Below are 57,033 nucleotides of genomic sequence, written 5' to 3' on the forward strand. Positions count from 1 at the left end.
GAACAACCATCGCTGATCCATAGGTTTGACCTCATTCCAGGGCATGGGCACCTCCAGGCTCTCATGCCCAAAGTGTTACCCATGTTCCCGGGCTAATGTGTTACCTATGTACCCGGGCTGTACCCCCCTCTCCCCTTCCCCCGGACCCCCATCCCCTCTTCCTTCCTAAACTTTTTGGGTCGCTTCGCGAGTGGGGTGCGCGGGGAGTTTGATTGTTCCAACACGCCGTCTTCTCGGGTTGTTTTGGACCTCGTCCTCCCTGGCGGCGTGGGTGCCGTCCCGAAGTGTTCGCGCTCGCCCAAACTTTGCGCACAGCTGCCCCTGCCATCCGGGCCCATCCGCGCCGCAGGCGCAAAAGAGGGATGCAAGGGTGCGAACCCTTGCCCGCCGGAGGCGAAATCACCCGACCAATCCGCCGAAGGCGGTATCCTTACTTCTTTTCCCCGAACAACCGTCCCAACGACCACGGCCTGAAACAAGCTGTGCGGCGTTGGAGGTAGAGCAGCGCGCAGCCCGCGAGCATGACGGCGTCGCGGATAAAGGCGGCCAGGGGGCCGGTGGGGGCGTTGTCGGTGTTCTTGGGGGTGCCGAAGCAGCCGCAGTCGGCGTCCAGGCCGAGGTACAGGGCGTAGAGCAGGACAACCATGAACCCCAACAACTGTGCGACAATGATCAGCAACGCGCCGCGCACGTCCAGGGCGAGGCAGAGCCCGGACAGGATTTCCACGCAGGGGATGGCGTAGGACAAAAAGCCCGCCATCTTCCAGGAGACCAGGCCGTAGATGTTGATGGTCACGGCGAACCCCTCGGGGTGCATGAGCTTGAGCGTTCCGGCGTAGACGAAGAGCAGGCCGAGGACCACCCGGACGGCGGTGTAGAGGGTCTTGGAGGCGAGCGGCGATTTCATGGTGGTGTCCTTTGGGGCTCGTTGCAGAGACCCGGCGACCATAAGGCGTTCCGCGCCCGAGTGCAAACCCGCGCCGGGGGGTCGTGTTGTCTACGAAAAGTCTAGAAAAAATCAAGAATTTCAACCGCAACGGCTTGCGGTTTGTTGTTGTTTAGAAAAACTATGTGAAATGAGTATGATGGAGTCTGTTTTTTCTTGTTTAAAAGCGGTATTTCCGGTACTCCAATGAAAAACAACAAGGACCGCAAGCAAGCCAAGGGAGTGTGACATGAGCGGCAAGAAAGTCCTTTCCGTGGCCGAGATCGCCCGCGAGCTCGACCTGCCGGAATCCACGGTGCATTACTGGAAGAACCGGTTCGCCCAGCATCTGCCGAGCGTGGGGCGCGGCCGCCAGAAGCGATTCAAGCCCGAGGCGGTGGAGATCTTTTCGACCATTTCCCGGCTGCTCAAGGAGGGCCATACGGCCCGCGACGTCATGGACCGGCTCTCCCAGGACTATCCGCTCCAGGCCGACGCCGTGCCCGCGACATCGGGAGGCGGGCAGCCGAATCTTCAGGCCGCCGGGTCCATGGACCAGGTCATGACCATGGCCGCGGCCATCGGCATGGAGATCGCCAAGTCCGTGGGCGAGGGCATCCGCTCGGTGCTGGCCGCCGAGAGCGGGGGCATGCCCGACGTGGCCGACATCCGCGAGGGGCTGGAGGAGACCGCCCTGCGCATCTCCGCAGCCATGCAGGAGACCGCGGCGCTCAAGGCCGAGAACCGGGAGCTCCGGGAAAAGCTCGCGATCATGGAGTCGGAGATGGTCCGGTTGCGCAAGGATCGGCGCGAAATGGAAAAATACCTGCTTGACAAGATAAAATCCGTATCTACTTAGTTCCTGTTCCCGGGACGCCATTCCCGAACATACTCTCTCTATGAAAAAGTCCCGCCGGGTGCGCGATAGCCGCGCATCCGGCGGGCGCGCATCTCATCCCGTACGGAGGTATCTTTTCATGGGCAAGAAAACCACCCACAAATTCAAGGCTGAGGTCAGCCAACTCCTCGATATCCTTGTGCACTCGCTGTACACCAACAAGGACATCTTTCTTCGCGAGCTGATTTCCAACGCGTCCGACGCCCTGGAGAAGGCCCGCTTCAAGACCCAGGCCGGGGGCGAGACCGACGAACTGGCCCCGGAAATCCGCATCACCGTTGATGCCGACGCCAAGACCCTGACCATCACCGACACCGGCGTAGGCATGACCCGCGACGAGTTGATGCGCAACATCGGCACCATCGCCCACTCGGGCACGGCCGAGCTGGCCAAGCTGGCCGAAGAGGGCAAGGAGTCGCTGGATTCGCTCATCGGCCGGTTCGGCGTGGGCTTCTATTCCGTGTACATGGTCGCCGACGAGGTCACCGTGACCACCAAATCCATGGACGCCGACGCCAAGCCCATCGCCTGGACCTCGGACGGCCGCACCGACTACAAGCTCCAGGACCTGGACGAGGACCGTCCCCACGGCACCGAGATCACGGTCAGCCTGAAGGAGGACCTGGCCTCGCAGTTCACCAACGAGGCGCACCTCAAGCATGTGGTCAAGACCCACTCCAACTTCATCAATTTCCCCATCTACGTGGGCGGCGAGCGGGTCAACACCATCCAGGCCCTGTGGCGCGAGCCCAAGTTCCAGATCAAGCCGGAGCAGTACGCCGAGTTCTACAAGTTCCTGACCTTCGACCCGGACGATCCCTTCGACACCCTGCACACCTCGGTGGACGCGCCCGTGCAGTTCAACGCGCTCATGTTCATCCCCAGGCACGGCGACGACCCGTTCGGCCTGGGCCGCGACAACCGCGGACTGGACCTGTACGTCCGCCGCGTGCTCATCGAGAAGCAGAACAAGGACCTGCTTCCCGAGTACCTGGGCTTCATCAAGGGCGTCGTGGATACCGAGGACCTGCCCCTGAACATCTCGCGCGAGACCCTGCAGGACAACCTGCTCATGCGCAAGATCAGCTCCACCCTGGTCAAGCAGGTGCTCGACCATCTGGGCAAGATGGCCAAGGACGACGCGGACCGCTACAACGAGTTCTGGCGCGCCCACGGCGAGCTGCTCAAGGCGGGCTACATGGACTTCCTGAACAAGGACAAGTTCGCCGGGCTGGTCCGCTTCAATTCCTCGGCGCTCGACGACGACAAGGGGCTGACCTCCTTCGCCGACTATATCGCCCGCGCCAAGGAGGACCAGAAGGAGATCTATTATGCCTACGGCCCGAGCCGCGAGGCGCTCTCTCTGTCCCCGCACCTGGAGGTCTTCCGGCGCAAGCACGTCGAGGTCCTGTACCTGTATGAGCCCATCGACGAGTTCGTCATGGACGCCCTGCGCGAGCATGACGGCTTCACCCTGGTCTCGGCCGAGCACGCGGACATGGCCAAGCTCGACAAGTTCGAGTCCATGGAGAAGGAGGACAAGCCCGAACCGCTGAACGAGACGCAGAAGGGCGAGCTGGACAAGCTGCTCAAGCGCATGAAGGACGCGCTCGGCGACGCCGTGACCGAGGTCAAGGCCTCCACCCGGCTGTCCGAGTCCCCGGTCTGCCTGGCCAACCCGGACGGCAACGTGACCTCGTCCATGGACAAGATCATGCGCGTCATGAGCAAGGACACCTCCATCCCCAAGAAGATCCTGGAGATCAACCCGGACCATACCCTCATCCGCAACATGCTGGCCATCCTGGAGAAGGACGAGAACGACCCGTTCATCGACCAGGCCGCCAACCAGCTCTACGAGTCCGCCCTGCTGCTCGAAGGCTACCTGACCGACCCCCACGCCCTGGTGGGCCGGGTCCAGGACCTGCTGACCAAGTCGAGCGGCTGGTACGTGGCTTCCGAAAAGTAGCTCCGGCGCAACATATCGAAAAAAAACGGATTCGGGATTTCCCGAATCCGTTTTTTTATGCCGTCGCGCCCGGAGCAACCGCCTGGCCGCAGATTATAACGGCAGAAAAAACGCTGGCGTGCTATGGAGTGGACAAGTGCGAATGTCCCGTCCATGTCGGGCCGAGGGAAGGGGTGGGCATTGCACCTCCTCACGCGAAGCGGCCGGTTCCGGAATCGTTCCGGGCCGGCCGTTTCCTCGTCCGGCGCTCAGTATCCCAGTCCCAGGAACTTACGGCACAGGTCCGTGGCGTAGTGGTCGGTCATGCCGGAGATGTAGTCCACGATGGCCATGACCAGCCGGTAGTCGTGGAGCTCATCCTCCGGGATGTCCTCGAAGAGCTCCGCGCCGAGCAGGGCCCTGACCTTGGGGTTGACGGACACCCGGGGCGGCCGCTTCGATTCGTCAACGTCGACCATGGTCCGGTCCAGGAGCAGGTCGAGGGCGTTCTGAGCGCCCAGCTCCAGGACGGCCTTGCGGCGGGAGAGGAACAGCCGGTCCTCGATCCCCTTGTACGCGTCGTGGATGGTCCGGCAGATGCCGTCCGACATGTCCATCAGGCTGGCCGAGTGGTCCAGGGAGCCGTCCATGACCGCGTCGTAGTGGGCCTTGAAGATGCCGACCGCGTCCTCGGTGGCGAGGCCGATGAGGGTTGCCCGGATGATGCTGTTGCGCTGCCGGAAGTGACGTTTCCGGTATCGCTCCGTCCGCTCGGGCGTGGCGTCCAGGCCGAGCGGGCGGGCAAACTGTTCGTACATGAATTCCCCGGACAGGATGCCGAGTTCGGTGGCGTCCTCCATGTCGATGATCCGGTAGCAGATGTCGTCCGCCGCCTCCATGAGGAAGGCCAGCGGGTGGCGGGCGTAACGGCCGCCCTTGTCGATCAGGCCCAGGGCACTGGCCACGCTCCGGACGGCGTCCGCCTCGGTCCGGAAGATGCTGAACTTGTCCTTGCCCGCGTCGAAGGTGGACGGCCAGGGGTACTTGAGCAGGGCGCCGACCACGGCGTAGGTGGGGTTCATGCCCTCCTTGTAGAACCCGGTGCTGAGCATGGTCCGCACCGCCATGGCGTTGCCGTCGAACTTGGTGAAGTCGGTCAGCAGTTCCGGGCTGAGGAACGCGGCGAGATTGGAGCGGGATTTGAACCATTCCTTGATGGCCGCCTCGCCGCTGTGGCCGAAGGGCGGGTTGCCGATGTCGTGGGCCAGGCAGGCGGCCTGGACGATCTCGCCGATGTGGACCGGGGTGATGCCCTCGGGCAGCTCGCCGTTCTCCTGCAGGAAGCCGCCGACCAACTCGCCGAGGCTCTTGCCCACGGTGGCCACTTCCAGGCTGTGCGTCAGCCGGGAGTGGATGTGGTCGTTCTCGTTCAGGGGGTGGACCTGGGTCTTGCGCGACAGGCGGCGAAAGGCGTCGCTGAAGATGATGCGGTCCACGTCCCGCTGGAAGGGGCTGCGCAAGTCCTTTTGCCTGCTGTTCCAGTCCGTGCGCGTGGCGTCGAGCAGCTTGTTCCAATCCATACGGGGTGCGGAGCCCATGGGCGTTCCTCCGGGGCGTTGTGCGGTTCTTGGTGAGCCTGGACAACTCATCAGATTATCCCGGACCGGTCAACTCTCCGGAGTCTCGGCAAAAAATGAAAGGCGTTTCGGGGGGCAAAGGGGAGGGTGCCCCTTGAAAAAACGGCGGGGCCGGGGCGGGACAAATCCCGCCCCGGCCCCGCGTGCCGATGCGTTTTCGCCTACAGCGTCGGGTCCATGGCCGAGGTCAGCAGCCTGGCGATGTCCATGACGTCGGGCTCGTAGCGGCCGGAGTTCACCGCGGCCTTAAGCCTGGCGATCTTGACCGCACGCTCCTCGGCGGTGTCCCGGTGGCGGCCGGTGTCCACTTCGTCGAAGGCGTCGAGCACGCGCTCGGTCTCCATATGGGCCGCGGACGGTCCGCGGCGGTCGTCGTAACCCTTCATTAACCCCTCCCTGGGTTATTGAAGTCTGCGGGAAGGGCGTCAGGCGCCCTTCCCCAAGGTCTCCCCTCATCCGCTGCGACAGCCCCGACCGCATCCTTGCGACCGCGTCCTCCCGCAACCAGGCGGATGCGTTTCCCGCCTCCCGGACAGGGCCGGGAGGGCTTGGTTGCTTCTCTTATCGGACGCGGGGCGTGAATTCTTAGGGTAATAGAGCACATTTTACGTATTAATGTTATCTATTGATTCCAGGCGGATAAACGCGACGGATTTCACCTTGCCGAAGTGGGGCACAGCCCATTCCCCAAGGGTTTCAGGCGGTTTTCGGTACACGCCCACCCGGGAGCCGAGGGCCGCGACGCAGGCCGTCCGTCCGCCTCGGATCGTCACCGGTTCGCCATGACGGAACCCCGCCTTGTCGGGCATCTTGCGTCTAGACTTTCTCGTGAAAACTGGTCATGGTTTGTATAACGGTTGAACCTAAGCGGAGGCTTGCAATGAAATTGATTCGCTGATTCCCGGCACGGGTGCCTGGTCGTGAAAAACCCTGGAATCAACATCAACCTCGGACGGGGGATTATGGCCCAGAAGCATTTTGTCCTCGACACCAACGTCCTTATTGAAAACCCCAAATGCATCATCGCCCTACGCAACGGGGTGGAAAACCAGATCTACATTCCCTACACCGTCCTGGGCGAACTGGACGGACTGAAGAAAGACCCGCGCATCGGCCACATCGTCTCCCAGGCGGTGCGGGCCATCCTCGAAGACGAAGCCGTCAACATCTTCCCCCCGGACTTTGCAGAGACCCTCACGGACCCCGTGATGGACGACCGCATCCTCAAGGAGATCCTCCACGTGGGGCCGGAAGAGGCGACGCTGATCACCAACGACCGCATCCTCCAGATCAAGGCCAAGTGCTACGGCATCCCGAGCGAGGAATACCGCGACTCCGACCCGTTCCGGTCCGAGTCCCAGCGCTACACCGGGTTCGTGGAGGAGGGCGAGGAACCCGTGCGCAACTGTTTCCGCTGGGAGAACGGCACCCCGATCTTCTACGGCCCCGAAGGGCCCAAGGAGGTCAGCTACACCCACGAGATATGGGGGGTGAAGCCGCGCAGCGTGTACCAGAACCTGGCGCTCGAGCTGATGCTGTGCGACGGCATCGACCTGGTCTCCATCCAGTCCGAGGCGGGCTACGGCAAGACCTTCCTGTCGCTCGCCGCCGCCCTGTATCTGATGCTGGAACGCAAGGACAACCCCTACCGCAAGATATATCTGGTCAAGCCGGTGGTCGAGATCGGGGCCAAGATGGGCTACCTGCCCGGCGACATCGAGGAGAAGATGCTGCCGTACATCAAGTACGTCCAGGACCTGCTCATCAAGCTCCACGACATCCGGCCCGCCAACCGCATATTCATGGACCCGACGGGCGACTCGTTCAAGTTCAACCCCAAGAAGTTCGAGGTTCAGCCCGTGGCCTTCCTGCGCGGCATGAACATCGAGAACGCGGTGGTCATCGTGGACGAGATGCAGAACCTGTCGCGCGGCGAGACCCGCGCCCTGCTGACCCGCATGGGCGAGGGCGTCAAGTGCATCTGCCTGGGCGACACCCGGCAGGTGGACAACCCGTACCTCAACGAGTCCAACAACGGACTGAACTGGACAGTCCGCAAGCTCAAGGGGTACAAGAACTATGCGCACATGGTCCTCAAGGGCGACCGTTCGCGCGGCCCCATCACGGATATCGTGCTGAAATCGAAACTGTAATCGGCCTCGGGCAGGGGGCTTCCCCTGCCCGGCCCCGACGGGAGCATACATGCCCAGGCGGCACCCCGCTCTCCCGCTTGCGGCGGGACTGATCCTCTTCTGCTTCGCGCTGCTCGCGACCCTGTCCCCCCCGGCCCGGGCCGGGGACCTCGAGATGCTCGCGCCCATGCGGGCAGCCGCCTTCCCGTCGCTCGAATCCGCCATCCGCATCAAGGGGCCGCTCTATTTCTGCGGCGAGTTCGTGCCCCTGCACCTGCCCGAGGTGCGCGAGCGGCTGGAAAAGGAACTCCTGCTCATGCTCTGGGACCGCGCCCAGGTCATCCTCTGGCTCAAGCGCACGGGCCGTTACTTCCCGCACATCCAGACCGTGCTGCGCGGACGCGGCATGCCCGACGATCTCAAGTACATCGCGGTCATCGAGTCCGCGCTCAAGCCCAGGGCCGGGTCCAGCCAGGGGGCGTGGGGGATCTGGCAGTTCATCGCCTCCACGGCCTGCAACTACGACCTGACCGTGGACCGCTTCGTGGACGAGCGGCGCAATTTCTATTTCGCCACGGGCGCGGCCGCGTCCTATTTGAATGACCTGCACGAGCGGTTCGGCGCCTGGACCCTGGCCTGCGCGGCCTACAACATGGGCGAGCAGGGGCTGGAGAGGCAGATCGACATGCAGGAGGTCAAGGACTACTACCACCTGCACCTGCCCGAGGAGACCCAGCGCTACGTGCTCCGGGCCATCGCGGCCAAGCTCATCCTGACCGACCCTGCGCGCTATGGCTTCGATCTGCACCCCGAGGACTATTACAAGCCGCGCAAGTTCGACCGGGTCAAGCTGCGGGCCAAGTATCCCACGCCACTGACCCTGGTGGCCAAGGCGGCAGGCACCTACTACAAGGACATCCGCGACCTCAACCCGCAGCTGCTGGGCGAGATCATCCCGCCCGGCCAGCACGTCCTGTTCCTGCCCGAGGGCGCGGCCGAGGACTTCGCCGAGCGCTACCACCCGCTCATGGCCAAGTACCGCGAGACCCTCAGGCCCGAGACCTATGTGGTCAAGCGCGGGGATTCCCTGACCGAGATCGCCCGGGAGCACGACATGAGCCTGTTCCAGCTGTGCAAGCTGAACAATCTCGGCAGGCGGGCCACGATCCACCCCGGCCAGAAGCTGCTGGTCCAGTAGTTTCGGTTCTGCGAGAACAGGGCGGGGCGTTCCGTACGCCGCTTTAGCCGGACGCGATCGGCCGTGCCGTTGCGTTCCCGGTCTCTCCCGTGCCCGCCGCGCCGCCGGGCGTCAGTGCGACGCGGACGTCCGCAGGCGGGCGGCCTTGAGCGCCATGATCAGGGCGAGGGTGGCGGTCACGGCGGCGAGCAGGGCGAGGGAGAAGGCGGCGAATACCCCCAGCCGGACCATGAAGTTGCCGACCACCACGTAGAACAGGATGATCCCGAGGGCGCTGATGGCGTTGCCGCGCACGGCCGCGACCATTTCCGTCCTGCCGTTCAGTTTGTGCAGGAAAACGGTCAACGGCCAGGCGACCACGGGGATGGGGGAGAGCAGGCCGCTCCAGTGCGGGCCGATCAGATGCGCCAGGGCGGTGACCATGAGCAGCAATGCGGTGGACGCGACCATTCGAAGGGGAATGCTCCACGAAGGGGTCTTGGGGGACGGGGCCGGTTTGTCGCCGGTGGCTCCTGTGCTGCGGATGATCGCCCCGATCAACAGCAGGTCCGCCGGGATGGCCCAGTTTGCAAAGGGGGCCTGGAACGTCAGCAGGGAGCAAACGGCGAAAAAGGCCAGCGAGGCCAGGCAGCTCATGAGCACGGAGACGGTTCTGGTGACGTGGAGGTAGAAGCAGTAGGTCAGCAATACGGCCGTCAGCCCGGAAAGCGCGGACGAGGCGGCCCGCTCGGCAAAGGGAGCCCCCTGCTCGATGGCCAGGAAAAACATGATCGGGGCCGAAGTCAGGGGGAGGCCGGAGATGATCCCTCCGACAAACCCGCCCCATTTCCTGGCCGCCAACGATACGGCGAGCATCATCACCGGGGTTACGGTGAGCTTGATCAGCAGGAGCTCAAAGGGGGACATGGTGCCACGTGGTAATAAAAGTATCGATGTTGGATGACCGGCGTGAAAGCCGTCCGTATTCCTACCCGCCGGGCGGTCCGAATGCAAGCGCGGCCGTCTCGACCGCCGCGCAGGGCATGGCTCCGCTTCCCCGCCCGCGCCGAGTCTGTTAGAAGGAAGCCATGACCGGCCGCGACATCCGCACCGACAACGCCAAGGGGCTGCTCGTCATCCTGGTGGTCCTGGGGCATCTGGTCTGGCCCGTGCCGAGCGGCGATCGGGGGACGGACGCCTTTTATATCTATGTCTATTTCTTTCACATGCCTATGTTCGCCCTGATCTCTGGCTGGCTGTCGCGGGTGGAGCCGGGGCGGGTGGCGCTGGTCCGCAACGCGCGGCTGCTCCTGGCCCCGTACGTGGTCTTCTTCGCCCTGCATACGCTCATCCTGCGGCTCTTGGGCGAGCCGCCGTACCCCTTTCTCCAGGGACTCTACGGGCTGTGGTACCTGCTCAGCCTGTTCGCCTGGCGGGCCATCCTGCCGTACGTGCGGCGCATCCCCTTCGCCCTGCCCGCGAGCATCGTCCTGGCCCTGGCCGTCGGCTTCGTACCGTTCATCGGCCTGGACCTGAGTCTGTCGCGGACCGTGGTGCTCCTGCCGTTCTTCCTGGCCGGGCACCGCCTCAGGGAGCGGGGCATCGCGCCCACGGCCGTGTTCGGCCGCCGGGCCGGATGGGCGCTGGTGGCGGCCGGACTGCTGCTGGCCGTCTGGCTTTCCGGGTACAATTTCCAGCCCATGCTCTACGGCAACGGGCCGTACGCGGCCCTCGGGCCCGGTCTGGTCGTGGGGCTGGTCGCCCGCGCGATCCAGCTGGCCGTGGCCTTCGGCCTGGGCTTGGGCGAGCTTGCGCTCATGCCGGAGGAAGAGAGCTGGCTGACCCGCATCGGCCGCCACTCCCTGCACGTCTACCTGCTGCACACCCTGGTGCTCGTGGCCTACCGCCTGTGGCCCGCCGCATACGGCGTGCTCGGCTCCAGGGTCTGGCTCCAGGCCTTCGTGGCCGTGGGCCTGGCCTGGTTCCTGGCCAGCCCCTTTGTGGTCGGAATCACGCGGCGGCTGGTCGCGCCCCTGGGCTGATGCGCGGCTCTGGGCTGATGCGCGGCCCCGGAAAATGAAAAAGACCCCGGTCCTGCGACCGGGGTCTTTTTGTATGCATTATGCCGTCGGGGCTACATCTGGGCGAGCGCCTCATCCGGGGTGATGGATTCGATGTCCAGGGCGGCGCCCACGGCCGGACAGGTCAGCTTGCCGTCCCAGGTGTTCAGGCCCAGGGCCAGTCCGGCGTCGTCCTTGAGGGCGTCGAGGCCCTTGGCGGCCAGGCGCAGGGCGTACGGAGCGGTCTGGTTGACCAGGGCGAAGGTGGAGGTGCGGGGCACCGCGCCGGGCATGTTGGCCACGCCGTAGTGGACCACGCCGTCGATGACGTAGGTCGGGTTGTCGTGGGTGGTGGCCTTGGTGGTCTCGATACAACCGCCCTGGTCCACGGCCACGTCGACGATGACCGAGCCTTCCTTCATCAGGGGCAGCATGTCGCGGGTGATCAGGTTCGGGGTCTTGGCGCCGGGCAGCAGGACCGCGCCGATGACCAGGTCGGCGCGCTGGACCATCTGGCGGATGTTGGGCTCGGTGGACATCATGGTGGTGATGCGGCCCTGGAAGACTTCGTCCAGGTACTGCAGGCGCTGGTGGGAAAGGTCGAGGATGGTCACGCGCGCGCCCATGCCCATGGCGATGCGGGCCGCGTTGGTGCCGACCACGCCGCCGCCCAGCACGAGCACTTCGGCGGGGTACACGCCGGGCACGCCGCCCAGCAGGATGCCGCGGCCGCCCTGGGTCTTCTCCAGGTAGTGTGCGCCCACCTGGGTGGCCATGCGGCCGGCGACCTCGGACATGGGGGTCAGCAGGGGCAGGGTGCCGTCGGCGGACTTGACGGTCTCGTAGGCCACGCCGGTGGTGCCGGAGTCGAGCAGGGCCTTGGTCAGCTCGGGAGCGGCGGCCAGGTGCAGGTAGGTGAACAGGAGCAGTCCCTTGCGCAGGTACTTGAACTCGCTGGACAGCGGCTCCTTGACCTTGATGACCATCTCCGCGCCCCAGGCTTGTGCCGCGGAAACCATCTTGGCGCCGGCGGCCACGTATTCTTCGTCGGTCAGACCGCTGCCCAGTCCCGCGCCGGCCTCGACCAGCACTTCGTTGCCCTGACGGACCAGGGATTCCACCGCGCCGGGGGTCATGGCGACACGGTTTTCCAACGTTTTGATTTCCTTCGGGATACCGATAATCATCTGATGCTCCTTTGCAAAGCTCTCCGCCCTCTCCGGCGGCTGAACGTTATTTGGTGAAGGTTTCAATCACGGCGTCGGGCAACAGCAGCCACTTGCGCCGGGATTTCATGACAACGAACGATTCGGAGGCGTTGATGCCGCCCACCTGGGAAAGATCCTGGTCCAGGAACTGGTAGAGGTCGTCCATGCCTTCCTGGCAGACGATCTCCACGATGATGTCGTAGCGCCCGGTGACCACGGCCGCCCAGTTGACCCGGGGCAGGGCCCCGATCTGGTCCAGTTTTTCGCCGAGCTGCTCGTGGCTCATCAGGCTGATGCCCACCAGGGCCACGGTCAGTCCCTTGACGCGCGTGGGGTTGACCAGCCCGGCCACCTTGAGCGCGCCCGCCTGCATCAGGTTCTTGAGCCGCGAGCGGACCGTGGGTGCGGTCACGCCCGTGGCCCCGCCGATCTTGCCGGGGGAGAGCTGGCCGTCACGGGTCAGCTCGGCCACCAGCCGCTTGTCTTGGGAATCCAATGCATTTTTCATTTTTGTCAGTCCGTATTTTCTTTTTGGAAAGCGTTGTGGGGTTCTTTTTACCTAAAAGTAAAAAATATTGTCAATTGTTTTTTGTGAGCAGGAAGTACGGCCCAAGGCGGCCGTTGCCGGGCGCGGGCCGGTGGTCGGGGGGACCTCGGGAGGGTCGGAATCAGGCGGTCAGGGAGCCGATGAACAGGGCGGCGCCGAACAGGCCGATGGCGGCCGCGCCGCAGATGGACAGCCCGGCGTGGATGTAGCCGAACAGGCGGCGGTTGCGGCCGGACAGCGTCAGGGCGGTCTTGCGGGCGCAGACCGCGAACCAGGCGAACAGGGTGGTGGTCAGGCCCATGCCCAGGGCCATGACCAGCAGGGCCGCCACCCCGGTCCAGAAGATGTTCAGGCCGATGGCGAAGGCCAGGATGACCGCCGCGCCCGGGCAGGGGATGAGCCCGGTGACGAAGGACACGGCCAGGATGGAGCGGACGTCGCCGCCCCCGGGCTCGGCGTGGGCGCAGGCGTGGTCAGTGAGCAGGCCGCCCCGGCGCAGATCGAGCAGGCTCTTGCCCAGCAGGAACAGCCCCATCAGGGCGAGCAGCCCGTATCCGGCGGGCTGGATGGCCCGGCTGGCGGCCGCGAACCCGCCCATGCCCGAGGAGAAGAGCAGGTAGGCCGCGCCCACGGCCAGGGCGGCGGAGCCCATGTGCACGAAGGTGATGGCGTTGCCCATGAGCGCGCCGCGCAAAAGCGACCCGGGGCGGCTCAGGAACCAGGAGCAGACCACGGCCTTGCCGTGCCCCGGCCCCACGGCGTGGACCACGCCGTAGACAAAGGACAGGGCCAGGAACATCCACAGGGGAGCGCCCCACGGGTCGTCCTTCAGCCGCGTGCCGAACCCGTTGAGCCGTTTGGTCAGCTCCTTCTGGGTGGACCGCACCAGACTCATGAGCCGGGCGAGCGGTCCGGGGCCGTCGGCGGTGCCCGCAAGGTCGGCCGCCACGGACGGGGCCGCGCCGGGCGCGGCAGTGACGGCCAGGTGCACGGCGTCGGGCACGATGTACTGCCAGTAGGTCTGGTCCTTGGCAGGCCGCACGGCGTGGCTGACCGAGATCCCGCCCTTGACGTCGAAGCGGATGCCGTTCTCGGCGTAGATCATGTCCGTGTAGTATTCCCTGTCGAACACGGCCATGCGGAAGTCGCCCAGCCGGTCCACGGGCAGGGCGAGGGGCACGTCGAAGTCGTAGACGAAGCGGTTCCCGTCCAGGCTTGCACGGAAGTGCTCGACCTTGACCGGCAGCCGCTTGCCGCCGGTCTGGATCAGGGTGAAGTAGTGGTAGTTGGACAGGTACGAAAACGCCCCGTCGCGGATGGTCGCCTGGCCCTCGGGCGTAGCCAGGGCGGCCGCGTCCAGCCCCAGGTCGCCCAGGATCGCCCGGGTGAATATCTCGTCGAAGAGCCACCTCTGGTGCACGCTCGACAACCCGGCGTCGTCCAGGTGGAAGGTCAGGGACACGTCCACGTAAACGTGCGGATGGGCCAAGGCCCGGTTCGGGGCCGCCAGGCACAGGGCGGTGAGGAGCAGGGCTGCCGTGAGCCATGTGGTTGTGGGCGTGCGCATGGTCGAATCCGGCACAGATACGGGACGGCCGGGAAGAAGGCAAGCCGAACGGCTCCCGCGGATCGCGCCGCGCGCGTTGCTTTTTCGGGGGATGCGTTTTAGATTATCGCATGCCCCATGGTTCGCCCCATCCTCCTCTGCGACCGGTCCTGTTGCTGCTTTTCCTGTCGCTCCTGTCGTGCCTTCCGGCCCCGGCCTTCGCCCAGGGCGATGGGCTGCGCATCGTGACCATGGAGCTGGGCGTGTGCGGGCGCATGGAGGAGGGCCGCCCGAGTGGGTTCTGCTACGACCTCGGCAACACCCTGGCGATCAAGGCCGGGTTCGAACCGCGCAACCGGCTCGTGCCCCTGGCCAGGGGGGTGGAGGAGATGGTCTCGGGCAAGGCCGACATGATGATCACCCCGCCCGAGGGCGAGATAGCCGACCTGGCCGAGGACATCGGCCCGGTCAAGGCCATGACCATGGTGGCTTGGGCCAGGGTGGAGACGCCCCTGCGCGGCGTTCGGGACCTGGCCGGCAAGACCGTGGCCGTGCTCCGGGGCTCGCGCCACGAGCGGGACCGGGCCCGTGAACTGAAATACATTCCCTTTCCGTGCAAGAACCACGAACTCGGCTTCAAGATGCTCATGGTCGGGCGGGTGGACGCCGTGATCGGCCCATTGACCGGGCTGACCGAGGCGGCCAGGCGGCTCGGCCTGCATCGCCGCTTCCTGGGCGAGCCGCTGATCCTCGAACGGGATTTTATGCGCGTCTACGTCTCCAAACGGCTGCCGCAGGCCGAGCGCGCCCGTCTGCGCAAGGCGCTGCACCGGCTCATCGAGGACGGCACCGTGGCCCGGCTGCGCGACCGTTACCCATTATAACTGTGATGACAGGTTGCGGGGAGTCGTGTACAGCCTCTCAGGAGGATGCGCGATTCGGGAGTTGTCCCCTCATTCCCCTTTTTCCGGAAAACAGATGCGAGCAGACAAACCCAAGAGAAACCGGCCTCTCCTGACCAGCAGGTCCATCTCGCGGGACCTGACTCTCAGCCTGGTGGTCATTGTCATGATCATCGCCACGGCGCTCGGCGGTTTCATCTACTGGCAGCAGTCCCAGGAGATGTGGGACACGGCCGAGAAAAAGGGCGAGGACACCATCTCCTCGGTGGCCGAGATCCTGGCCGTGCCCATCTGGAACCTGGACTACGACAACGCCCGCCTCATCGGCTCGGTCTACACCCACGACGACATGGTTCAGGGCATCCGCATCTACGGCTCGCGCAACGAGGTGGTCTTCGCCCACGAGAAGTTCTCGGGCACGCCCGCCGATTTCAGCAAGGTCCGGCCCATCATTTTCGAGGGCCGCACCATCGGCCGGGCCGAGATCGACTTCACCCTGGAGCGCGAGAAGAAACGCCTCGACGAGCAGATGTTCGTGTCCATCATCATCATCGTCGTGTCCATCTCCGTCATCCTGGCCATCACCGGCCTGCTCCTGCGCGTCTTCCTGAACAAGCCGCTCATGGTCCTCCAGTCCGGCATCGCCCGCGTGGCCAAGGGCGACTTCTCCTACGACTTCGGCGAGGTCTACCACGCCGAGCTGCTGGAAATCGCGAAGCGGTTCCGGAGCATGTCCATCGAGATCGAGGGCCGCGAGAACAAGCTCCAGACCATGAACAAGACCCTCCAGGAAGCGGAGGAGAAGTACCGGTCCATCTTCGAGAATGCCATCGAGGGCATCTTCCAGGCCACCCCGGACGGCGTGCTGCGCCGGGCCAACCCGGCCATGGCCCGCATCTTCGGCTACGACTCCCTGGACGAATTCCTGTCCAACGTCCGCTCCTTGAGCTCCCGGATCATGGTCAATCCGGACCACATGCAGGGGTTCTTCGACCGGGTCCGCGACCAGGGCGAGGTGAAGCGGTTCGAGGCCGAGTACTACCGCCGCGACGGCAAGACCATCTGGGGCTCGCTCAACGCCCGGGCCATTCACGACGAGGACGGCAACTTCGTGTTCGTGGACGGCATCCTCGAGGACATCACCGACCGCAAGAAGGCCGAGCAGGACCTGGCCGACCTGAACCGCCACCTGGAGCAGCTGGTTCGCGAGCGCACCGAGGACCTGGTCAACAAGGCCCGCGAGCTCGAGGAGGCCAACCAGCGGCTGCGCGAGTTGGACGAAATGAAGTCCGCCTTCCTCTCCTCGGTCTCCCACGAGCTGCGCACGCCCCTGACCTCCATCCTCGGCTTCGCCAAGCTGCTGAACAAGGAGTTCACGCGCAACTTCCTGCCCCTGGTCAACCCGGACAGCAGCCTCGCGCGCAAGGGCAAGCGCATCCGCGAGAACCTGGCCATCATCAGCCACGAGGGCGAGCGGTTGACCCGGCTGATCAACGACGTGCTGGACCTGAACAAAATCGAGTCCGGCTCCATGGGCTGGCGCGACGAGGTCCTGGGCATGAACGAGGTCATCGAGGTGGCCGCCAGCTCGGTCTCGGGCATGTTCGCCCAGACCTCGCTTGAGCTGCGCACCGAGATAGAGCCCGGCCTGCCGCATATCCTCGCCGACCGCGACCGCATGCAGCAGGTGCTCATCAACCTGCTCAACAACGCCTCCAAGTTCACGGAGAAGGGCTCGGTCACCCTGCGCGCCTTCCCGCGTTTCGGCCAGTTGCGAGTGGAGGTGGTGGACACCGGCACCGGCATCCACCCCGAGGACCAGTCCCAGATATTCGAGAAGTTCCACCAGACCCACACCGACGACACCATGGTCAACAAGCCCAAGGGCACCGGCCTGGGCCTGACCATCTGCCGCGAGATCATCGAGCACTACGGCGGCCGTATCTGGGTCGAGTCCGAGGTCGGCGTAGGCTCCACCTTCATCTTCACTCTGCCTTCCATGGAGTAGGGCGGCTTGCGATAGCGGGCCATCTGCACATTTTCCGAGGGCCCGCCTGATCCTCACGTACTGGGGTACGCTGCGGTCAGGCGGACCCTCGAAAAATGCACATCTGACCCACTCTCCCAAGCCTATCCATAGCGCGGTAAAAGAGCCGCTGTCGGGTGCTGCGCACCCGATTCGCTCCAAGGGGGAAGGGTATTCTCGAGTCCGCAGGGCCTTGCCGAAGGCACACAAAAAGCTTTGAAGGGGAGTCCAGAGGGGAAACTTTCTCGAAAGTTTCCCCTCTGACCGATCGCTGCTGTCCTCATCCGTAGGGCTCGAAGACTCGCCAACGGCTGGAGGCCCGGAGGTATTCCTTCCCCCTGTCAAGTTGCTTTTTTATGCTTATCGGGTGCTTTTGGGCGTCATTCTTCGACAAAACAGGGTGTTGGCGAAAACCGGGGGTATGCTGGTTTGGATTCCCGGGGGATGATCCTCGGGAACGAAACCCGAGGAGGCATGATGAGCTTACCTTACACCCTTGAGTTGAGGCGCGGCCAGGACGGGCGCATTGTGGAGAAAACCGAGACGGTCAGGGGGCGCAAGTCCACCTGGACCTATGCCTATGACGACGGCGGACGCCTGACCGAGGCGAAGCTGGACGGGCGGCTGATCTGCCAGTGCTGGTACGATCGCGAGGGCCGCCGGATACGGGATTATCTGCCCGCTACCGCTGGGGCCAACTACCGCGACTACCTGTATACCCCGGACAACCGGCTGATGCGTGCGGGGGGTGGGCAGTATTCGCATGATGAGCGCGGGTTCCGGTCCATCTGGTCGGACAAGGGCGTGTACACCCTGTACGAGTACAGCCCGGACTATCGGCTGCTCAAGGCCGAGGAGGAGGACCGGGACAAGGTCTTCACCTTTGCTCACGACGAGGACGGACAGCGGATTGCCAAATACCTGAACGGCCAGCTCGTCGAGGCCTACCAGTGGCTCGACTTCGTGCGCTAGGCCGCCTTCCATGACGGGCGGCATGCCTATGAGTTTGCCTACCGGGACGGCGAGCGCACGCCCTTCGCCATGCGCCGCGACGACGGCGAGGTGGCCGGGCTGTTCTACGATCAGGTCGGCTCCCTGCGCGTGGTTGCCGATATGGACGACAACGTGATAAAGGAGGTCCTGTACGACCCGTTCGGCGGGATCATCGAGGACACCAACCCGGACCTGCGGGTGCCCTTCGGCTTCGCGGGCGGCCTGCACGATCGGGACTTGGGCTTTGTCCGCTTCGGCTGGCGGGACTACGACGTCAGAACCGGCCGATGGACCGCCCCGGACCCTATCGGCGACAAGGGCGGCGACCCGGACTGGTACGGGTATTGTCTGGACGATCCGGTGAACGGGGTTGATCCGCTGGGGTTGGACGCGACGGCAGCGCATTCGGGTGCCGGGGCGACAGGGGCCGACAGCGGCTCGGGGAAGGCCGACGGCTTCTGGAATGGTCTCTTGGACTGGGTCGTTCCCGACGTTTACAAGGTCGGAACGGAAAAACAAAAGAAGGCTCAGGAACTCATCAAAGGGACAATGAAAAGAAAGCTTGCCGACTACAGGGCGTTTGCCGATTTCCCGGATCGGATCGTGACCCCGATTCAGGCCGTGGGCGAATGGAACAAGACAAGAAAGTGAGCACGGATCGGTTGAGGCCCTCTTTTCGGGGCCTCAACTTCCAGGGAGGATTTTCCCGTGGTATTTAAAATGGTAAAAATTGCACTGGTGGTTATGCTGTGTGTTTTGGCAAACCACTCGTTCGACTATGACGGCCACTATAGTTCAATGGCATTGTTGCTCATACCACCGTTGGTGAGTCTGCTCTTCATATTGTCTTCACGTATTTATTGTAATGAATTACACTATAAGAAATATTATTTTATATATTCATTATTTCTCTTCATATCTGCGGCATTGATGTCTGCCGCAATATTTTCGCAAAAAACAGTTACCTTAATGAACGTACATTTCATATATTATTTGTATATTCTTTGCTTATTTTATGTATTGACAATATTAAATGAAAGTGTCCTGGTGATTGTCCCTGTAGTGACGTTCTTCTGGTCGTTGTACAATACAGTAACATTTATCCAGTACCCACATTTTGAACTGTTCTACTGGACAATGTTTTTTCTTGTCCACGTAGTTTACATAGTTATTTGCAGTTATGCCTACATGGCGAATTTCAAATTGTACGAGGTCGGCAAGTAGCCGTCCCTGCACGACCGGGACCTGGGCTCAATCGTTTCGGCTGGCGCGACTACGACGTCAGGACCGGCCGATGGACCGCCCCCGACCCCATCGGGGAGAAGGGCGGCGCCCTGAAAACAAAGCCCCCGTCCCGATAAATCGGGACGGGGGCTTTTCTTGTTTCGTGTCCGGGGACGGCTACTCGTCGTATTCGTACTCGATGTCGATGTGGATGGACTTGTTGTAGCGCTGTTCCAGATCGGCCAGGATGCCGCGTTTGTTGTTCAGCAGGTAGATGGCCAGTTCCTCCTCGCAGTCGAACTCGACCTCCTCGCCGCCGGGCTTGCGCAGGTCGCGGTGGATTTCCTTGAGGGCCTGGAGGGCCTGCCATTCCATGTTGCGGCGGATGCCGGTGCCCTTGCAGCAGGGGCAGGGCTCGGTGGAGATGGCGATGGCCGAGGAGCCCAGCCGCTGGCGGACCAGTTCCATCAGGCCGAAGGACGAGATGCGCGAGACGTCGGTCCGGGCGCGGTCGTTCTTCATCTCCGCGCGCATGACCTTCTCCACCTCGCGGCAGTCCTTGGGGTTCTTCATCTCGATGAAGTCGATGACCACCTGGCCGCCGATGTCGCGCAGCCGCAGCTGGCGGGCGATCTCGCGGGCGGCCTCCACGTTGGTCTTGAGCGCCATCTTCTGGAAATTCTTCTCGCCGCCGATCTTGCCGGAGTTGATGTCCACGGCGGTCAGGGCCTCGGTGGCGTCGAAGACCAGCCGTCCGCCCGAAGGCATGGACGCCTCGCGGGAGTAGATCTCCTGGACCTGCTTGGTCAGGTTGAACCGCTCCAGCAGGGAGAGATCGCTGTCCTCGTGCAGCCGGACCAGGTTGTTCTTGCGCGGGAAGGCCAGCTTCACGAACTGGTGGACCTGGTCAAAGGTCTCCTTGTCGTCCACCCAGATCTCGGTGATGTCCAGGGTCAGGTAGTCGCGCACGGCCCGGGCGGCCAGGCCGAGCTCCTTGTAGACGATGGCCGGGGCCTTGACCTTCTGGGCGTTGGAGCGGATGTCGGTCCACAGCCGGTTCAGGTACTTGTAGTCGCGCTCCAGCGCGGCCTTGGACTGGCCCACGGCGGCGGTGCGGGCGATCAGGCCCACGCCCTCGGTGGTCTCGAATCCCTCCAGGGCGGCCTTGAGCCGGGAGCGCTCCTTCTCGTTCTCGATCTTGCGGGAGACCCCGATCTGGTTGCGGCCCACGGTGTAGACGAAGCTGCGGCCGGGCAGGGAGAGATAGGAGGTCAAAAAGGCCCCCTTCTTGCCGGTGGGCTCCTTGACCACCTGGACCAGGACTTCCTGGCCGGGCTTGAGCACCTTCTGCATCAGCGGGAAGCGCTGGCCCTTCTTGGTGGGCACGTCGTTGACGTAATATTCGGGGTGGACCTCGTCGATCTGCAGAAAGCCGTTGCGCTCGGCCCCGTAGTTGATGAACGCGGCCTGCAGCCCGTTGTCGATGTTGTGGATGTAGCCCTTGTAGATGTTGCCCTTGGTCTTGGCCTGATGGACCATCTCAACGTAGTATTCGTTGACCTTGCCCTCTTCGGCTATGACGACCTCTACCTGTTCTCCCGGCAGCACGGAGATGAACATCTTCTGCCGTTTGTTCTTGGTCATGGAAACCTCGTGACGAGAAATGTGTGTGTCTGATCCCGGCGCGCCCTTCATTCTTCGAGGACATGGCCCGTTCCGTGGTAAAAGGTCTTCCCCCGGTCATCCCGGCGGGTGACGTCGCCCATCTTTTCCAGGGCTTCCACGGCCTGGCGGACCTTGTCGGGGTCCGCTCCCAGGGCCTGGGCCAGCTGATCCGCGGTCTGGGGCCTGCGGCTCAGGGAGGCGGTCACGGCAGCGGTCATCCGCTCCAGACTCATCTCCTTGCCGTCTTTGCCCCGCCGCTCGCCGGTGCGGGTCTCCCCGCCTCCGAGCGCCAGGCGCCAACGGCTTAGAACCGCCCCGTCCACGGGGCGGACCCCCTTGACCGTTCCGGGACGGGTCAGTGTGACCACGTCCACCCGGTCGGGGGCAAGCCGCTGGCAAAAATCCTTCAGCCTGCCGAGGTTCTCGTCGGAATCATTAATTCCTTCGGCAAGCAAAATTTCCAAAAATATCTTTCCCTTGAATTCTTTTCTGAACGCAAGGAGCCCTTCGGCCACGGCCTCGGGCCGCACGGCCTCGTCGGGCCGGTTCACCCTGGCGAACTCCTCTTCGACCAGGGCGTCGAGACTGGGCAGGACCACGTCGGCGGCGCACAGCTCGCGGCGCACCTCGGGGTCGGTCATCAGGCTGGCGTTGGTCAGCACGGCCACGGGCGTACCGGGAAAAATCCGCTTCGCCCCGAGGATGACGTTTTCCATCTCCGAGTTCAGGCACGGCTCGCCGAGACCCCCGAGGGTGATCATGTCCGGCGGCTCCAGCCCTTCTTCCTTCCACAGGGAAAGCTCCTTGAGGATGTCGGCCGCCGGGACGTACACCCTGCGTTCGCAGGTCCGGTCCCTGGTGGCTCCCACCTCGCAGTACACGCAGTCCATGGAACAGATGCGGTCGCCGAGCAGGTCGAGTCCCAGCGAGCGGCCCAGCCGCCCGCTCATGACCGGGCCGAAGACGTATTTGTATGCCATGTCGCGTCGCGTTCCTTGAAAGGAGTCCTTAACTCTTGCCAGCTTATTAAGTACCAGCGAGGTTCTGTCAAGTTCGCCGGGCAGTTTCGGGAGATCGGGAATTAATAATGGGACGGAAGTCCGGCCTGATATAGGGTGGCGTCGAGTCCCGTCTTTTTTGGAGGAACCGTCCGTGCTGGAAGTCACTCTCGAAATCCTGAGATTTCTCGTCCTCGCCGTGGCGCTGGGGCTCTTCATCCACGCCGACCGGTCCGTGTCCTACGGCCGCCGCGGCCTCCTGCTCATCAAGATGGGCTTCCTGCTCATCCTGTTCGGCATCTTCATGGAGATCACGGACAGGCTCAACATCCCGGGCTGGGGCCTGATCGCCGACGTCCACGTGAACTTCTACCTGGCCAAGGTCGTGGGCCAGCTGGCCGGGTCGGTCCTGCTCCTGGTCGGGCTGTGGTTCTGGCTGCCGTCCATCCGCACCATGGACGAGGTCCAGGAGGCGCTGGACCGCGCCCGCAGCGACCTGGAGGAGCACTTCGTGGCCCGGACCCGCGAGCTCGAGGCCGAGGTGGACCGGCGCTGCAAGGCCGAGGCCGAGGGGCGCATCTCGGACGAACGGCGCCGCATCCTGTTCGAGAACAGCCCGGTGGGCATCACCCACGGCTTCGTGGGCGGGCGGTTCGTGGAGCGCAACCGGGCCTACGCCCGCATGCTCGGCTACGACTCCCCCGAGGAGATGGCCCAGGCCCAGGCCCTGGCGGGCAGCACCTTTTCCCACGTGGTCGACCCGGCCGACGTGGAGCGCATCGTCAGCCGGGCCCGCACCGAGGAGGCCGTCCAGGGACTGACCGTGCGCATGCGGCGCAAGGACGGGGAGATCCGCTGGGTCCGCCTGGACATGTCCATGGCCCGCGACCGCCACGGGCGGAACTATTATTTCTACGCGTTCGCCCTGGACGTGACCGAGCGCAGGGAACGCGCCAAGGCCCTGGCCCGGTCCAAGCGGCGCTTCAAGAACATCCTCGAATCCCTGCCCGTGGGCATCTTCGTGGTGGACCTCGCGACGCACACCCTGTCCGGGGCCAACCCCGCGGCACAGAAGATGAGCGGCTACGCCCAAGAGGAGCTGTTGGGCATGGCCTGCCGCGAGGCCCTGTGCGGCGACACGCCGTCCTGCCCCTGGGGCGGGGTCGAGGAGGGCAACGTCTGCTCGGACGAGAGCTACCTGACCCGCAAGGACGGCAGTCGGCTGCCGGTGCTCAAAAACCTGGTCGCCACCGAGGTGGACGGCCGCGCGAGCCTGGTGGTCAGCCTGCAGGACATCTCCGAGCAGAAAAGGCTGGAGGAGCTGCGCGAGGACGTCAACCGCATCGTGGCCCACGATCTCAAGGCCCCGATCATCGGCGTGATCAACGGGTGCCGGCTCCTGCTCATGGAGGAGGGCAGCCGGAACGGTGAACTCGGCGAGATGCTGCACCTCATCGAACACCAGGCGGAAAAGGCCCTGCAGATGATCGGCCTGTCCCTGGCCCTCTACAAGATCGAGGCCGGGACCTTCGTCTACGAGCCCGAGCCCGTACCCGTCATGGGCGTGATCCGGGAGACCTTCGGGAACCTGGACGGCAAGATCGCGGGCAAGGGACTGTCCGTGTCGGTCCTGGTCGATGGGAGCCCGGACCAGGGGCTGGGGGGTCCGGTCATCCCGGCCAACGAGCTCCTGCTGGAGACCATGGTCGCCAACCTGCTGCTCAACGCGGTGGAGGCCGCCCCCGAGGGCGGCGAGATCATGGTGGCCCTGGACGCGGACGGCGCCGTGGTCCTGACCATCGCCAACACGGGGGCCGTGCCCGAGGGGCTGCGCGGGATCTTTTTCGACAAGTATTCCACCGAGGGCAAGCCGGGCGGGACCGGCCTGGGGACCTATTCGGCCCGGCTGGCGGCCGGGGCCATGGGCGGGGACATCGCGCTGTCGGTCTCCGACGACGAAAACCGGACCACCCTCCGGGTGACCCTGCCCGGGGCGTGAACCCGTTTTCCTTGACTTCCGGCCTTGCGGGCCGTACTCAGGGCCATCTCTTTCAGGAGGCCTGTTAACCATGATTGAACCGGGACAACTCATTCTGCTCATCAGCCACAAGGGCAAGCGCTACCTGCGCAAGCTCGAGGCCGGCGGCGAGGTGCACACCCATGACGGCAAGCTGCTCATGGACGACATCGCCGAGGCCGGCTTCGGCCAGTACGTCCAGACCCACCTGGGCAAGGCGTACCTGGTGCTCAAACCGACCCTGCACGACCTGATCAAGGGGGTGAAGCGCCAGACCCAGATCATGTACCCGAAGGAGATCGGCTACCTGATGATGAAGCTGGGCATCGGCCCCGGCTCCACGGTCATCGAGTCCGGCACGGGCTCGGGCGGACTGACCACGGCGCTGGCCTGGTTCGTGGGCGACACCGGCAAGGTCATCACCTACGAGCGCCGCGCCGACTTCTTCAAGCTCGCGGGCAAGAACCTGGAGCGCGTGGGCCTGTCCCACCGCGTGGAGCAGGTCAACCAGAACATCGAGGACGGCTTCCTGCACTCCGGCGCGGACGCCCTGTTCCTGGATGTGCGCACCCCGTGGGAATACCTCCACTCCATCCCCAGCGCGGTCATCCCCGGCGCCATGTGCGGCTTCCTGCTGCCCACGGTCAACCAGGTGTCCGACCTGCTGCGCGGCCTGGAGGACGGCCCCTTCGCCGATCTCGAGGTCCTGGAGATCCTGGTCCGCCGCTGGAAGCCCGTGGCCGACCGGCTGCGCCCGGACGACCGCATGGTCGCCCACACCGGCTTCCTGGTCTTCGCCCGCTACATGGAGCCGCCCGTGGGCAAGCCCCGGCCCGAAGCCGCCGCCGAAGGCCCGGACGATGTCCCGGCCGTGGAGGCCGAGGACCTGCCCGACGCCCCGGCGCCGGACGACGACGAGTTCTAGATACGATTTCGCAAGGCCCGCTCCACCGAGCGGGCCTTTTTTATCGGGCGCCCAGCGAACCGGCCTCCATTCCCGATTCTTTTCTCCCAGAAGTCCGGACGTGTCCTCCGGGGCGTGCGGGCGATCGTGCAGGCGGTTGCACTGCCGGGTGCAGCTCTTGTGACAAATGGTAAAATTGGGCCGCCCGGCTCGACAACGGCGACGCGAAGAAGTATGGTTTCCGCCCGCATCCGGTACGTCGTCCGACTGTGTCGGCGCATGCGGGCCATGGCCGTCTAACCGCACCGCCTACCGAGGACAGAACGCTTGAAGAACCGTCGCACCATCCCCGAGGATCGACTCCGGCAACGCGTCCGGGAGTATGCCGCCCGTATGCGGGACGGCGACGATCCCGTGGAGTTCTGGGCGGCGTTCTGCGGGGAGGTCCTGGCCGGGGCGGCGGAGCCGGGCCCCGCGGACCGGCCGGAAGCGGACGCCGATTGCCCCCCGGACCCCAAGACGTCGAGGCTGCACACCCTGTTTCTGAGCCTGCGCACCCCGGTCCTGCTGCTCAACGCCGATTTCGAGGTGGAGGTCATGAACCCGGCCGCCGTGGAGCTGACCGGCGCGCGCGACCTGGAGGCGTGGAGCCGGGGCGACCACGCGCCCGTGCCGCTGGCCGAGCTGGCCCCCTGGCTGGAGGCCGCGCTGGAGGCCGAGGGATTGAGCGCGGCCGGGGGCGACGCCTGCCGTCTGGACGTGCCCGTGTCCCAGCGGTACGGCGAGCGCCACTTCAACGTCGCGGTCTCGCTGACCGCCGATTTTTCCGACCGCCACGACGGGTACGCCGTGGTCCTCGATGACATCACCGCCCGGGTGGAGGGCGAACGGGAGCTGGCCCGGGAGCGCAACCGGGTGGCCCACTACCTCGACGTGGTCGGGTCCATGGTCTTCACCCTGGACGCCGCGGGCAAGGTCGACATGGTCAACCGGACGGCCTGCCGCGTGCTGGGTTACGCCCAGGAGGAGCTCCTGGACAGGGACTGGGTGGACGTCATGGTCCCCGCGAGCCACCGGGACGAGATCCGCGACTGCCTGTACCTGGTCCTGTCCGGCCAGGTGGAGGAAGAGGACGAGCGCACCTTCCAGGTGACCACCCGCGAGGGCTTCAAGCGCATGGTCCAGTGGCAGGGCCAGGTCCTGACCACCGAGGGCGGGCTGCCCGTGGGCATGCTCCTGTCGGGCACGGACATCACCGAGCAGCGGGCCATCGAGGAGGCCCTGGCCGAAAAGGAGCTGTGGCTGCGCAGCACCTTCGTGGCCCTGGGCGAGGCCGTGCTCATCCTTACCCCGCAGATGTCCATCCTGGACGCCAACCCCGCCGCCGAGACCATGTTCCAGATGGCCCAGGCCGACCTCCAGGGAAAGCCCGTGGCCGACCTGCACGTCAGCGCCGGGCACTACGACGATTTCCTGGCCCGTTCCACGGCCGCCTTCGAGGCAGGGGAGCAGGCCATGTTCGAGCTGCCGCTCAAGCGGCGCAAGGGCGAGATCTTCCCGGCCGACCAGTCGGTCTCGCTGATCAAGGGCGACGACGGGTCCACGCTGGGCGTGGTCAACGTCATCCGCGACATCTCGGACCGCAAGCACGCCGAGGCCGAACTCAAGCGCAGCGAGGAGAAGTTCCGGCGCATCTTCGAGACCATCGAGGAGGGGTACATGGTCACGGACCTGGAAGGAACCGTGCTCATGGTCAACCCGGCCACCTGCCGCCTGCTCCAGTACGATGAATCCGAACTGGTGGGGCGGAACATCGACAACCTGTACAAGGTGGCGGGCGAGCGGCAGACCTTCCGCGAGGCCCTCCAGGCCAGGGGGGCCATCCGGGGGCTCCAGATGACCGCCCGGCGCAAGGACGGGACGCCCATCGTCATCGAGGCCAACGCCCACCAGGTCCTCAATAATCAGGACGAGCCCGTGGCCATGGAAGGAACCTTCCGCGACATCACCCGGCGCATCGAGGCCGAGAAGGTCCTGCGCGAAAGCGAGAAGCAGTACCGCGCCTTTTTCGAGAACAACCACGCCATCATGCTCCTGACCGACCCCAAGTCCGAGCGGATCATCGACGCCAACCCGGCGGCCGGCGACTTCTACGGCTACCCGCTTGAGGTCATGCGGACCATGAACCTGAGCCAGATCATCGCCCTGGACCGGGACGAGATGTTCTCGGAGATGCGCCGCTCCATGGACGAGGGGCGGACCTATTTCATCCTCCGGCACCGGCTGGCCAGCGGCGAGATACGCGACGTGGAGGTCTACTCCGGGCCGATCATGGTCCAGGGGGCTCAGCGCCTCTACTCGGTCATCCACGACGTGACCAAGCGCATCGAGCTGGAGCAGGAGATGAAGCTGCTGGCCACCACCGACGCCCTGACCGGGGCCAGCAACCGCCACCAGTTCTTCACCCTGGGCGGGGTGGAGGTGCAGCGGGCCAAGCGCTACGACCTGCCCCTGACCGTGATCATGCTCGACATCGACTATTTCAAGTCCATCAACGACACCTACGGCCACGCGGCCGGGGACCAGGTCCTCAAGGCCCTGTCCCGGGCGGTCTCGAAGCTGCTGCGCGCCCCGGACGTCTTCGGCCGCCTGGGCGGGGAGGAGTTCGCGGCCATCCTGCCCCAGACCGGCATCGAGGAGGGGGCCGAGGTGGCCGAGCGGCTGCGCTCGACCCTGGCCGGGCTGGCCGTGGCGGTGGGGGACGACACCGTGACCTTCACGGTGTCCATGGGCGTGACCCAGGTGCGCGCCGGGGACAGGACCGTGGAAGAGGTCCTGAACCGGGCGGACGAGGCCCTCTACAGGGCCAAGCGCATGGGCCGCAACAGGGTGGTGCGGGACTGATGCGGGCCACGTTTCCCAAGGGTTCCCGAGGGGACCGTCAACCCCTGATAACCCTTTTCATTGACCGGTTTTTCCTTGAAAAAACCTTGACGTTTTCCCATGGGTTTGGAATATGGTTCTGAGTTTTACGTGATGATTTTCACAATTTATCAAAGGCCTGTCCGTGAAATGTCCGTCCGCGCCCCGGGGGCCGGGGTCGCAAGTGGGCCATTTCACGGATTGTTGCGGGTTGTTAATGACTTTTGAATCTCTGTTGGCCGAGCGAAAGGCCGAGCTGTCGCAGAAATGGGCGGAGCTGGTTCTCAGGACCTATCCCAAGGAAACCCAAAAAATCTGGACCCGACAGAAAGATCGATTTCAGAACCCGGTCGGGGCGGCCATCATCGAGGCCACCGGGGAACTGTTCGATCACTTGATCGAGTGGCGGGATGCGGAGCGCATGGCCGGTAGCCTGGACAAGCTCATCCGCATCCGGGCGGTGCAGGATTTCACCCCCTCCCAGGCCATCAGCTTCGTGTTCCTGCTGAAAAAGCTCCTTCGCGACGAGTTTTTCCAGCCCATGAAGAAGGACGGCACCCTGGAAGAGCTGCTTCGGTTCGAGGCCAAGGTGGACAACCTGGCCATGATGTCTTTCGACATCTACAGCAAGAGTCGCGAAGAGGTGTTCCGGTACCGCGTGGAGGAAGTGAAGCGCGCCCAGAGCAGTCTGCTCAGGAAAGCCGGATTAGTTGCGGACGTTACGGCCGATAAATCGGCCGATTAGGGACGCGCCGGGTGTGGCGCACGGTGTGAAGCCGGGCGAAGTATGACGAGGGGTGGGGGTTCCGGCCGCAAGGGCCGGGGTCCGTCTTCAATGCATAGCTTCAAACATCTTTGCACCGGCCCCCTCCGGAGGAGTCCCGAAAGTGGCAGGCCGACCAGGTAACCCCGGCGGTCCAACCTTCAAGCGAGGTGACGGTAGATGAATGCTCTTTACTCACTTCTGTTCGTCTTTCTCCTGGTGTTGATCCCGTTGTTCGGGGTTGATGCGGCACACATGAGGACTTTCTTCGGTGTCTGCATCCCGACAACGGCGTTCATCATCTTCATTACCGGCTTTGTATACAAAGTCGTCACCTGGGGCCGGAGCGCCGTGCCGTTCCGCATCCCCACAACCGGCGGCCAGTTCCAGTCTTTCGATCCCGTACTGTTCAAGCAGAACAAGCTGGACTGTCCCCAGACCGGCGCCCAGACCTTTTTCCGCATGGTCCTCGAGGTCTTCGCCTTCCGTTCCCTGTTCAGGAACACCGCCGTGTCCCTGCATGAAGGCAAGGACCACCCGGTCGTCGCCTACAAATCGAGCAAGTGGCTGTGGCTCTTCGCCATCACCTTCCACTACTCCTTTTTCATCATCGCCCTGCGGCACCTGCGCCTCTTCCTCGAACCGATTCCGTTCCTCCCGGTGGGCGCGCTCGAGTTCGTGGACGGCATCCTGCAGATCGGCGCTCCGGTCATGTACCTGAGCGACATCGGCCTGGTGGCCGGCGTGCTCCTGCTGCTGAGCCGCAGGCTGATCAATCCCCGGATCAACTACATCAGCTACGTCTCCGACTACTTCCCGCTGCTGCTGATCCTGTCCATCGCCCTGTCGGGCATCTACATGCGCTACTACGCCAAGGTCGACGTCATCGCGATCAAGGAGTTGACCATGGGCCTGGTGACGTTCCACTACGTCGTCCCCGAGTCCATCACCGTCTCCTTCTTCGTCCACGTCTTCCTGGTCAGCACGCTCATGGTCTACTTCCCGTTCAGCAAGCTCATGCACATGCCGGGCGTCTTCCTGTCCCCGACCCGCAACCTGCCGAACGACTCGCGCGCAAAGCACCACGTGAACCCCTGGAACGACCCCAACATCAAGGCCCATGCCTATGCGGACTACGAAAAGCAGTTCGGCGTGCCCATGGCCGAGGCGGGGCTGCCCCTGGACAACCCCGAGAACGGGGTGCCCAAAGACGAGGCCTAGGGTTCACCGACCGCTGATACTTTCTTTATCCGAGGAGATAAGAATATGTCCGACATTCCCAAAGCAGACGAGCTCTTCAAGAGCATAGATTACAATCCGCCGCTCACCGGCTGGATGGAAACCCCGGTGGACTTCTCCCCGGGCCACTGGTGCTACCCCGCCAAGCCCGAGAAGATCGCGTACATGGAGACCAAGCTGCCCGGCCTGTGGGGCGAGCCCCGCGAGTGGCTGCCCTCCGACGCGGACTGGAAGCTGCCCGCCAACTGGAAGGAGACCGTGGTCAACGGCTTCCGCGAGCGGCTCAAGAAGTTCCGCTCCCTGCAGCTGTTCATGGACATCTGCGTGCGCTGCGGCGCCTGCGCCGACAAATGCCACTACTTCATCGGCTCCGGCGATCCCAAGAACATGCCCGTGCTCCGTGCCGAGCTGATGCGCTCGGTCTACCGCGGCGAGTTCACCGTGGCAGGCAAGATCCTCTCCAAGTTCACCGGTTCCCGGGTCATGGAAGAGAACGTCCTGAAGGAGTGGTTCATCTACTTCTACCAGTGCACCCAGTGTCGCCGCTGTTCCCTGTTCTGCCCCTACGGCATCGACACCGCGGAAATGACCATGATGGCCCGCGAGCTGATGCACCTGGTCGGCTTGAACACCAACTGGATCATGGAGCCGGTCTCCAACTGCAACATCACCGGCAACCACCTCGGCATCCAGCCGCACGCCTTCAAGGACATCGTCGACTTCATGGTCGACGACATCGAAGAGGTCACCGGCCGCCGGGTCAAGGCCCCGCTGAACGAGAAGGGCCACGAGATCCTGTTCATCACCCCGTCCGGCGACGTCTTCGCCGACCCCGGCATCTACACCTTCATGGGCTACCTGCTCCTGTTCGACTACCTCGACCTGGACTACACCCTGTCGACGTACGCGTCCGAGGGCGGCAACTTCGGCTCGTTCACCAACAACGAGGTCATGAAGAAGCTCAACGCCAAGATGTACGCCGAGGCCGAGCGCCTGGGCTGTAAATGGATTCTGGGCGGCGAGTGCGGCCACATGTGGCGCGTGGTGCACCAGTACATGGACACCATGACCGGCGACACCCAGTGGTCCGGCATGACCACCCCGAAATCGCCCATCACCGGCACGGTGTTCAACAACGCCGCGGCGACCAAGATGCTCCACATCACGGAGTTCACCGCCGACCTCATCAAGCACAACAAGCTGAAGCTGGATCCCAGCCGCAACGACCATCTGCGGGTCACGTTCCACGACTCCTGCAACCCGGCGCGCGGCATGGGGCTTCTCGATGAACCGCGCTACGTGCTCAAGCACGTGTGCAACAACTTCTTCGAAATGCCCCCGGCGACCATCCGCGAGCAGACCTTCTGCTGCGCCGGCGGTTCCGGCCTGAACACCGACGAGATCATGGAAATCCGCCTGCGCGGCGGCCTGCCCCGGGGCAACGCGCTCCGGTACGTCCAGGAGCAGCACGGCGTGAACCTGATGGCCTGCATCTGCGCCATCGACCGGGCGACCCTGATCCCGCTGGCGAACTACTGGGCCCCCGGCGTGACCATCGCCGGCACCCATGAGCTGGTCGCCAACGCCCTGGTCCTCGAAGAGGGCGAGGTCCGGACCATGGACATGCGCCAGGAACCCCTCCCCGGTTTCGAGGACGAAGACGACGACTGGACGCCCCCGACCAAGGAGGATGCATAAATGAAAATGTACAACGGATTTGCGATCGTCGCCGGGCTGGTCATCTTCTTCGCGATGCTGACCGCTCCCTTTGCGCTCGGCACCATGACCAAGCAGTACAAGGAGCCCGAGCTCAAGCTGCCCAAGAACGAGAAGGAGTGCATCGAATCCACCGAGTACATGCGCACCAACCACATGCAGCTTCTGAACGAGTGGCGCGACTGGGCCCTGCGTGACGGCAAGAGGACCTACATCAACCACAAGGGCAAAGAGTTCACCATCTCCCTGCAGAACACCTGCATGAAGTGCCACACCAGCAAGGCCGACTTCTGCGACAAGTGTCACAACGACGCGGGTGTCTCTCCCTACTGCTGGGATTGCCATGTTCAGCCGGAGGGTTTGAAATAATGAAGAACAGCAGAAGAACCTTCATCAAGCTTGCCGGTATCGCCGCCGCCGGGCTGGCCGTGGCCCCCAAAAAGGTCCTGGCCTCCGAGGGCCACGCTCCGGTCAAGGTCAATGCCACGGCCGTCCATGCCAAGCATTGGGCCATGGTCATCGACACCACCAAGCTGCACACCGCCGAAGCCATCGACAAGCTGGCCGGGGTCTGCCACCACATCCACAACGTGCCCCACATCGAGGGCAAGAAGGAAGTGAAGTGGCTGTGGCATGATACCTACGCCCACACCTTCCCGGAGCAGGAGAACCCGCACCTGGCCGAAGAGGTCCACGAGCGCGTCTTCCCGCTGCTGTGCAACCACTGCGAGAACCCGCCGTGCGTGCGCGTCTGCCCGACCAAGGCGACCTTCCAGCGTCCGGACGGCATCGTGGCCATGGACTACCACCGCTGCATCGGCTGCCGCTACTGCATGGCCGGCTGTCCCTACGGCTCCCGCTCGTTCAACTGGGGCGAGCCCCGGCTGGGCCTGGACCTGGAGAAGCTGAACCCCGAGTTCCCCACCCGCATGCGCGGCGTCGTCGAGAAGTGCAACTTCTGCGTCGAGCGCCTGGCCGTGGGCAAACTGCCCGCCTGCGTGGAGGCCTCCGAGGGCGCCATGCACTTCGGCGACCTGAAGGACCCGGATTCCGAAGTCCGCAAGGTGCTTCGCGAGAAGTTCACCATTCGTCGTAAACCCTCGGCAGGCACTGAGCCCAGTGTTTACTACATCATTTAGGAGGAATCGGAATGCTTGAATTAGCTCTGAAAGGTTCCAAGAGATACTACGGCTGGATTGCGTTCCTCCTGGTTCTCATCGGTATCGGCTCCACGGCCCTGGTCGACCAGTGGATGAACGGCCTGAAGATTACCGGCATGAGCCGCGACGTGTCCTGGGGATTCTACATCTCCCAGTTCACCTACCTGGTCGGTCTGGCCGCCTCCGGCGTCATGATCGTGCTGCCCAACTACTTCCACTCCTACAAGACCAACAAGCACATGGTCATCTTCGGTGAGTTCATGGCCATCGCGGCGTGCATCATGTGCCTGCTGTTCATCGTCGTGGACATCGGGCAGCCCACCCGCATGCTGAACATGATCTTCCATCCCACTCCGAACTCCATCCTGTTCTGGGACATGATCGTGCTCAACGGCTACCTGTTCCTCAACCTGCTCGTGGGCTGGACCTGCCTGCAGGCGGACCGCCAGCACCTGCCCCACCCGCAGTGGCTCAAGCCGTTCATCTACGTGTCCATCATCTGGGCCTTCTCCATCCACACCGTGACCGCGTTCCTGTACCAGGGCCTGCCCGGCCGCCACTACTGGCTGACCGCCATCCTGGCCGCCCGCTTCCTGGCCTCCGCGTTCTGCTCCGGTCCGGCGATCCTGCTGCTCGTCATGATGCTGACCGAGAAGTTCACCAGCTTCAAGATGGCCAAGAACGCCGTGAAGACCCTGGTCAAGATCATCGCTTACGCCATGTGCGTGAACATGTTCTTCTTTGCCCTGGAGATCTTCACCTCGTTCTACTCGAACATGCCGGGCCACATGCACCCGATTCTGTACCTGTTCGAGCACGCCAGCACCGGTCTGGTGACCCTGATGTGGACCTTCATCGCGTTCGCGGCGATCTCCATCACCCTGCTGGTGACCCCGCGCTTCCGCAACAATCTCAAGCTGCTGCCCTGGACCCTGGCCATCCTGATCATCGCGACCTGGATCGACAAGGGCCTCGGCCTGCTCATCGGCGGGTTCAACCCGACCCCGTTCGAGACCATCACGCCGTACTGGCCGACCGTGAAGGAACTCATGGTCTCCCTGATGGTCTACTCCGTGGGCGCTCTGGTGGTGACCGTGCTCTTCAAGATCGCCACCTCCGTCAAGGCCGAAGTGGGCCACTCCCAGAAGCTGGCCTGCGGCTGCTCCACCGAGGACGGCTGCACCTGCACCGGCGAAGAAGCCGCTGCCGAGGCCTAAAACCGGCACACAGCCTGGCCACGTAACGTCACCTCGCTAGGCATCAAGGCTGAAACAGGGCCGCCCCGGAAACGGGGCGGCCCCTTTTTTTCGCTCCGGACCCGCCTCGCGAGGGGGGCTCGGGCCATACTCCAGGCGCGCCGACATCCGCCATGTCCGCTCAGATGTTGTGCGGAAACGTGCAAGGTGGGCCCCTGTTGCGCCAATGTCACCCGCATGGCATAGTGCGTTTCCCTTTTTCAGCGGCAATGTGGGGAAAACACGGCGGCGGCAACGCCGGGTATTCTATCGAACTGCGAGGCACTCATGAACATCGGACAGTACACCTTTGAGGAATTCAAACAAAAGGCCAAGGAATTTCACGGCTATCCCGCGCCGGGCCTGCTCATAGGCGGGTATATGGTGGAGGCGGCGAAGGCGCGGTTGCCCGAGGGCACCCTGTTCGAGGCCATGGTCGAGTCCGGCAAATGCCTGCCCGACGCGGTCCAGCTCCTGACCCTGTGCTCCACGGGCAACAACTGGATGAAGGTCAAGCTGCTCGGCCGCTACGCCGTGTCCCTGTACGACAAGTTCACCGGCGAAGGGGTCCGCGTGGCCGTCGACCAGAAGAAGCTGGCCCAGTGGCCCGAGATCCGCGCCTGGTTCATGAAGGAAAAGCCCAAGTCCGAGCAGGACACGGACCAGCTCTTCCGGGAGATCGAGGAGGCCGGGGACACCATCTGTTCCATCCGGCCCGTGACCGTGTCCAAGAAGTACCTCGGCCACGGCCACATGACCTCCATCGACGTCTGCCCGGTTTGCGGCGAGGCATACCCCGGCTCGGACGGCTCCATCTGCCGCGGCTGCCAGGGCGAGGACCCGTACGTGTCCATGGAAGGCGTGCTGTGCGCCGACGACGCTCCGGACCTCAAGGTCGTGCCCGTGGAACAGGCCGTGGGCAAACAGGCGGTCCACGACATGACCGGCATCGAGCCGGGCGAGTCCAAGGGCCCCATTACCAAGGCGGGCGACGTCTTCGACATCGGCGACGTCTGCCGCCTGCAGCGCATCGGCAAGTTCAACGTCTACGACGGCGAGGCCGTGCCCGGAGACGAGTGGGTGCACGAAAATGCGGCGGTCAAGGCGTTCGCCAAGCGGATGGCCGGACCCGGCATCACCTACGATCCCAACCCGGAAGAGGGCAAGATCAACTTCTTCGCCGAGTACCCGGGCATGCTGTCCATCGACCTGGACGCGCTCTCCCGGTTCAACCTCTCCCCGGACGTCATGCTGGCCACCCGCCACGACGGCTCGCTCATGCCCGAGGGCAAGGGCGTGGCCGGAGCCCGGGCCATCCCCCTGTACATCTCCCGCGACCGCTTCAGCCGCGCGCTGACCGCCCTGGGCGAAGGCCCGGTCCTGTCCGTGCTGCCGCTCAAGCCCGCCAAGGTGGGCATCCTGGTCACCGGCACCGAGGTCTTCCAGGGGATCATCGAGGACAAGTTCATCCCGATCATCTCGTCCAAGGTCATCAATCTCGGCTGCACCGTGCACATGACCGACATCGTGCCCGACGAGCGCGAGGCCATCACCAGGGCGGCCAAGGCCATGCTCGACGGCGGCTGCGAGGTGGTCATCACCACGGCGGGCATGTCCGTGGACCCGGACGACGTCACCCGCGCGGGCCTGGTGGACGCCGGGCTGCACGGCGACCTCTACGGCGTGCCCATGCTCCCCGGCACCATGACCCTGGTCGGCAAGCTCGGCAACGCCGCCATCATCGGCGTCCCGGCCTGCGCCCTGTTCTACAAGACCACGGCCTTCGACGTGGTCCTGCCCCGCATCCTCGCCGGGCAGGAGCTGCGCCGCAAGGACCTGGCCCGTCTGGGCGAGGGCGGGTTCTGCATGAATTGCAAGACCTGCTCCTTCCCCAAATGTCCGTTCGGAAAGTAGGGGACGCGGGAGGCGGCTTGCGATAGCGGGCCATCTGCACATTTTTTCCGGTGGGCTTTCATCCTCATGTAGAAGGCTACACTGCGGTGAAAGCCCACCGGGTCTGTACCTGAGGCATAAGATCTTGTACGGCTCGAAGACTCGCCTACAATTCACTTAAAAATGCACAGCTGACCCACTCTCGAAAGCCTGACCGTGTGCGAGCGCGGAAGGGCGGTTTGAGAAGAGGGCGCTTGCACAGTTGATGTGCGGGAGAGCCGCTGTCGGGTGGCGGGGCCACCCGAATCGCTCCAGGGGGAGTGGTGTTGAGAATGTTGGGACACCCGCTGGCGCGGGTGTTTTTGGTTGGTGTGTGCGGAATGTTGCACATATGTTGTGCAATTGCGCAGAGCCGTGCACCGTGTTTCGCCGGGGATTAATCGGTAACCGGCGGGGAAGATTCGCGTTCGTGGGTGGTGCGCGGATTGCATGTAAACGGGCTTTGTCCGTTGTGTGCGGGAGAGGCCCGCAGTATTTTCATACCACAGAAGTCTGGAATTATTTTCGGGAGGAAAACATGAAAGGGATTCAATCCACGGTTGTCGCAGCGGTGTTTGTGCTGGTCCTGGCGGGATCGGCCCATGCCTTTTGGGGGTTCGGGGGGAGCGATTCGGTTACGGCCGAGAACGGGGTGGTCTCCATCCCGGTGAGCGAGGTGTCCGACGGCGACGCGCATTTCTACCGCTACGACGCGGGCGGCAAGGACGTGAAGTTCTTTGTCATGAAGAGCAGGGACGGGATCATCCGGGCGGCCTTCGACGCCTGCGACGTCTGCTACGGGGAGAAGAAGGGCTACACCCAGGACGGCGACTTCCTGGTCTGCAACAACTGCGGCCAGCGCTTCCACTCCTCGCGCATCAACGAGGTCAAGGGCGGCTGCAACCCCTCGCCCCTGGCCCGGGAATACGACGCGCGCAATGTGACCATCAAGGCTGGCGACCTGGCCGCCGGTGCGGGGTACTTCTAGCATGAACATCCTGACCATTCCCCTGCGGAACACCCGCAGGAAATGGGTCAAGACCCTGCTCCTGCTGGTGGTCTTCACCCTCGGGGTGACCTCCATAGTCTCGCTCAACTACGTGTCCAGCGTGGTCGGCGGCTCCCTGGAAAAGAAGCTCTCCGCATATGGCGCCAACATTCTGATCATGCCCAAGAGCGAGAAACTGACCGTCAGCTACGGCGGCTTCGCCCTGGGCGACATGGCGCTCGGCGTGCACGACCTGAACGAGGCCGATGTGGCCGACAAGGTCGCCCACATCGGGCTCAGGGAGCGCATCTCCGTGGTCGCGCCCAAGCTGGTGGCCATGGCCAAGGCCGGGGACACCGCCGTGGGCGTGGTCGGCGTGCGCTTTGACCGCGAGAAGATCCTCAAGGGCTACTGGGCCGTGGACGGGGCCTACCCGACCACGGACGACGGCGTGCTCGCCGGGTCCAAGGCGGCGGCGTCCCTCGGGCTCGCGCCCGGCTCCGAACTGATCCTGAACGGCACGCCCGTGCGCGTGGCCGGGGTGCTCAAGCCCACGGGCTCGGACGACGACTCGGTCCTGTTCGCGGGCATGGACTTCGCCCAGGCGCACTTCGGCCAGCCGGGGCACGTCAGCTTCGTGGAGGTGGCCGCCCTGTGTGCGGGTTGCCCCATCGAGGAGATCGTGGGCGAGCTGCGCACCGCCCTTCCGGGCACGGACATCCAGGCCCTCCAGTCCATCGTCAAGCAGCGCATGTACTCGGTGGATTTCGTCAAGCGGCTCATCCTGACCGTGTCCTTGGTCATCCTGTTCATCGCCTGCTGCATGGTCGGCGTGACCATGCTCGCCTCGGTCAACGAGCGGATCAAGGAGATCGGGCTGATGCGCTCGCTCGGCTTCAGCCGGGGCGGGGTCTTCGCCATCTTCTGCTTCGAGGCCGTGCTCATCGGCCTGGTGGCGGGCGCGGCGGGCTACGCAGGCGGCTACGCCCTGAGCCTCAAGGTCCTGGCCCTGCTCGACATGGCCAAGGACGCCACCCTGTCCTTCAACCCCGCGCACATGGCCCTGACCGGCCTGTTCATCGTCGCCGTGTCGGTCCTGTCCGCGTTCATCCCGGCCTGGAAGGCGGCCTCCGTGGAACCGTCCGAAGCCCTCATCGCACTCTAGGAGCGCCCATGTTCGAAGCGAAAAACATCACCAAGACCTTCAGCGGCGAGGGCGGCGAGACCAGTGTGCTCAACGGCGCGGACCTCCTGGTCGAACCCGGCCGGTTCGTGTCCATCGTGGGCCGCTCCGGATCGGGCAAGACCACCTTCCTGAACATCCTGTCCACCCTGCTGGCCCCGGACTCCGGGCAACTGCTCTACCGGGGCGAGGACATCACCCACGCCTCCCGCGCGCGCCTCAACGAGCTGCGGCGCAGGGACTTCGCGGTCATCTTCCAGTTCCACCACCTGCTCCCGTACCTCACGGCCCGCGAGAACGTCCTGCTGCCCTACATGCAGGGCCTGGGCCCGGTGACCGCCGAGGTGCGCAGGCGCGCCGACGCCTGCCTGGACCGGGTGGGGCTGTCCGGCAAGGGCGGCAAGCTGCCCGGCCACCTGTCCGGCGGCGAGCAGCAGCGCGTGGCCATCGCCCGCGCCCTGGTCAAGGAGTCCGCCATCCTGTTCGCGGACGAGCCCACCGGCAACCTGGACAAGGAGACCGGCGACGCCATCATGGGGCTGCTCGGGGAACTGAAGCACGAAGGACTGGCCATCGTCATGGTCACCCATGACGAGGAATACGCCGCGCGGGCGGACCGCGCCGTGCGCATGGCCGACGGCGTGGTCCTGAAACAGTAATTCGCCGTTACGGCGCGAAAGGCAAGGCCGTCCCTCGGGGCGGCCTTTTCTTGTTGTAAATCGTGGAAGCGGGCCGGGCAGTTTACCCGGTCCTTGTGTTATCGGGTCGACTTGCGCGGCGGATGGAATCCGCAGCTTGTGGCGGCCTCCATGGCCTCGGCCGAGCGCAGTCCGTCCAGGGCGGCGCGGGCCTCGTCGGTGTTGCGGGCAACCGCGCCGTAGAGCGGCCGCACGGCCAGTTCCGGGGGCAGGTCGAGCAGGGCCAGGCCGGGGCATTTGGCGGTCACGTCCAGGGCCGTGGTCCGGTAGCCGAGGAAGAGATCCACCTTGCCCGCCCGGAAGAGATCGACCACGGGCGAGCCTGCGTGCGCCTTGCCCGGCAGGTCGCCGCCTACCAGGGCGCGGGCGCGGTCGCGGAGCATTGCCCGGCTGCCGGGGCGGATGGCCTCGGCCCGGTCGAAGACCGCAAGCGCGTAGTCGCCGCCGGGGTCCGCGCCGGGGGTGGAGGTGCCCAGGCGGCTGTCCGGGTCGAGCATGGCCCGCAGGGCGTCGCCGTCGGCCAGGATCTCCTCGCGTCCGAACAGGCAGAGGCGGTTTTCGAGCAGGGGCACGGCCTCGCCGTAGTCGGCGAGCCGGGCCACGGCCCGGACGTGGGCCATGCTCGCGGACAGGAACAGCTCGGGTCGCAGGCCGTCCTCGATGCGTCCGCGCAGCAGTCCGGCCGGGCCGAAGCGCACGTCCAGGCGCAGGCCGCCGGCCTCGGCCATGGCGGGCAGGGCCTTGCGCAGGCTTCCGGCCGCAAGTACGGACAGGGTCATGATTCCTCCCGGCGGACCGTGCACACGGTCTTGCCGTTGGTCAGTCTGTGGATGTCTACGCCCAGGCCGTAGAGCTCGAACAGGGCCTCGGGGGACAGGACCTCCTCGGTGGTCCCCACGGCCTGGAGCCGCCCCCTGGCGAGCAGGGCGGTCTGGTCCGAGATCTCGAAGGCGTGGTCTGGAAAATGGGTGGTCATGATCACGGTCAGCCCCCGGTCGGCCAGGGAGCGGATCAGCGACAGGGTCCGGGCCTGGTTGCCGAAGTCCAGGTGCGAGGTGGGCTCGTCCAGGAGCAGGATGTCCGCGCCCTGGGCCAGGGACCGGGCAAAGAGGATGAGCTGCCGCTCGCCGCCGCTGGTCTCGCTGTAGGCCACGTCCTCCAGGTGGCCGATGCCCATGGTCTCCAGAGCGGCGCGGGCCGCGCGGTAGTCCGCCCCGGACGGCGAAGCGAAGGCCCCCAGGTGCGGGGTCCGGCCCATGACCACCACGTCCAGGGCGCGGTAGGCGAAGACCGGGGAGTGGGTCTGCGGGACCATGGCGATGGCGCGGGCGGTCCTGCGCCGGCCCAGGGAGGCCAGGTCGCGGTCGCCCGCGAAGACCTGTCCGGTCCGGGGGGCGACCAGCCCGGCCAGGCAGCGCAGCAGGGTGGACTTGCCCGTACCGTTGGGCCCGAGGATGGACAGCACCCGGCCGGGGCGGGCGGTCAGGCTGACGTCCGCCCAGACCGTGTCGCGGCCCGCGTAGGCGAAACTCAGCCCCTTGGCGCGCAGGGTCATGCCCATCCCGTTCTCCCCCTGCCGAGCAGCACGGCGAAAAACGGCGCGCCCACGGACGCGGTCAGGATGCCCAGCGGAATCTCCGTGGCCGTCAGGTTGCGGGCCAGCCCGTCGATGAGCACCAGGTAGCAGGCCCCGAGGGCCAGGCTGGCCGGGATGAGCCTGCGGTAATCCGGCCCCACCAGCATGCGCGCCAGGTGCGGAACCACCAGCCCGACCCAGCCGATGATGCCGCTGACCGAGACCGCGCTGGCCGTGACCACGGTCACGGCCACGATCACGCCCAGCCGCAGGCGGCCCGCCTCCACGCCCAGGGTCCGGGCCTCCTCATCGCCCATGGCCAGGACGTTGAGCTGCCAGCGGACCAGGAGCAGGCCGAGCACGCACACGCCCATGGGCAGCAGTACGGACAGCAGCCGGTCCATGGTCATGGAGGACAGGGAGCCCATCAGCCAGTAGACGATGACCGGCAGCTTGTCGTCCGGGTCGGCCACGTATTTGACCAGGGAGAGCAGGGACTGGAAGAACGCGCCGACCACCACTCCGGCCAGGATGATGATCATGGGCCCGGACGAGCGGTACAGGCGGCTCATGCCCCAGGCCGCGGTCACGGCGAGCATGCCGAAGAAAAAGGCCGAGCCCTGGATGAGCCAGGGCGAGTTCCACAGCAGGATGCCGAGCGCCGCGCCGAAACCCGCGCCCGAGGCCACGCCCAGGATATAGGGCGAGACCAGCGGGTTGCGGAACAGCCCCTGGAAGGCCGCGCCAGCCACGGACAGCCCGCCGCCGATGAGCATGGCCGCCAGCACGCGGGGCAGGCGTACCTGCATGATCACGGTGTCCAGCACGCCCGGCCAGTCAGGGTGGATCGGCAGCCCGGCCGCATGGCCCAGGATGCGCAGGACCTCGCCCAACCCCACGGGGTAGCGGCCCCAGGCGAGCCCGATGCAGAAAACGGCGGCCACGCCCGCCCACGGAGCAAGACTGCCGAGGGTCGGGCGCGGCCGCGAGAGAGCCGGTTTATTCAAAGGAAATGCCATAGAATTCCTTGTAATAGGACTGGACCATGGCATCCAGGTCGACGTCCTTGAACTTGTCGGGGTAGAGGGTCTTGGCCATCCACAGCTCGCCCAAGGCCATGGACTCGGGCAGGGCGTGCCCCCACGGCTTGACGTATTCGGGGCAGATGTACAGCCGCCCGTTCTTGATGGCCGAGACCTGCTGCCAGGCCGGGTCGTTGCGCAGCTCGTCGGCGGCGGAGCGGTGCCGCCACTGGATGAAGACGACCTCCGGGTTCCAGCGCAGGACGTCCTCCATGGTCACTTCCTTGAAGCCGGTCACTTCCTTGGCGACCACGTTGACGCCGCCCGCGCGCTCCATGATCACGCTGGTATACTTGCCCGCGCCGTAGGTGTGCAGGTTGTTGCGGGCCATGTAGCACGTGACCCGCTGGGCCTCGGGGATGGTTCCCAGGTGCGACTTGAGCACCTTCTGGTTGGCCTCGACCACCTGCATGAGCCGCTCGGCGCGCGCCTGCTTGTTGCAGATCTCGCCGATGAGCAGCACGGCGTCCTTGAGCCCCTTGTTGTAGGCCGCCTGGGCGTCCGCCAGCTCGGGGTTGAGCTTGGCCGCCTCGTCGCTGGCCGCGTCGAACAGGGACACGGCCACCACCGGGATCTTGGCGTCGGTGATCTGCTGGATCATCTCCTTGGGCGCGTAGTGGGTGACGATGACCAGGTCCGGGTTCAAGGCCAGCAGGGCCTCCATGTTCACGGTGTCGAGCCCGCCGGGGGTGGGCAGGGAGCGGATGTCGGCCATGGTCTTGGCCGCGCCGGGCAGATATTTTTCCCATTTGTCCATCAGGCCCACGACCTTGTCCTGGGCTCCGAGCTGGATCATGATGTCCAGGGTCTGGTGCTGGAGGACCACCACCCGCTTGACCGTATCCGGAATAGTCACGGTCCGGCCCAGCTGGTCGGTGACGGTGCGCTGGGCCAGGGCGGAGGAGCACAGCAACAACAGGAGCAGGCCGACGAACAGCGGCAATTGCAGGAACTTTCTCATCAAGGGGTACCTCTCTCGGGCTGGATGTTGTCCGGATGGCCTCGCGCATGCGGTGCCGAAACGCCTGGGCTCGGCCGTCAATGTTTAGAAAACGGACTATAGCCGTCTGCATTCTTTTCGCAAATAAAAAACGGAACAGTCACGCAATGGGGTCGGTCGCGTGACAGTCTTCCGGCGGCGCGCGGAACGCGCCTTCGCGGGACGGCGGCAAAAAAAAAGGCCGTCCGGGCGGACGGCCTTTCCTGTCTTCAAGAGAGGGAATCTACACGTAGTCGGGATAGTCCGTGCACAGCAGGTGCAGCGGCGCTTCGTCCTCGTCGATTTCCGGGAACCGGGCCTGGGGCTCGTGGAACCGGTTGTCGGTGTTGTCGTCGTTCACGGACGAGACCTCGCCCACCAGGACCTTGCCCTTGCCGGGCTCGCCGTAAAACCGGTGGTACATGCCCTGTTCGAGGAAGATGGATTCGCCGGGCGTGAGCACCACCGTACCGCCGGGCTGGACGATACGCGTGAACCCGTCCACGGACACGGCCAGGGGCTCTTTGGCCAGCTCCTCGCCGGGCGTGGACCCGTACAGCTCGATGACCAGGTTGCCGCCGCCCCGGTTGATGATGTCCTCGGTCTTGGACCAGTGAAAATGCATGGGGCAGACCTGGTTCTCGCGGACGATCATGATCTTTTCCGCATACTTCTTGGGATGAAGGGTGGCCAGATTGCCGTTGCGGATGGTGAACAGGATCAGCCCGCGCTTCTCGAAATCCCCGGCCCCGTAGTCGGTCAGGTCCCAGCCGAGCTGGTTGCGGACCACCTCGGAGTCATCCTTGCCCTTCCACTGTTCCGGAGCCCAGAAGGCCCACGGCGGCAGGGCGAACTTGAAGGAGGCGAAGAATTCCTTGGCATCGCGGATGAGGGCGTTGATTTCGCTGCGTTTCATGCAATCTATCTAGGTGAGCCGGGTATCGGCGTCAAGGGGGAGCCTAAGGGTGCTGGACTTCCCGCCCCGGCGCGGGCTACATCATCCGCATGCCGGACACCATCATCACCTATGACGACGCCCGTCACCGCGAGCGGGTCATGGCCCTGTGGCGCGAGATATTCGGCTACCCGGCCGCCTACAACGATCCCGCCTTCGCCATCGACCGCAAGATCGCGGTGGACGATCTCTTCTGGGTGGCCGAAGACGGCGGGGAGATCATCGGGACCATCATGGCCGGATACGACGGCCACCGGGGTTGGATATACTCCCTGGCCGTGCCCCCGGACCGGCGCGGGCGCGGCCTGGGCTCCCGCCTCCTGGACCACGCGCTGGCCGCCCTCAAGGGGCGCGGCTGCGTCAAGGTCAACCTCCAGATCCTGGAATCCAACGAGGCCGTGCGCCGCTTCTACGAGGCCAACGGCTTCACCGTCGAACCGCGCCTGAGCATGGGCAAGGTCCTGAAGTAGCTACAGCTCCTTTTCCGTCAGGGCCTGGAACAGTTCCTCTCCGGAGAGTTCGGCGCCTTCGCAGTCTATGGGCCCCACGATTCGGGCTATCCTGAAGAACCGCTCTTCGTTGCGCAACGAGCAGAAGCCGCGAAGATATATCTGTCCACCGGGACTCTCCGCTATTTCATTGAGCTCGACCTTTCTGTGCGACCAGCCGGATGAGCTGGAATCGTAGGAGAATTCAATGGCTGTGCTCCCCTTCCAGAGTGTCGTGAGCGAACGCCGCCAGCCGTCGAACGGGTCGTACTCATCCTCTGAAACGGCTTCGGGCCGCCCCGTCGAAACCCCGGCAGGCGGGTTTTCCTTTTTCTTCCCGTAAAAAAATAACACAACGATCAGGAGCACGGCAAAAGCTGTCCAGCCCATTTTCTGTCCCTTGTTGTCCGGGGTTTTGGGAAGTTATCCCGAAAACGGACGCCTTTTCCCCATTCGTTATCACCGCGCCGGGCAATTTGTATAGCCCGGGAGCCCCGACGGCATAGCTTTTACCCCCGGACCGCCCCTTTCCCCTGTGGAAAAAAAAGTGGCATTCGGCATCAGCCGGGTATATAGGGGAACCCTGCTCTGCAGTAATGACCGCAACACGGTACGGTTTCGACCGACCGGGAAACGAGCGAGGAAGACGATATGGGCCTGTTCTCCGGCAAGAAGACCAAGGAAAATTCCGAATTGAACGCCTTTATGGGCGTCGGTACCGAATATAAGGGCAAACTCGATTTCGTCGGTACGGTGCGTATAGACGGCCGTTTCGAAGGGGAAATTTCCACCGAGGGCGTGCTCATTCTCGGGCGCAAGGCCTTCATCGAGGGGACCGTGCGCGTGGGCCAACTCAACTCCTGCGGGGAAATCCTCGGCAACGTGCAGGTCAAGGAAAAGGCCGTGTTCGAAAAGACCAGCGTGCTCAAGGGCAGTCTTGACACGCCGGTGCTTGTGGTGGAAAAGGGCGCCGTGGTCGAAGGAACCATCCGCATGACCAAGGGGGCGGCCATTGAGACCAAGCCCAAGGTCGTGTCAGCGAATTTCGGCGGCGGCATCAAGCCGGTCGCCAGGGAACTTGAGGTCGCCAAGACCGGCTCCGACGATAGCGGGGCATAACGGAGGTTTACGATGTTTGAAGTGGTTATCGAAGACAACGGCGCGGAATACGTCGCCTTTACCGCCGAGGACAAGCGCGAGGCCGAACTGCTCCTGCAGCGCCACGTTCGCTCCCTCACCGGCGGTATGGCCTACATCCGCGAGGCCAAGCCCGAACCGAAAAAGAAGTAACCGGCTCACCCCGGTTGCCCCAAGACCAGCCCCCGCCGCCCAGCGTCGGGGGCTGGTCTTGGTTGGGCCCCCGGCCCCCCATCCCCTCTTCCCTCCTAAACTTTTTGTGCCGCTTCGCGGGGCGGGGCGCGTTTTTGAGTGCGGGACGCCCCTCTGATGGGAGGTGGCGGCCCCCAAGGTTTACTGTCCTGGGGATATATGAGATGGTCCGCACGAAGTTCGCACGGGGGTTTTATCCATGGAAAAGATCATATTGGTGCATGTGACCGGCGGCGACCGACCCGGATTGACGGCCGAATTGTCCGGCGTCCTGGCAGGCTACGACGTGGACGTGCTCGACATCGGGCAGGTGGTCATCCACAACTTTCTGACCCTCGGCATCCTCATCCGGCTGCCCGCCAACTCCCAGCCCGTGCTCAAGGACCTGCTCTTCAAGGCCCACGAACTCGGCGTGACCATGCGCCTGCACCCCCTGGACGAGGAAAAATACAACTCCTGGGTGGGCGAGGCGCACAAGCCGCGCTACATCATCACCCTGCTGGCCCGCTCGGTATCCTCCTCGCAGATTGCGGCCATCACCAAGGTCGTGTCCGAGGCCGGACTGAACATCGACACCATCTATCGGCTGTCCGGCCGCGTGCCGCTCGACTGCAACGACTACGAGTGCTCGCGCGGCTGCGTCGAGTTCACCGTGCGCGGCACCCCGCGCGACGTGGCCGAGCTGCGCGCCCAGTTCCTGGAGATATCCTCCCGAATGATGGTCGACATCGGCTTCCAGGAAGACAACATCTTCCGGCGCAACCGCCGCCTGGTGGCCTTCGACATGGACTCCACCCTGATCCAGGCCGAGGTCATCGACGAACTGGCCAAGGAGGCGGGCGTGGGCGATCAGGTGGCCGCCATCACCGAATCCGCCATGCGCGGCGAACTCGACTTCAAGCAGTCCCTGCGCAAACGCCTCTCCCTGCTCGAAGGCCTCGACGAGTCCGTGCTCAAAAAGGTCGCCGACCAGCTGCCCATGTCCGAAGGCGCGGAAAAACTCATCTCCAACCTCAAGAACGTGGGCTACAAGATCGCCATCCTGTCCGGCGGCTTCACCTACTTCGGCGATATCCTGCGCAAACGCTACGGCATCGACTACGTCTACGCCAACGAACTCGAAATCGTGGACGGCAAACTCACCGGCAAGGCCGTGGGCGATATCGTGGACGCCCAGAAAAAGGCCGAACTGCTCCAGTCCATCGCCGACCAGGAACGCATCTCCCTGCAACAGGTCATCGCCGTGGGCGACGGGGCCAACGACCTGCCCATGCTCAACCTCGCGGGCCTGGGCATCGCCTTCCACGCCAAACCCAAAGTCAAACAGGGCGCCCGACAGGCCATCTCCACGCTGGGCCTCGACGCCATCCTCTTCCTCCTCGGCATGCGCTCCCGCGACGTGGTGTAGCGCGCGGCGGGAGGAAGAACCGGGGGAAGGGGAGAGGGGAAACCTTTGAGAAAAGGTTTCCCCTCTCCCCTTCCCCCGGACCCCCATCCCCTCTCCCTTTCTAAACTTTTTGTGCCGCTGCGCGGTGAGTGCGGGCGCGGTGCGCCGTGCGGCTGCGCGTTACTTTTTTATGGCTCAAAAGGGCGACCCTTCGCGTACGCACCTTCCGCGAAGCGGCGACAAAAAGTTTTGGAGATTCCAAAGAACCTTTTCCAAAAGGTTCTTTGGCCGCCGGAGGCATGCCTTTCACGCCCGCCCGGCGAGGCATGCCGGGGGCAAGGTATCTTCACACAAGTGGGCGTTGTCTAAAGCGGGGCGGGCTGGTAAGGAACGGGGCAGATTCATTTTCTTATCTTTTTTCAGGAGGGGCCATGTTCGAGAGCGGCAAGCCGTACACCCTGGATTCCGTGGTGCGGATGGTATTGGGGGCCGGTTTTTTTATCGGCATGGTCTGGCTGCTGGGCTATCTGTCGGGCGTGCTGGTGCCGTTCGTGGCGGCCCTGCTGGTGGCCTACCTGCTCAATCCGTTGACCTGTCTCGTTGAGAAGAAGGTGGGCAATCGCGGCGTGGCCGTGTTGCTGACCATGTTGCTCCTGCTGCTGGCCCTGGGCGGAGCGGTCCTGCTGGTGGTGCCCATGGTGGTCGGCGAGTTCGCGCACATGGGCGAGGTCCTGTCGCGGCTGATCACGAACACCGAGTTCGCGGACAAGGTCGCGGCCCATCTGCCGCCGGACATCTGGCAGTGGGTGCGCGACACCGTGCAGTCGCCCGAGGTCAGGGACCTGTTCACGGCCCAGGGCGCGCTCAACGCGGCCAAGGGCGTGCTCGGCAACCTGGTCCCGGGCATCCGAGGCGTGGCGGTGGGCGCGATCAACGCGGCGGCCGGGCTATTCGGGGTGTTCGTCATCGTCCTGTACGTGATCTTTCTGCTGGCCGATTTCGGGCGCATCAAGGCCGGGTGGCAGGATTACCTGCCCGCCCAATACCGTGAGGGCGTGACCGGGTTCCTGGGCGAGTTCGAGAAGACCATGGGACTGTATTTCCGGGGTCAGATCATCGTCTGCATGATCGTGGGCGTGCTCATGGCCATCGGCTTCGTGCTCATCGGCCTGCCGCTGGGCCTGGTGCTGGGGCTGCTCATCGGCGTCCTGAACATCGCCCCCTACCTGGGCGTGGCCGGGGCGATCCCGGTCCTGCTCCTGGCCGGGCTCGACTCGCTGGAGGCGGGCGAATCCGTATGGGTGGGCATCGGCCTGGCCGTGGCGGTCATGGCCGTGGTCCAGGTCATCCAGGACGCGGTCCTGGTCCCGAAAATCCAGGGCGAGAGCCTGGGGTTGTCCCCGTGGCTCATCCTCCTGTCCCTGTCGGTCTGGGGCAAGCTCCTCGGCTTCCTCGGCCTGCTCATCGCCCTGCCCATGACCTGCCTGTGCCTGTCCTACTACCGCCGCCTGCTGGCCAAGAAGGCGGCCGAACTCCCGCCGGACCCGGTGGCGGAAACGGACTGATCCCCGTGACATGAACGCAGAAAGCCCCCGGTCCGATGTGGACCGGGGGCTTTTTGCATCCGCCGGGGCGGGGAGCATCGTGAAGGGGCCTCCTGTCAAGCCCGCTTCAACGCGGCGGTCAGTATCCCCGCGCCGATCAGGGTGGTGCCGCCGATGCGGTTGACGATCTTCATGGAGCGGGGGTTGGCCACGATGCGGCGGGCCTTGACCGCGAGCAGGGCGTAGAATAGGGCGACCGCCATGGTCAGGACCTGGACGGTGATTTCGAGGATGAGCAGTTGCGGCAGCTGGGGGCGGTCCGGGGCGATGAACTGGGGCAGGAAGGCGCACAGGAAGACAATGGCCTTGGGGTTGGTGGCCGTGACCATGCAGGCGTTGAGCAGGTGGGTCCTTTTCCTGGCCGGGCGCGCGGTTTCCGGGTCGGCTCCGGTCTCCGGAGCGGCCCGCCACGCCTTGACGCCGAGGTAGACGAGATAGGCCGCGCCGACCCACTTGAAAGCGGTGAACAGCTCGGCGGAGGTGGCCAGGAGCACGCCCAGCCCGGCCAGGGAAGCCGTGGCGGCCACGGCATTGCCCAGGCCCACGCCCAGGGCCAGAGGCACGGCGGCCCGCCGTCCCTGGGTCAGTGAACTGCCCACGACCATCATCACGGTGGGCCCGGGAATGAGCAGCACCACCACGGTGGCGGTCAGAAAAACCAGATAGGTATCGAGATCCATGCGCGCTCCGGATGTCAGAGGAAAAACGAACCGCGATTGAACGGGCAACCCGCCGGATTGTCAAGCCGGGAGCCGCCTCGCCTCTTAGCCTCCGCCCAATCCCCCCCCCTAGCCCGAATGGAGGCTTTCGAGAGTGGTGCAGCTGTGCATTTTTCGCCGGGGTCTTTCACCGTAGCGTAGCCGTCTACGTGAGGATGAGAGGCCCCGGCGGAAAATGTGCAGATGCGCCGCTATCGGAATCCGACGTTTTACGCTTGCTCGAAGGGGAGCACGAAGGAGAACTCGTTGCCCTCTCCGGTGTGTTGGTAGGCGACCTTGCCGCCGTGCAGTTCGACCACCTGGCGGACGAAGTAGAGGCCGCGCCCGGTGCCCGCCTTGTGGGCCACGTTGTCCGCGCGGAAGCCGGGCTTGAACACGTCCATGGGCTCGTTCAGGTCGAGGGCGGCGCCCGAGGAGGTCACCCACACGCGGATGCCGGGCTTGCCCGGCCCGAAGAAGTCGGCCACGACCTTCCAGCCGTAGGTCACGCACTTCTCCTCTCCGCCCTGGCCGTCCGGCGCGGGCTCGGTGTACTTCAGCGCGTTGGACAGGAGGTTGTCCAGGACCTGGGAGATGAGGCCCCGGTCCAGGACCAGGCGGATGACCTGGTCTTCGGCGCATTCCCCGATCAGGATCAGTTGGATGCCGTTCTCCTCGAACCTGTGGCGGAACCGCTCGATGATCGGGGCGACCACCGAGGTGGGCAGGTTCTCGTCCCGCTTTTCGAGCACGTAGCGACCCTCCTCGAAGTGCCGCCGCCGGAGCAGGGTCTCCAGGAACATGGAGGTGGACTCGTAGTGGGAGTATATTTCCTGGTACTGGGCCTCGATGCCCCCGGCGATCTCGGCCAGCCGGTTGCCCTCGTCGACGAGTTCCGGGGTCGCGCCCACGTTGACCTTGGCCAGGATGGAGGAGGTGGTCAGGTGCAATTGCTCGATCTTGCGCTTGAGCCGGTTGAAATAGAGCTTGTAGAACATGTTGGGCACGATGACGTTGTGCCCGATGTCCTGGACCATGGACTTGATGAAGGCGATGTGCTCGCGGTTTCGGGAGCGGATGATCCGGTGGTGGAGCTGGTAGCCCACGCGGTTGACGTATTTTTCGAGGAACAGCCGGGCATGGCCGGGCAGCCCGGAGCACGGGCGCATGGCGAAGCTGCCCAGGACGTTGTGGGGCGGCTCGAAGGAGAGCATGTCGTTGTAGTCCGGGTTGCCCCGGATGGGGATGTACATGGTCTCGCCGTCGATGGTCAGGCGGTCGTTCATGACCTCGCTCCAAGGCTTGGTGGATTCCTTGTCGCATCGGCCCGTGGAGCAGGCGGCCAGGGAGAAGGTCTCCTCATCCTCCAGGAGGTACAGGATCGACTCCAAGCCGAACAGGGCCTGGGGGATGGCCATGCAGACCGCGTAGAACATCTCGCGGCCGCGCAGCTCCTGGGAGAGCTCGAAGAAGATGTTCAGGGCCAGGATCTGCCGCCGGGAGAAGTCGTACCCGTCGTAGTCCAGGAACTTGGACTCGATACGCTCGACGATGAGGGCGATGCGCTCGTCGTCGGAGAGGTCGAGCAGGGTGTCGCTGAAGAGGGCGTGGTCCTTGTCGAGGTCGTTCATGTGCGCACGTCCGGGCCGGTTGAGGATGCCAGTTTGACATACATATACGCCGTCGCGGCGGTTCTGACAAGAAATGACCGGAACAGTCCGGGAATCGTGGGAGTTAGGAAAAGGCGAAAGGGCCGCTTGCGCGGCCCTTTCAGGGGTTAGAGGTCTGCTTTCGAGGAGGGGTTTGAGGTTGGAAACTGCTTTTCAAGGGAGGTATGGTATATGCTAAATGGCCTGGTCCTTGCGCCGTTTGACCCGGACGGGATGGGGGGTTGACGTCCGGACGGGCACGGGGACCCTGGCCGTTAAGCCGAAATCTTCCCCGACTTCCCGGACGCCGGGGGCGGCGTCCGGGTCGGTGAGGAGGGGCCGTCGCAACAACACGACGACCAGGATGATGAGAGTGACGGTAACTGCATCAATCATGACTTGCTTTAAGCACAGTCCGTGCCAAAGGTTCGAAATCAACAATTACAACTGGTTGTGTGATTGTTGCATGTTCAACGTATGTGCAATGTGATGTGTATTGCACATAATTCTGTGCAACGTTGCACAACGGGACCCGGGGGATCAGTTCATGATCAGGGCGTAGACCGTGCCCACCAGGGCGATGGCCAGGCTGCGCGACAGCTGGTTGTAGAGGATGAGCTTGAAGGCCATGCGCGGGCGGAATATGCCCGCGTAGTAGGGGAACTGGTGGCGGAAGGCGCGCACCGGCGAGGAGAGCACATTGCCGAGCATGAGCGCCAGGATGACCTGCACCTGGGTGAGGCTGGTGTCGGCGATGAGCGCGCTGGCCACGGCCAGCCCGGCGGTGAATTCGGCGGCCATGTGGAAGGCCACGATGGACAGGGCTTCGGGCGGCAGGAAGGTGAACAGCGGCACCCCGCCCGCCATGGCCGACTGGAGCCATGCGAACAGGCCGAGCTGCTTGAGTACGAAGAACAGGGTGTAGATGGGGCAGGTCACGTAGAGGATCTTGGGCAGCCGCTTGAGGAACCGCCTCCAGGCCTGCTTGAGGGCGCGGCCCAGGTTGGCCGAGAGCCTGCGCCGGGCGATGAGCACGACCGGGCCGGGCCGCCGCCTGAGGCTTCGCCAGGTGATCTTCACCTTGGGCTTGTTCTCCCCTTCGATCTCGGCCAACCGGCAGGGCAGGCAACCCGGCGGCAGGGGCGGGAGCAGGAACTTGCCCGCGAAGACGATGCCCATGGTCCGCAGGACCGAGGCCAGGGCGGTCAGCCCCACGTAGGTGTAGGCGGCCGAGCCGATGAACGGGCTGGCGATGAAGAAGATGGTCGGCAGGTGCAGGAAATAGGTGGGCAGGGAGTTGAACAGGTTGGACAGGACCAGCTCCCGGTCCGACAGCTCGCCCTTCTCGTGGGCCTCTGAGAGCATGGTGTTGGCCGTGATCCCGGAGAAGAAGGCCATGGTGAAGCTGGCCGCCGAGATGTCCTTGAGCCGCGCGCGCCGGGCCAGGGGGTCGGCCAGCTTGGCCGCGTAGCGGGTCCAGCGCAGGGACTCGATGAGGATGCCCACCATCAGGGCCACGGAGATAAAGAAGGTCAGTCTGATGAGCGGCCAGAACAGGCCGCTCCAGAGCACCGGCCAGGAGAGGTCGAGATGCATCTACTTCTTCTTGGGTTTGACCTTGATCTTGCGGACCTGGGCCAGCTCGGCCTCGGGCATGTAGAAGGTGTTTTTGTCGCCTGGGAACGTGGTCTTGCGAACCTCGGCGCAGTACATCTCCACGGCCTGGCGCGAGGTCTCGCCCAGCTCGGCGAAGCGGCGCACGAACTTGGGCGTGAAGCGGTCGAACAGGCCTAGGGCGTCGTGGTAGACCAGGACCTGGCCGTCGGTCACGTTGCCCGCGCCGATGCCGATGGTCGGGATGTTCACGGCCTCGGTGATGAGCTGGGCCGCCTCCACCGGGATGGCCTCCAGGACCACGCAGAACGCGCCCGCGTCCTCCACGGCCTGGGCGTCCTCGATGAGCTGGCGGGTGGCTTCGGCGGATTTGCCCTGGGCCTTGAACCCGCCGAACTTGGCCACGTGCTGCGGGGTCAGGCCCACGTGGGCCATGACCGGCACTCCGGCCTCGGTCATGGCGGTGATCTGCGGGACCACCGGGCGGCCGCCCTCGAGCTTGACCGCCCTGGCGCCGCCCTCGCCCATGAGCCGGTGGGCGGTTTCGAGCGCCCGGTCCACGGTGGCGAAGGACATGAACGGCATGTCGGCCACCAGCAGGGCGCGTTGGATGCCCCGGGCCGCCGCCCGCGTGTGGTGGACCATTTCGTCCACGGTCACGGACAGGGTGTCCGGACGGCCGAGCACGACCATGGCCAGGGAGTCGCCCACCAGGACGAGGTCCACGCCCGCCTGGTCCGCGATGAGCGCGGAGGGGTAGTCGTAGGCGGTCATGCAGCAGATCTTCCCGCCGCCCTTCATGGCCAGGATGTCGGGCGCGGTAACGGGCTTGGCCTGGGACGCCGGTGGGGTCTTCTCGGTGGTGCTCATGGCCCGGAGAGTAGGGCCGCGGGCGGCCTCAAGTCAAGGATTCATGCCCCCGGGCCGGGAGCGGCGCGAAGGACGAAAAAAAGGGCCGCCCGGCGTGCGGGCGGCCCTTTTATATGTTTCGGTGCGGACCGAAACCCCCATGGCTACATGGGAGCGAGGTTCTGCAGAACCCAGATAACACGGCCCACGGTGCGGTCGTTCATCTCTTCGGCCGGAATGGTCAGGTCGGAGTACTGGTCGTTGTCCGCCTTGAGCAGGAAGGTGTCGCCCTGGTGGAAGACCCTGCGGATGGTCAGCCCCTGGTGGGGGAAGTGGACTGCGCACAGGTCGCCGTCCGGGTGCTCGCTCTGGTCGCGGTCGATGCCGACGAACGCGCTGCGGGTGATGACCGGGTCCATGCTTGCGGAGTCGACCTTCACGACCAGCAACTTGGGCCGGCAGAAGGACTCGGGCACGGACAGTTCCTCGATGGACTTGGGCTCCCATTCGGCGGCGTCCTTGTCGGCGCCGGCCATGGTGGAGACCGGGACCAGACGGCCGCGCGAGTTCATGCGGCCGTAGGGGGCCGGGGTCTCGCGCAGCAGGGTGTCGGCCGGGACCTTGGCCTTGTCCGCGTTGATATACACGGGCTCCACGCCTTCGGAGAGCCAGTCCGGATCCAGTCCGTGGCTGCGGTAGAGTTTCAGAAACCAGTCAGCGGGGATAGAGCATCTGCGCTTGGCATCCGAAATACTTGACTGACGAACGTCGAGCACTTCGGCCAACTGGACCTGGGTGCGGGCCCCGGTCGCCTTCTTGATGCGTTCAAGTGCTTCCTCGAACCACTTGAGCTGCGCTTCGTCACATCTCCGTTTTTTCTTGGGCATAGTCGCTCCTTAACAAGTGATGGCGGCATGCGGGGGGCCTTTCCTCATAATCGGAATATGGAATTCCCTGTATGCTCGCCATTATATTTTTGAAGGGGGATAATCCCCCGAGCCAAACGACAGTTCGTGTCTACTTTTCATTGCCGGGAAAATCTCCCAGCGACTTTGGGAGAATATCCCGATAATGTCAATGATATCGTTTAAGGTTATTTTTGGCAAAAGAAAAAGGATGTGGCCCTTGTGTGACCACATCCTCATTTGAGGCATAGGTGTTTTTCTATTGCAGATGTTTCAGGAAGGGGCTCTTGGGCGTCAGTATGAAGCGGGTATCCTTCTCGAAACCGCGCCTGTAGGCGTCCAGGCTCCGGGTGAAATCGTAAAACTCGGGATTTTGCCCCAGAGACTCGGCGTAGATCTTCGTGGCCTGGGCGTCGCCCTCGCCTCGGATGATCTCGGACTGCTTGCGGGCGTCGGCCAGGATGATGGACCGTTCCTTGTCGGCGTTGGCCTTGATCTTGGCCGAGGCCTCCTGGCCTTCGGAGCGGTACTGCTTGGCCTGGCGCTCGCGCTCGGCCTTCATGCGGCCGTAGATGGACCGGGCGTTCTCGGCGGGCAGGTCCGTACGCTTGATGCGCACGTCCAGAACCTCGATGCCGTAGGGCAGGAGCAATTCGCGGGAGCGTTTGGTCACGGCGTCCATGATCTCCTGGCGCTTGTGCGAAACCACCTCGATCAGGGTGTAGCGGCCCAGCGCCACCCTGAGCTGCGAGCGGACGATGTCGTCCAGCCGGGCCCGGGCGCCCTGGATGGTGCGCACCTTGGTGTAGAAGGTCAGGGGGTCGGTGATCCGCCACTTGGTGTAGGAGTCCACGTTCATGTACTTCTTGTCCGTGGTGGTGATCTCCTCGGGCTTGGCGTCGAAGTCCAGGATGCGGGCGTCGAAGAAGACCACGTTCTGGATCAGGGGCAGCTTGAAGTGCAGGCCCGGTCCGAGCTGTCCGGTCACCGGACGGCCGAGCTGGATGACGATGGCCTGTTGGGTCTGGTCCACGGTGAAGGCCGCGGAGGTCAGGACAAAGGCCCCCAGGATGATCAGAACGCTTATGATGATGGTCGATTTTTTCATTGCATGTCCCCCTTTATTGCCCTTCCTTGGGGGCGGCCCTGCGGGGCTGCTTGTCCAGGGGGAGATAGGGCACGGATTGCTTCAGGGCGTCGTCGGACATGATCAGCTTCTCCGCGTCGGGATTGGAAAGAATGGTCTCCATGGTCTCCAGGTAGAGACGCTTGCGGGTGATGTCCTTGGCCTTGTTGTATTCCTTGAGCACGGCCAGGAACCGGGCGGCGTCGCCCTCGGCCCCGAGGATCTTGGTTTCCTTGTAGGCCTGTGCCGCGTTGGTGATGCGGGAGGCCTCGCCGCGCGCCTTGGGCAGGATGTCGCGCTGGTAGGCCTCGGCCTCGTTGATGTAGCGGCTCTTGTCCTCGCGGGCGCTGGCCACGTCCTTGAAGGCCTCGATGACCTCGTCCGGCGGATGCACGTTCTGCATCTGCACGGCGACCACGGACAGCCCGCTGTGGTAGTTGTCCAGGATGCGCTGCATCAGCTCGCGGGTCTGGACCTGGATCTCCTGCTTGCCGGTGGTCAGGGCGTCGTCGATCTTGCCGTTGCCGATGACTTCGCGCATGGCCGCCTCGCCCGCGTGGGCCAGGGTCTGCTCCGGGTCGTTGACGTTGAACAGGTAGTTCTCGGCGTCCTTGATCATGTACTGGACGATGAACTGGACCGAGACGATGTTCTCGTCGCCGGTGAGCATCAGGGATTCCTCCTTGACCTCCCGGCTGACGCCCTGCTGGAAGCTCTGGGTGACGGGCCTGCCCACGGACCGGAAGCCGAATTCCACGCGGCGGATCTGGGTCACCTTGGGGGTGAGCACGCTTTCCACCGGGTAGGGAATGTGGTAGTTCGGACCCGCCGTGGTGATGCGGTTGTACTTGCCGAACTGCTTGACCACGCCGACCTCGTCGGGTTCGACGATGTAGAACCCGCTGGCGATCCAGAGGAGGACGATGAGAGGAATGACGAGCTTCCAACCGGGCAGCTTGAACCTCTTCAGTTTCTCGAGCTGGTCCTGGAAATCGTCGAAGCTCGGCGGTTTACCGCCGGGGCGCCCCTGTTGCTGCTTTTGTAATTTGTCCCAATCCCAATTCATAATGACCACAAGTAGGCATATTGCGTGGGCAGGTCAAGAAAAGCCGGAGGAAAAACCATGAACGCGATCGCATCGCGTACGATTCGGAGCCGCCGGACGTGATCGGGTCCATTTCCCTTACCGGGCTCTTCCGCCGCTTCCGCTCCCTCGTCCTGCGCCGCGAGGTGGAGGTGGTCGGCCGGTGCAACCGCTGCGGCCGCTGCTGCCGGTCCATCCATCTGCGCGACCAGGGGCGCTGGCTGCGCCGCGCCGCCCAGTACGATAAACTGGTGGCCGACGCCCCGGAGCACGCCCGGTTCCGCCCGGTGGGGCGCGGGGACCAGGGCTTCCTGCTCTTCGACTGCGCCCTGCTCGGAGACGACAATCTGTGCACCGCCCACGACACCCGGCCCGCTTTATGTAGAAATTATCCGCCCAAGTCGTTATATTACGAGGGCGGCCGCCTTCCGAACGACTGCGGCTATTCCTTCAGGGCCGCGACCTTCCGCGACGTGCTGCTGCGCCGCAAGCCGTTCAAACCCGCCGATTTCTCCGCCGTCCTGCGCCGGGAAATCCAACAGGATAAAGACGAATAGACATGAAAAAACTCATATTCATCCTCATCGCCGCGCTTCTGACCGGGGGCGGCGTCTGGTACTTCACCGCGGGCCAGTCCAGGGACAGGATCAAGGTCCTCAAGACCGCCGAGGTGACGAGGGGCAGCGTGTCCAAGGTCCTGGAGGCCACCGGCATCGTCAAGGCCCAGGTGGGCGCCCAGGTCAAGATCGGGGCCCAGGCCACCGGCGTGCTCGAATCCGTGCCCGTCAAGGTAGGCGACCACGTCAAAAAGGGCGACCTCATCGCCAAGATCGACGCCCGCGAACTCAAGGCGCGCATCGCCGAGGCCCAGGCCAACCTCGACCTGACCCAGGCCAAGCTCGAATACATGGAGAAGAACCTGCCCCGCAAACGCACCCTGGTCCAGAAGCGGCTCGAGGCCCAGGACTCCCTGGACGTGGCCACCCAGGACGCGGAGATGGCCCGCTACAGCGTGGCCGCGGCCAAGGCCTTTCTCGACACCCTCAAGGTCCAGCTCTCCTACAC

At 64.4% G+C, this 57,033-nt stretch carries 49 protein-coding genes and 1 pseudogene (1 of these 50 only partly in view); 28 read left to right on the forward strand and 22 right to left on the reverse strand.

The genetic code is table 11. The annotated features are described in order from the left end of the window. Positions 1-430 precede the first annotated feature (430 nt). Positions 431-907 (reverse strand): DoxX family protein, encoded by a 477-nt coding sequence (locus tag AB6M95_RS04935; RefSeq protein WP_371385627.1) that lies wholly within the window; start codon positions 905-907, stop codon positions 431-433. Positions 908-1,175: 268 nt separating this feature from the next. Here AB6M95_RS04935 and AB6M95_RS04940 point away from each other — a divergent pair, with 268 nt between their 5' ends. Further along, complete coding sequence (locus tag AB6M95_RS04940; RefSeq protein WP_371385628.1) at positions 1,176-1,784, forward strand: MerR family transcriptional regulator; 609 nt, start codon at positions 1,176-1,178, stop codon at positions 1,782-1,784. Between the two features lie 118 nt (positions 1,785-1,902). Further along, the gene (gene htpG, locus AB6M95_RS04945) at positions 1,903-3,792 is read left to right on the forward strand and encodes a molecular chaperone HtpG (protein WP_371385629.1); all 1,890 of its coding nucleotides are present in this window, start codon (positions 1,903-1,905) and stop codon (positions 3,790-3,792) included. 248 nt (positions 3,793-4,040) lie between these two features. Here htpG and dgt read toward each other — a convergent pair whose 3' ends face one another. Next, the gene (gene dgt / locus AB6M95_RS04950) at positions 4,041-5,369 is read right to left on the reverse strand and encodes a dGTP triphosphohydrolase (protein WP_371385630.1); all 1,329 of its coding nucleotides are present in this window, start codon (positions 5,367-5,369) and stop codon (positions 4,041-4,043) included. A 200-nt stretch (positions 5,370-5,569) separates the two neighbouring features. Further along, positions 5,570-5,794 carry a flagellar biosynthesis anti-sigma factor FlgM gene (locus AB6M95_RS04955; RefSeq protein ID WP_371385631.1) on the reverse strand — a complete coding sequence of 75 codons (225 nt, stop codon included), beginning with the start codon at positions 5,792-5,794 and terminating at the stop codon, positions 5,570-5,572. A gap of 576 nt (positions 5,795-6,370) precedes the next feature. Here AB6M95_RS04955 and AB6M95_RS04960 point away from each other — a divergent pair. Further along, positions 6,371-7,561: a PhoH family protein gene (locus AB6M95_RS04960; RefSeq protein WP_371385632.1), complete on the forward strand. Its 1,191-nt coding sequence runs from the start codon at positions 6,371-6,373 to the stop codon at positions 7,559-7,561. 49 nt (positions 7,562-7,610) lie between these two features. Next, positions 7,611-8,738, forward strand: a complete 1,128-nt coding sequence (locus tag AB6M95_RS04965) for a lytic transglycosylase domain-containing protein (RefSeq protein WP_371385633.1) — start codon at positions 7,611-7,613, stop codon at positions 8,736-8,738. 111 nt (positions 8,739-8,849) lie between these two features. Here AB6M95_RS04965 and AB6M95_RS04970 read toward each other — a convergent pair whose 3' ends face one another. Beyond that, on the reverse strand, positions 8,850-9,644 hold the full coding sequence (locus AB6M95_RS04970; protein WP_371385634.1) for a hypothetical protein: 795 nt from the start codon (positions 9,642-9,644) through the stop codon (positions 8,850-8,852). Positions 9,645-9,805: 161 nt separating this feature from the next. Here AB6M95_RS04970 and AB6M95_RS04975 point away from each other — a divergent pair, with 161 nt between their 5' ends. Next, on the forward strand, positions 9,806-10,759 hold the full coding sequence (locus AB6M95_RS04975) for an acyltransferase family protein (protein ID WP_371385635.1): 954 nt from the start codon (positions 9,806-9,808) through the stop codon (positions 10,757-10,759). 92 nt (positions 10,760-10,851) lie between these two features. On the opposite strand, the gene ald is transcribed toward AB6M95_RS04975, so the two are convergent. The 3 genes from ald to AB6M95_RS04990 form a co-directional block, all read right to left on the reverse strand. Beyond that, the gene (gene ald, locus AB6M95_RS04980) at positions 10,852-11,964 is read right to left on the reverse strand and encodes an alanine dehydrogenase (RefSeq protein ID WP_371385636.1); all 1,113 of its coding nucleotides are present in this window, start codon (positions 11,962-11,964) and stop codon (positions 10,852-10,854) included. 46 nt (positions 11,965-12,010) lie between these two features. Beyond that, positions 12,011-12,493 (reverse strand): Lrp/AsnC family transcriptional regulator, encoded by a 483-nt coding sequence (locus tag AB6M95_RS04985; protein WP_371385637.1) that lies wholly within the window; start codon positions 12,491-12,493, stop codon positions 12,011-12,013. A 160-nt stretch (positions 12,494-12,653) separates the two neighbouring features. Further along, positions 12,654-14,099, reverse strand: a complete 1,446-nt coding sequence (locus AB6M95_RS04990) for a HoxN/HupN/NixA family nickel/cobalt transporter (RefSeq protein WP_371385638.1) — start codon at positions 14,097-14,099, stop codon at positions 12,654-12,656. Between the two features lie 152 nt (positions 14,100-14,251). Between AB6M95_RS04990 and AB6M95_RS04995 the strand changes: the two genes are divergently transcribed. From AB6M95_RS04995 to AB6M95_RS19735, 3 genes and pseudogenes are all read left to right on the forward strand, one after another. Beyond that, entirely contained in the window at positions 14,252-14,962 is a 711-nt protein-coding gene (locus AB6M95_RS04995; protein ID WP_371385639.1) for a substrate-binding periplasmic protein, read from the forward strand. A gap of 94 nt (positions 14,963-15,056) precedes the next feature. Next, a complete protein-coding gene (locus AB6M95_RS05000; protein ID WP_371385640.1) occupies positions 15,057-16,988 on the forward strand; it encodes a sensor histidine kinase in 1,932 nt (643 codons plus the stop codon). Between the two features lie 495 nt (positions 16,989-17,483). After that, positions 17,484-18,650 (forward strand): annotated as a pseudogene (locus AB6M95_RS19735) (RHS repeat domain-containing protein). A gap of 750 nt (positions 18,651-19,400) precedes the next feature. On the opposite strand, the gene AB6M95_RS05015 reads toward AB6M95_RS19735, so the two are convergent. Then, on the reverse strand, positions 19,401-20,867 hold the full coding sequence (locus tag AB6M95_RS05015; RefSeq protein ID WP_371385643.1) for an Rne/Rng family ribonuclease: 1,467 nt from the start codon (positions 20,865-20,867) through the stop codon (positions 19,401-19,403). Between the two features lie 47 nt (positions 20,868-20,914). Beyond that, complete coding sequence (locus AB6M95_RS05020) at positions 20,915-21,868, reverse strand: radical SAM protein (RefSeq protein ID WP_371385644.1); 954 nt, start codon at positions 21,866-21,868, stop codon at positions 20,915-20,917. A 172-nt stretch (positions 21,869-22,040) separates the two neighbouring features. On the opposite strand from AB6M95_RS05020, the gene AB6M95_RS05025 reads away from it, so the two are divergent. The 13 genes from AB6M95_RS05025 (at position 22,041) to AB6M95_RS05085 (ending at position 38,604) form a co-directional block, all read left to right on the forward strand. Further along, positions 22,041-23,885: a PAS domain S-box protein gene (locus AB6M95_RS05025; RefSeq protein WP_371385645.1), complete on the forward strand. Its 1,845-nt coding sequence runs from the start codon at positions 22,041-22,043 to the stop codon at positions 23,883-23,885. 70 nt (positions 23,886-23,955) lie between these two features. Continuing rightward, on the forward strand, positions 23,956-24,828 hold the full coding sequence (locus tag AB6M95_RS05030; RefSeq protein ID WP_371385646.1) for a tRNA (adenine-N1)-methyltransferase: 873 nt from the start codon (positions 23,956-23,958) through the stop codon (positions 24,826-24,828). A gap of 306 nt (positions 24,829-25,134) precedes the next feature. Further along, on the forward strand, positions 25,135-27,711 hold the full coding sequence (locus AB6M95_RS05035; RefSeq protein ID WP_371385647.1) for a PAS domain S-box protein: 2,577 nt from the start codon (positions 25,135-25,137) through the stop codon (positions 27,709-27,711). Positions 27,712-27,946: 235 nt separating this feature from the next. Beyond that, positions 27,947-28,474 carry an RsbRD N-terminal domain-containing protein gene (locus AB6M95_RS05040; protein WP_371385648.1) on the forward strand — a complete coding sequence of 176 codons (528 nt, stop codon included), beginning with the start codon at positions 27,947-27,949 and terminating at the stop codon, positions 28,472-28,474. A gap of 198 nt (positions 28,475-28,672) precedes the next feature. Further along, complete coding sequence (gene dsrM / locus AB6M95_RS05045; protein ID WP_371385649.1) at positions 28,673-29,713, forward strand: sulfate reduction electron transfer complex DsrMKJOP subunit DsrM; 1,041 nt, start codon at positions 28,673-28,675, stop codon at positions 29,711-29,713. A gap of 45 nt (positions 29,714-29,758) precedes the next feature. Then, positions 29,759-31,429 (forward strand): sulfate reduction electron transfer complex DsrMKJOP subunit DsrK, encoded by a 1,671-nt coding sequence (gene dsrK, locus AB6M95_RS05050; protein WP_371385650.1) that lies wholly within the window; start codon positions 29,759-29,761, stop codon positions 31,427-31,429. Positions 31,430-31,435: 6 nt separating this feature from the next. Beyond that, the gene (dsrJ, locus tag AB6M95_RS05055) at positions 31,436-31,816 is read left to right on the forward strand and encodes a sulfate reduction electron transfer complex DsrMKJOP subunit DsrJ (RefSeq protein WP_371385707.1); all 381 of its coding nucleotides are present in this window, start codon (positions 31,436-31,438) and stop codon (positions 31,814-31,816) included. After that, positions 31,816-32,586 carry a sulfate reduction electron transfer complex DsrMKJOP subunit DsrO gene (dsrO, locus tag AB6M95_RS05060; RefSeq protein ID WP_371385651.1) on the forward strand — a complete coding sequence of 257 codons (771 nt, stop codon included), beginning with the start codon at positions 31,816-31,818 and terminating at the stop codon, positions 32,584-32,586. The genes dsrJ and dsrO overlap by 1 nt, the downstream gene beginning before the upstream one ends. An 11-nt stretch (positions 32,587-32,597) precedes the next feature. Next, positions 32,598-33,824, forward strand: coding sequence for a sulfate reduction electron transfer complex DsrMKJOP subunit DsrP (gene dsrP, locus AB6M95_RS05065; protein ID WP_371385652.1), 1,227 nt, complete (start codon positions 32,598-32,600; stop codon positions 33,822-33,824). A gap of 306 nt (positions 33,825-34,130) precedes the next feature. Beyond that, entirely contained in the window at positions 34,131-35,756 is a 1,626-nt protein-coding gene (locus AB6M95_RS05070; RefSeq protein WP_371385653.1) for an FmdE family protein, read from the forward strand. 556 nt (positions 35,757-36,312) lie between these two features. Continuing rightward, positions 36,313-36,762 carry a Fe-S-containing protein gene (locus AB6M95_RS05075; RefSeq protein WP_371385654.1) on the forward strand — a complete coding sequence of 150 codons (450 nt, stop codon included), beginning with the start codon at positions 36,313-36,315 and terminating at the stop codon, positions 36,760-36,762. A 1-nt stretch (position 36,763) separates the two neighbouring features. Beyond that, positions 36,764-37,927, forward strand: a complete 1,164-nt coding sequence (locus AB6M95_RS05080) for an ABC transporter permease (protein WP_371385655.1) — start codon at positions 36,764-36,766, stop codon at positions 37,925-37,927. 8 nt (positions 37,928-37,935) lie between these two features. After that, the gene (locus tag AB6M95_RS05085; protein WP_371385656.1) at positions 37,936-38,604 is read left to right on the forward strand and encodes an ABC transporter ATP-binding protein; all 669 of its coding nucleotides are present in this window, start codon (positions 37,936-37,938) and stop codon (positions 38,602-38,604) included. A 98-nt stretch (positions 38,605-38,702) separates the two neighbouring features. On the opposite strand, the gene AB6M95_RS05090 is transcribed toward AB6M95_RS05085, so the two are convergent. The 5 genes from AB6M95_RS05090 to AB6M95_RS05110 form a co-directional block, all read right to left on the reverse strand. After that, on the reverse strand, positions 38,703-39,422 hold the full coding sequence (locus tag AB6M95_RS05090) for a substrate-binding domain-containing protein (RefSeq protein WP_371385657.1): 720 nt from the start codon (positions 39,420-39,422) through the stop codon (positions 38,703-38,705). Then, positions 39,419-40,204 (reverse strand): ABC transporter ATP-binding protein, encoded by a 786-nt coding sequence (locus AB6M95_RS05095; RefSeq protein ID WP_371385658.1) that lies wholly within the window; start codon positions 40,202-40,204, stop codon positions 39,419-39,421. The genes AB6M95_RS05090 and AB6M95_RS05095 overlap by 4 nt, the downstream gene beginning before the upstream one ends. Further along, complete coding sequence (locus AB6M95_RS05100; RefSeq protein WP_371385659.1) at positions 40,195-41,163, reverse strand: FecCD family ABC transporter permease; 969 nt, start codon at positions 41,161-41,163, stop codon at positions 40,195-40,197. The genes AB6M95_RS05095 and AB6M95_RS05100 overlap by 10 nt, the downstream gene beginning before the upstream one ends. A gap of 55 nt (positions 41,164-41,218) precedes the next feature. Then, positions 41,219-42,262, reverse strand: a complete 1,044-nt coding sequence (locus tag AB6M95_RS05105) for an ABC transporter substrate-binding protein (RefSeq protein WP_371385660.1) — start codon at positions 42,260-42,262, stop codon at positions 41,219-41,221. A 262-nt stretch (positions 42,263-42,524) separates the two neighbouring features. Then, positions 42,525-43,196 (reverse strand): D-lyxose/D-mannose family sugar isomerase, encoded by a 672-nt coding sequence (locus tag AB6M95_RS05110; protein ID WP_371385661.1) that lies wholly within the window; start codon positions 43,194-43,196, stop codon positions 42,525-42,527. A gap of 89 nt (positions 43,197-43,285) precedes the next feature. Between AB6M95_RS05110 and AB6M95_RS05115 the strand changes: the two genes are divergently transcribed. Continuing rightward, the gene (locus tag AB6M95_RS05115) at positions 43,286-43,705 is read left to right on the forward strand and encodes a GNAT family acetyltransferase (RefSeq protein ID WP_371385662.1); all 420 of its coding nucleotides are present in this window, start codon (positions 43,286-43,288) and stop codon (positions 43,703-43,705) included. On the opposite strand, the gene AB6M95_RS05120 is transcribed toward AB6M95_RS05115, so the two are convergent. Beyond that, complete coding sequence (locus tag AB6M95_RS05120; RefSeq protein WP_371385663.1) at positions 43,706-44,113, reverse strand: WYL domain-containing protein; 408 nt, start codon at positions 44,111-44,113, stop codon at positions 43,706-43,708. It abuts the gene before it with no gap. Positions 44,114-44,374: 261 nt separating this feature from the next. Between AB6M95_RS05120 and AB6M95_RS05125 the strand changes: the two genes are divergently transcribed. From AB6M95_RS05125 to AB6M95_RS05140, 4 genes are all read left to right on the forward strand, one after another. After that, complete coding sequence (locus AB6M95_RS05125; protein WP_371385664.1) at positions 44,375-44,842, forward strand: bactofilin family protein; 468 nt, start codon at positions 44,375-44,377, stop codon at positions 44,840-44,842. A 12-nt stretch (positions 44,843-44,854) separates the two neighbouring features. After that, complete coding sequence (locus tag AB6M95_RS05130; protein WP_371385665.1) at positions 44,855-45,013, forward strand: hypothetical protein; 159 nt, start codon at positions 44,855-44,857, stop codon at positions 45,011-45,013. A 238-nt stretch (positions 45,014-45,251) separates the two neighbouring features. After that, entirely contained in the window at positions 45,252-46,460 is a 1,209-nt protein-coding gene (gene serB / locus AB6M95_RS05135) for a phosphoserine phosphatase SerB (RefSeq protein ID WP_371385666.1), read from the forward strand. A gap of 410 nt (positions 46,461-46,870) precedes the next feature. Continuing rightward, positions 46,871-48,004, forward strand: a complete 1,134-nt coding sequence (locus tag AB6M95_RS05140; RefSeq protein WP_371385667.1) for an AI-2E family transporter — start codon at positions 46,871-46,873, stop codon at positions 48,002-48,004. 95 nt (positions 48,005-48,099) lie between these two features. Here AB6M95_RS05140 and AB6M95_RS05145 read toward each other — a convergent pair whose 3' ends face one another. The 7 genes from AB6M95_RS05145 to hflK form a co-directional block, all read right to left on the reverse strand. Continuing rightward, positions 48,100-48,723 carry a LysE family translocator gene (locus AB6M95_RS05145; RefSeq protein WP_371385668.1) on the reverse strand — a complete coding sequence of 208 codons (624 nt, stop codon included), beginning with the start codon at positions 48,721-48,723 and terminating at the stop codon, positions 48,100-48,102. Positions 48,724-48,971: 248 nt separating this feature from the next. After that, complete coding sequence (locus AB6M95_RS05150; protein WP_371385669.1) at positions 48,972-50,372, reverse strand: sensor histidine kinase; 1,401 nt, start codon at positions 50,370-50,372, stop codon at positions 48,972-48,974. Positions 50,373-50,930: 558 nt separating this feature from the next. Next, positions 50,931-51,986 (reverse strand): hypothetical protein, encoded by a 1,056-nt coding sequence (locus tag AB6M95_RS05155; RefSeq protein WP_371385670.1) that lies wholly within the window; start codon positions 51,984-51,986, stop codon positions 50,931-50,933. Beyond that, positions 51,987-52,874, reverse strand: a complete 888-nt coding sequence (panB, locus tag AB6M95_RS05160) for a 3-methyl-2-oxobutanoate hydroxymethyltransferase (RefSeq protein ID WP_371385671.1) — start codon at positions 52,872-52,874, stop codon at positions 51,987-51,989. It abuts the gene before it with no gap. A gap of 143 nt (positions 52,875-53,017) precedes the next feature. Then, positions 53,018-53,740, reverse strand: coding sequence for a LexA family transcriptional regulator (locus AB6M95_RS05165; RefSeq protein ID WP_371385672.1), 723 nt, complete (start codon positions 53,738-53,740; stop codon positions 53,018-53,020). A gap of 277 nt (positions 53,741-54,017) precedes the next feature. Continuing rightward, positions 54,018-54,866 carry a protease modulator HflC gene (gene hflC, locus AB6M95_RS05170; protein ID WP_371385673.1) on the reverse strand — a complete coding sequence of 283 codons (849 nt, stop codon included), beginning with the start codon at positions 54,864-54,866 and terminating at the stop codon, positions 54,018-54,020. Positions 54,867-54,879: 13 nt separating this feature from the next. Continuing rightward, a complete protein-coding gene (gene hflK, locus AB6M95_RS05175; protein WP_371385674.1) occupies positions 54,880-55,950 on the reverse strand; it encodes an FtsH protease activity modulator HflK in 1,071 nt (356 codons plus the stop codon). Positions 55,951-56,048: 98 nt separating this feature from the next. On the opposite strand from hflK, the gene AB6M95_RS05180 reads away from it, so the two are divergent. Beyond that, a complete protein-coding gene (locus AB6M95_RS05180) occupies positions 56,049-56,525 on the forward strand; it encodes a YkgJ family cysteine cluster protein (protein ID WP_371385675.1) in 477 nt (158 codons plus the stop codon). A 2-nt stretch (positions 56,526-56,527) separates the two neighbouring features. Next, on the forward strand, positions 56,528-57,033 hold the 5' end (the start) of the coding sequence (locus tag AB6M95_RS05185) for an efflux RND transporter periplasmic adaptor subunit (protein ID WP_371385676.1). 583 nt of this gene lie beyond the right edge of the window; only the first 506 of its 1,089 coding nucleotides appear in the window; it begins with the start codon at positions 56,528-56,530; the stop codon falls past the right edge of the window.

The organism is Pseudodesulfovibrio karagichevae, from assembly GCF_041414475.1.
Taxonomy (GTDB): Bacteria; Desulfobacterota; Desulfovibrionia; order Desulfovibrionales; family Desulfovibrionaceae; genus Pseudodesulfovibrio; species Pseudodesulfovibrio karagichevae.

Bases quoted from the DNA above. Each gene is read 5' to 3' on its own strand.
- AB6M95_RS05075 (WP_371385654.1), top strand. From the start codon at position 36,313: ATGAAAGGGATTCAATCCACGGTTGTCGCAGCGGTGTTTGTGCTGGTC.
- AB6M95_RS05125 (WP_371385664.1), top strand. From the start codon at position 44,375: ATGGGCCTGTTCTCCGGCAAGAAGACCAAGGAAAATTCCGAATTGAAC.
- AB6M95_RS05070 (WP_371385653.1), top strand. From the start codon at position 34,131: ATGAACATCGGACAGTACACCTTTGAGGAATTCAAACAAAAGGCCAAG.
- dsrO (WP_371385651.1), top strand. From the start codon at position 31,816: ATGAAGAACAGCAGAAGAACCTTCATCAAGCTTGCCGGTATCGCCGCC.
- AB6M95_RS05015 (WP_371385643.1), bottom strand. From the start codon at position 20,867: ATGACCAAGAACAAACGGCAGAAGATGTTCATCTCCGTGCTGCCGGGA.
- AB6M95_RS04970 (WP_371385634.1), bottom strand. From the start codon at position 9,644: ATGTCCCCCTTTGAGCTCCTGCTGATCAAGCTCACCGTAACCCCGGTG.
- serB (WP_371385666.1), top strand. From the start codon at position 45,252: ATGGAAAAGATCATATTGGTGCATGTGACCGGCGGCGACCGACCCGGA.
- dsrJ (WP_371385707.1), top strand. From the start codon at position 31,436: ATGTACAACGGATTTGCGATCGTCGCCGGGCTGGTCATCTTCTTCGCG.
- AB6M95_RS05155 (WP_371385670.1), bottom strand. From the start codon at position 51,986: ATGCATCTCGACCTCTCCTGGCCGGTGCTCTGGAGCGGCCTGTTCTGG.
- dsrP (WP_371385652.1), top strand. From the start codon at position 32,598: ATGCTTGAATTAGCTCTGAAAGGTTCCAAGAGATACTACGGCTGGATT.
- AB6M95_RS05090 (WP_371385657.1), bottom strand. From the start codon at position 39,422: ATGACCCTGTCCGTACTTGCGGCCGGAAGCCTGCGCAAGGCCCTGCCC.
- AB6M95_RS05080 (WP_371385655.1), top strand. From the start codon at position 36,764: ATGAACATCCTGACCATTCCCCTGCGGAACACCCGCAGGAAATGGGTC.
- AB6M95_RS05000 (WP_371385640.1), top strand. From the start codon at position 15,057: ATGCGAGCAGACAAACCCAAGAGAAACCGGCCTCTCCTGACCAGCAGG.
- hflK (WP_371385674.1), bottom strand. From the start codon at position 55,950: ATGAATTGGGATTGGGACAAATTACAAAAGCAGCAACAGGGGCGCCCC.
- AB6M95_RS05145 (WP_371385668.1), bottom strand. From the start codon at position 48,723: ATGGATCTCGATACCTATCTGGTTTTTCTGACCGCCACCGTGGTGGTG.
- AB6M95_RS04960 (WP_371385632.1), top strand. From the start codon at position 6,371: ATGGCCCAGAAGCATTTTGTCCTCGACACCAACGTCCTTATTGAAAAC.
- ald (WP_371385636.1), bottom strand. From the start codon at position 11,964: ATGATTATCGGTATCCCGAAGGAAATCAAAACGTTGGAAAACCGTGTC.
- dsrK (WP_371385650.1), top strand. From the start codon at position 29,759: ATGTCCGACATTCCCAAAGCAGACGAGCTCTTCAAGAGCATAGATTAC.
- AB6M95_RS04990 (WP_371385638.1), bottom strand. From the start codon at position 14,099: ATGCGCACGCCCACAACCACATGGCTCACGGCAGCCCTGCTCCTCACC.
- AB6M95_RS05030 (WP_371385646.1), top strand. From the start codon at position 23,956: ATGATTGAACCGGGACAACTCATTCTGCTCATCAGCCACAAGGGCAAG.
- hflC (WP_371385673.1), bottom strand. From the start codon at position 54,866: ATGAAAAAATCGACCATCATCATAAGCGTTCTGATCATCCTGGGGGCC.
- AB6M95_RS04935 (WP_371385627.1), bottom strand. From the start codon at position 907: ATGAAATCGCCGCTCGCCTCCAAGACCCTCTACACCGCCGTCCGGGTG.
- AB6M95_RS05085 (WP_371385656.1), top strand. From the start codon at position 37,936: ATGTTCGAAGCGAAAAACATCACCAAGACCTTCAGCGGCGAGGGCGGC.
- AB6M95_RS05110 (WP_371385661.1), bottom strand. From the start codon at position 43,196: ATGAAACGCAGCGAAATCAACGCCCTCATCCGCGATGCCAAGGAATTC.
- AB6M95_RS05130 (WP_371385665.1), top strand. From the start codon at position 44,855: ATGTTTGAAGTGGTTATCGAAGACAACGGCGCGGAATACGTCGCCTTT.
- AB6M95_RS04955 (WP_371385631.1), bottom strand. From the start codon at position 5,794: ATGAAGGGTTACGACGACCGCCGCGGACCGTCCGCGGCCCATATGGAG.
- AB6M95_RS05020 (WP_371385644.1), bottom strand. From the start codon at position 21,868: ATGGCATACAAATACGTCTTCGGCCCGGTCATGAGCGGGCGGCTGGGC.
- AB6M95_RS05150 (WP_371385669.1), bottom strand. From the start codon at position 50,372: ATGAACGACCTCGACAAGGACCACGCCCTCTTCAGCGACACCCTGCTC.
- AB6M95_RS05115 (WP_371385662.1), top strand. From the start codon at position 43,286: ATGCCGGACACCATCATCACCTATGACGACGCCCGTCACCGCGAGCGG.
- dsrM (WP_371385649.1), top strand. From the start codon at position 28,673: ATGAATGCTCTTTACTCACTTCTGTTCGTCTTTCTCCTGGTGTTGATC.
- AB6M95_RS05165 (WP_371385672.1), bottom strand. From the start codon at position 53,740: ATGCCCAAGAAAAAACGGAGATGTGACGAAGCGCAGCTCAAGTGGTTC.
- AB6M95_RS05140 (WP_371385667.1), top strand. From the start codon at position 46,871: ATGTTCGAGAGCGGCAAGCCGTACACCCTGGATTCCGTGGTGCGGATG.
- AB6M95_RS04965 (WP_371385633.1), top strand. From the start codon at position 7,611: ATGCCCAGGCGGCACCCCGCTCTCCCGCTTGCGGCGGGACTGATCCTC.
- AB6M95_RS04940 (WP_371385628.1), top strand. From the start codon at position 1,176: ATGAGCGGCAAGAAAGTCCTTTCCGTGGCCGAGATCGCCCGCGAGCTC.
- htpG (WP_371385629.1), top strand. From the start codon at position 1,903: ATGGGCAAGAAAACCACCCACAAATTCAAGGCTGAGGTCAGCCAACTC.
- AB6M95_RS05120 (WP_371385663.1), bottom strand. From the start codon at position 44,113: ATGGGCTGGACAGCTTTTGCCGTGCTCCTGATCGTTGTGTTATTTTTT.
- AB6M95_RS05040 (WP_371385648.1), top strand. From the start codon at position 27,947: ATGACTTTTGAATCTCTGTTGGCCGAGCGAAAGGCCGAGCTGTCGCAG.
- dgt (WP_371385630.1), bottom strand. From the start codon at position 5,369: ATGGGCTCCGCACCCCGTATGGATTGGAACAAGCTGCTCGACGCCACG.
- AB6M95_RS04985 (WP_371385637.1), bottom strand. From the start codon at position 12,493: ATGAAAAATGCATTGGATTCCCAAGACAAGCGGCTGGTGGCCGAGCTG.
- AB6M95_RS05095 (WP_371385658.1), bottom strand. From the start codon at position 40,204: ATGGGCATGACCCTGCGCGCCAAGGGGCTGAGTTTCGCCTACGCGGGC.
- AB6M95_RS05105 (WP_371385660.1), bottom strand. From the start codon at position 42,262: ATGAGAAAGTTCCTGCAATTGCCGCTGTTCGTCGGCCTGCTCCTGTTG.
- AB6M95_RS04975 (WP_371385635.1), top strand. From the start codon at position 9,806: ATGACCGGCCGCGACATCCGCACCGACAACGCCAAGGGGCTGCTCGTC.
- panB (WP_371385671.1), bottom strand. From the start codon at position 52,874: ATGAGCACCACCGAGAAGACCCCACCGGCGTCCCAGGCCAAGCCCGTT.